Below are 56,446 nucleotides of genomic sequence, written 5' to 3'. Positions count from 1 at the left end.
GTCCTCGTTGTGGATCGCGTTGACCAGCCGCTCGTAGGCGATGTGCAGCAGCGCCATGCCGGGCGCCTCGTAGATGCCGCGACTCTTGGCCTCGATGATCCGGTTCTCGATCTGGTCGGACATCCCCAGGCCGTGCCGCCCGCCGATCGCGTTGGCCGCGAGCACCAGGTCGACGGCGGAGCCGAACTCCTCGCCGTTGATCGTCACCGGCCGCCCCTGGGCGAAGCCGATCGTCACGTCCTCGGGCGCGATCTCGACCGCCGGGTCCCAGAACCGCACGCCCATGATCGGCTCGACGGTCTCGATGCCGGTGTCCAGGTGCTCGAGGGTCTTGGCCTCGTGCGTGGCACCCCAGATGTTCGCGTCGGTGGAGTAGGCCTTCTCGGCGCTGTCCCGGTAGGGCAGCCCGTGGGCGACCAGCCACTCCGACATCTCCGTGCGGCCGCCGAGCTCGGTGACGAAGTCGGCGTCCAGCCACGGCTTGTAGACCCGGAGGCCCGGGTTGGCCAGCAGGCCGTAGCGGTAGAACCGCTCGATGTCGTTGCCCTTGAAGGTCGAGCCGTCGCCCCAGATCTGGACGTCGTCCTCGAGCATGGCGCGGACCAGCAGGGTGCCGGTGACCGCGCGCCCCAGCGGGGTGGTGTTGAAGTAGCTGCGCCCGCCTGAGCGGATGTGGAACGCCCCACAGGTGAGCGCGGCCAGGCCCTCCTCGACCAGGGCGGCCTTGCCGTCGACCAGCCGGGCGATCTCCGCGCCGTAGGCGGTGGCCCGGCCCGGGACCGAGGCGATGTCCGGCTCGTCGTACTGGCCGATGTCAGCGGTGTAGGTGCAGGGCACCGCGCCCTTGTCGCGCATCCACGCGACCGCTACGGAGGTGTCGAGACCACCGGAGAAGGCGATGCCGACGCGTTCGCCGACGGGCAGGGAGGTGAGCACCTTGGACACGGGAACGATTATGCATGACCGTGCATGATCATGCGTGGGTGGGTCCGCGACTCCCGCCCCGACGCCGGAGGACGTCCTCCGGCGGTGGCTCAGGGGTGCTGCGTGCGGGTGGGCAGGCCACCCGCGGGGCGGTGCCGGTCGCGCTCGTAGTCGCTGATCAGGCCGATCCGCCGGACGTGCCGCTCGTCGCCGCTGAACGACGTGCCGAGGAACTCCAGCACGAGGGCCGTGGCCTCCTCGTCGCTGTGCTGCCGCGCGCCGATGGCGACCACGTTCGCGTCGTTGTGCTCGCGGGCCAGCTGCGCGGTCGCGGTGCTCCAGACCAGCGCGGCCCGGACGCCGGGCACCTTGTTCGCGGCCATCTGCTCGCCGTTGCCCGAGCCGCCGATGACCACGCCGAGGGTGCCCGGCTCGGCGACGGTGCGCTCCCCGACCTCGAAGCAGAACGGCGGGTAGTCGTCCTGGGCGTCGTACTCGAACGCACCGCAGTCGACGGGCTCGTGACCGGCCTCGGCCAGCGCCCGCTTGAGGTGCTCCTTGAACTCCAGGCCCGCGTGGTCGGTGCCGATGAAGACGCGCATGCCGGGGAGTCTGACAGGCTCCCGGGCGTGGCGGTGCTGGGGCTGGACGGCTCGCGCGGGGCCTGGGCGGGGGCCCTGCTCGACGACGGCGAGGTGACCCTGCTGGCCCTCCCCGACGCGGCGGCCGCGCTCGCCGTCCCCGACGTGGACGTCGTCGCCGTCGACATGCCGATCGGGCTCTCGGACGACGGCCCGCGCCCCTGCGACGTCGCAGCGCGCCGGCTGCTCGGCCGGGCCGGCAGCTCGGTCTTCCCGGCGCCGCTGCGCCCGGTGCTGGACGCCGCGGACTACGCCGAGGCGTGCCGCCTGTCGGTGGCCGCGTCGGGGAGGGCCCTGTCGAAGCAGGCCTGGTTCCTCGTGCCGTCGATCCGCGCGCTGGACGAAGCCCTCGGCGACCCGCCCGATGCGAGGGTCCACGAGGTCCACCCGGAGCTCGCCTTCCGCGCGCTGGACGAGCAGGTGCGCGATCCCAAGGTCACCGCCCGGGGACTCGCCCAGCGGCTGGCCGCGCTGCGCCCGGTGATGGACGTCGAGCGGGCGCTGGCCGGGGCGCCGGAGCGGCTGCCGGCCATCGACGCGCTGGACGCCTGCGCCGCGGCGTGGTCGGCGCAGCGCATCGCCGCGCGCACCGCGTCGTCCGTCGGCGACGACCGGCGGGACGCCCGCGGCCGCCCGATGCGGATCCGCTGGTGAGCACCGGCTGGCAGGAGGTGGCCGAGGGCGTCCTGGTGCGCCGGCACCGCTCGCTGGACCTCAACTGCGGGCTCGTGCTGGGCGAGGGCGCCTGCCTCGTCGTCGACACCCGGTCGCACCTGGGCGAGGCGGCGGACCTCGCGGCGGCCGTCCGCACGGTCACGCCGCACCCGTGGACCGTGGTGAACACCCATGCGCACTACGACCACTGCTTCGGCAACGCGGCGTTCCGCCCGGCGCGGGTGTGGGGCTCGCGGGGCTGCGCGGCGACCTTGCGCGCCGACGGTGAGGCGCAGCGGGCCGCCGTCGTCGCCACGCTGGCCGCCGAGGACGCCGCACTCCTGCGGGCCACCCCGATCGACCCGCCGGACCACCTCGTCGACGAGGTCGCGGTGCTCGACGTCGGCGGCCGGGAGGTGGTCCTGCGGCACCTCGGCCGCGGGCACACCGACCACGACCTGGTCGTCGAGGTGGGGACCGCCGGCGACGCGACCGTGCTCTTCGCCGGGGACCTGGTCGAGGAGGGAGCGCCGCCGGACTTCGAGGACGCCTGGCCGGCGGACTGGCCGGCCACCCTCGGCCGGCTGCAGGCGCTGGCCCGCGGCCCGGTGGTGCCCGGCCACGGCGCGGTGGTCGACGCGGCGTTCGTCGGGGCCCAGCGGGAGGAGCTGCTCGCCGTCCTGACCGCGCTGCGCGAGGGCGGGCCGGGGCCCTACCCGGCCGCGACGATGGCGGTCGCCGCCGGGCGGCCGCTCACGAGCCGGTGACCCGGCGGACGACGGACAGCGGGAGCACGCGCAGCAGCGCGGCGACCGCGCGCCAGGGGAACTCGGGTACGTAGCCGCGCACCGGCTCCCGCTCGACGACGTCCACCAGCGCGCCGACCCCCTTGTCCAGGCCGACCGTGAGCGGCCCGCGGCGGCCGACGTTGATGTCGGTCGCGATGTAGCCGGGCAGGATCGTCGAGACGACGATGCGCGAGCCGTACACGTCGGAGCGGATGCCCTCGGCCAGCGAGTTCAGCGCCGCCTTGCTGGCCCCGTAGGCCGTCCGGCTGCCGGGCATGCCCCGCACCGAGGCGACCGAGGAGATGAGCACCAGGTGGCCCATGCCCTGGCGCCGGAAAAGCTCCACCGCCGCCTCGCACTGGGCGTGGGACCCGAGCACGTTGGTGTGCAGGACGGCGCGGTTGCGGGCCGCCCCGCCGGCGCCCACGGACGTCCCCGCGCCGATGCCGGCGTTGACGACCACGCGGTCGAAGCCACCCAGCCGGTCCGCGAGGTCGGCGAAGACCGTCGTCACCGACCCCGGGTCGTCGACGTCCATCGCGGCGACCTCGACCCGGATGCCGGGGTGGGCGGAACGCAGCTCGGCCTGCAGCGACTCGAGCCGGTCGACCCGGCGGGCGCACAGGGCCAGGTCGCGGCCCATGGCGGCGAACCGGCGGGCCATGCCCTCGCCGAGGCCGGAGCTGGCACCGGAGATGAAGATGCGCTGGCGGGTGGGGTGCGGCATCCCGACAGCATGCCGCCCCCCACCGTCACCATCAGGAACGGCCCCCGACCGGAGGCTCGTCCCGAGCGTGCGGGGGATGAGGGGGTCGGGGGTCCTTCACCGGCGCAGCTCCAGGGCGTCGACCGGGACGGAGCTCATGTCCGGGTCCGAGGTCCGGGTGCGCTTGAGCTCCCAGAAGTCGGGCAGGTTCGCCAGCAGCACGGCCCCGTCGAAGGCCTTGCCGGCGTCCTCACCGGTCGGCACCTTGCTGATGACCGGGCCGAAGAACGCCACACCGTCGATGTGCATGACCGGCGTTCCGACGTCCTGGCCGACCGGGTCCATGCCCTCGTGGTGGCTCTTCTCCAGCGCGGTGTCGTACTCGCTGGAGCCGGCGGCCTCCGCCAGCGACGCCGGCAGCCCGACCCGCTCCAGGGCCGGGGCGATGAGGTCCTCGAGCTCGAGCCCCTCGTGGTGCCGCAGCGTGCCCATCGCGGTGTAGAGGTCGCCGAGCACCTCGTCGCCGTGCTGCTGCGCCGCCGCGACCGCCACCCGCACCGGACCCCAGGCCTTGGCCATCATCTCCTGGTACTCCTCGGGCAGGTCGCGGCCGCGGTTGAGCACCGCCAGCGACATGACGTGCCAGTGCAGGTCGATGTCGCGCACCTTGGCCGCCTCGAGCACCCAGCGGCTGGTGAGCCAGGCCCACGGGCACAGCGGGTCGAACCAGAAGTCGACGCGGGCCTTCGTGGGGGCGCTCTGCACTGCCTCGGTCATCCTTGCTCCTCGCTCGGGGGTGCCCGGGTGCGCCCGGGCCGTCTGCGGTCAGCCAAGTCGCCGGGCCAGGGGGTTGTTCCCGGTGGACGGCGGGCGGGCCGTCGGCACCGCCTGACAAACTGCCGGGGTGGCCGTACCCAACCTGACCCGCACCGATGCCGCAGCTCGCGCCGAGCTGCTCGCCGTCCAGAGCTACGACATCTCCCTCGACGTCACCGACGGCGCCGGTCACCCCGGCGAGCGGACGTTCCGCTCCACCACGACCGTGGACTTCACCTGCCGCCGCCCCGGCGAGGGGACCTTCATCGACCTGGTGGCCGAGACGGTGCTCTCGGCGACGCTGAACGGCACCGAGCTCGACGTCAGCTCCTACACCGAGGAAGGCGGCCTCCCGCTGCCCGGCCTCGCCGAGCACAACACGCTGGTGGTGACGGCGGACTGCCGCTACTCCAACACCGGCGAGGGGCTGCACCGCTTCCTCGACCCCGAGGACGGGCAGGTCTACCTCTACACGCAGTTCGAGCCGGCCGACGCGAAGCGGATGTTCACCTGCTTCGACCAGCCCGACCTCAAGGCCACGTTCACGGTGCACGTGACGGCGCCGTTCGACTGGCAGGTCGTCTCCAACACCGGCGACCGCACCATCGAGGCCGGTGAGGGCGGCTCGCAGCTGGTGCACTTCGCGCCCACCAAGCGCATCTCGACCTACCTGGTGGCGCTGATCGCCGGGCCGTACGCCAAGGTGACCGACCTGCACGAGGGCATCCCGCTCGGGCTGTACTGCCGGGCGTCGCTGGCCCGGTACCTGGACCCGGAGGAGCTGTTCCGGGTGACCAAGCAGGGCTTCGACTTCTACCACCGGGTGTTCGACTACCCGTACCCCTTCGACAAGTACGACCAGCTGTTCGTGCCGGAGTTCAACGCCGGGGCCATGGAGAACGCGGGCGCGGTCACCTTCCTGGAGGACTACGTCTTCCGGTCCAAGGTCAGCCGGGCCCGCTACGAACGCCGCGCCGAGACGATCCTGCACGAGCTCGGGCACATGTGGTTCGGCGACCTGGTGACCATGCGCTGGTGGGACGACCTGTGGCTCAACGAGTCCTTCGCCACCTACATCAGCACCCTGTGCCAGGCCGAGGCGACCGAGTACACGACGGCGTGGACGACGTTCGCCAACACCGAGAAGGCCTGGGCCTACGCCCAGGACCAGCTCCCTTCGACGCACCCGATCGCCGCCGACATCCCCGACGTCGCCGCGGTGGAGGTCAACTTCGACGGCATCACCTACGCCAAGGGCGCCTCGGTGCTCAAGCAGCTGGTGGCCTACGTGGGCCGCGACGAGTTCCTCTCCGGCGTCCAGCGCTACTTCCGCCGGCACGAGTACGGCAACACCACCCTGGCCGACCTGCTGGGCCCGCTGTCGGAGAGCTCCGGTCGCGACCTCTCCGAGTGGGCCGACCAGTGGCTGCGCACCAGCCAGGTGAACACGCTGCGGCCGGTCTTCGAGCTCAGCGACGACGGCCGCTACACGACCTTCGCCATCGAGCAGACGGCGGTGGCCGAGCACCCGGTGCTGCGCAACCACCGGCTGGCCGTTGGCCTCTACAGCGAGGGCCCCGACGGGCTGACCCGCAGCCACCGGGTGGAGCTCGACATAGCGGGCGCGCGCACCGAGGTGCCCGAGCTGGTGGGCCACCCGGCCGCGGACCTGGTGCTGGTCAACGACGACGACCTGACCTACGCCAAGATCCGGCTCGACGAGAAGTCGCTGGACACGCTCCGCTCGCGCATCGGCGCGCTGCCGGACTCGCTGCCGCGTGCGCTCTGCTGGTCGGCGGCCTGGGACATGACCCGCGACGCCGAGCTGCCCGCCCGCGAGTGGGTCCAGCTCGTGCTGGCCGGGATCGGCGCCGAGACCGAGAGCAGCGTCATCCAGTCGCTGCTGGCCCGGGTGCAGAGCGCGCTCTCGTCCTTCGCCGACCCGGCGTGGGCGCCGACGGGCTGGGCGCAGCTGGCCGACCACGCGCTCGCCGCGCTCGAGGCCGCCCCGGCGGGGAGCGACCAGCAGCTGCTGTGGTCCCGCACGCTGGCGAGCGCAGCCCGCACGGAGGAGCACGCGGCCGCGCTGCGCGGTCTGCTCGACGGCTCACACACCCCCGAGGGGCTGGTCGTGGACGCCGACGCGCGGTGGGCGTTCCTGCACGGGCTGGTCGCGATCGGTGCGGCCGGCGACGCCGAGATCGACGCGGAGGCCGAGCGCGACGCCACCGCCACCGGCATCCGGCGGGCGGCCACGGCGCGGGCGCTGCGGCCGACGGCGGAGTCGAAGGAGGAGACCTGGCGGCAGGCCTTCACCGACGAGTCGATCCCGAACGCCGTCCACGAAGCGATCCTGCAGGGCTTCTGGCACCCGGCCCAGCGGGAGCTGACCGCGGGCTACGTCGACCGCTACTTCGCCGACGTCCGCCCGCTGTGGGACCGCCGGCCGGGCGAGATCGCCAAGAACGCGGTGCAGTACCTCTTCCCGCCGGTGGTGGAGCCGCGCACCATCGCGGCCGCCGACGCCTGGCTCTCCGACGCCGAGCAGCCGCCCGCGCTGCGCCGCCTGGTGTTCGAGGGCCGGGACGGCATCGCCCGCGCGCTGCGGGCCCGCGAGCGGGACGCCGCCGCCGAGTAGCCGCTCGGCCGCACCACGACGAGAGGGCGCCGCACGCCGCCGGGAGTGCGGCGCCCTCTCGTCGTCCTCGGCGCCCCTCGTCGCCGGGCCCCTGGTGATCAGGAGCCGCCAGGAGCATGCGGAGGCGCCGCGCCCCGGCGGGGTGCGGCGCCTCCGGCGTCGATCAGTGGGTGCGCAGCCCAGCCGGGTGCCCCGCCTGGTCGGACAGCTGGCGCAGGCCGTTGACGATGCCGCCGACCAGGTCGCCGTTGGCGAACGCGCTGGTCATGGAGAGCACCGCGAGGGCGCAGGCGCGGTCGGGCAGCCGGCGCGCGGCCCCGGCGCCGGTGACCACCTCCACCACGCGCTGGCCGGGCGAGACGGCGATCAGCACGGCGTCGGCGGGCTTGTCCCCCGAGCGGGCGTGCAGCTGCTCGGCGGTGGCGCGGGTCGGTGCGGCCAGCTCACCCACGTAGAGGGTGAAGCGCAGCCCCGTCTCGCGCGAGGACATGGTCAGCGCCTCGTCGAGGCGGGCCAGCTCCCGGAAGCTGAAGACCTCGTCGATCTTCGCCTCCGCCGTCCGCGGGTGCAGCGTGGCGCCGACGTCCGTGCCGGTGCGAGGGGTGTCGATCTCGGGCGCGCGGGTCATCGCCGGCCTCCGGGGCTGGTCGTCGGGACGTGGGATGCGGTCACCGGGGCCCCGTCACCAGGTCCCGCGGGCGCCGCCGAGCGGGCCCGCCGCCCGCGGGAGGCGGGCGGCGGTCGCGCCACCGGCCTGCGCGCCGCCCGAGTGGGCGCTACCGGAGTGCTCGCTGCCGGTGCCGCCGGCCGGGCCGATCCCGCCCTCGGCGTCCAGCGCCCGCTCCCCCGGCTGCTCCGGGTAGACCGACGAGCCCAGGGCGGCGGTTCCGCTGCCCGGGACGGCCGCCGGGCCGTGGGCGGCGGCCGGGCCGTGGCCGCCCACGGTCGCCGGGTGCGGCTCGTACCAGACGGGGGCGTAGTCCCACGCCTGGCCGGGCTTGTATCGGGGACGGCGGCCCTTGCCGGGCTTCAGGGTCAGCAGCGCCAGCACCAGCACCACGGCGAGCGGGATGGCGGCGTAGACGAGGAGGGTCTCGACGACGGTCACGCCCGACAACCTACCGGGACACCGCCGTCCTCATCGGCTGTCGGTCCAGACGGCGGGGCGCCGGTGCGCCCACGGCCGCGCGACCTCCAGCTGCGCCGAGAGCGAGACGAGGGTCGCCTCGTCGGCCGGCCGGCCCACCAGCATGGTCCCGATCGGCAGGTCACCGGGGCTCCAGTGCAGCGGGACGCTCACGGCGGGCTGGCCGGTGACGTTGAACAGCGCCGTGAAGGCGGCGTAGCGCTTCTGCCGCTCGAAGTCCGCCGCGCCCTCGCCGTCCTCCCCGAACCAGCCGACCGGCCGTGGGGTCATGGTGAGCACCGGGGCGAGCAGCACGTCGTAGCCGGCGGTCGCACGGAGGAACTGCCGGGAGAAGGCACGGAGGGCGAACATGGCCTGCATCGCGTCCCGCGCCGACAGCGCCAGGCCCCGCTGCTGCATCCAGCGGGTCAGCGGCTTGAGCAGCTGCTCGTTCCCCGGCGGTACCGGCAGCGTGGTCGCCCCCAGTGCCCAGACGGTCTCGAAAGAGGGCAGCACCGCGGGGTCGAGGAGCCCGGCCGGCACGTCCTCGACGACGTGCCCGAGGCTCTCGAGCAGCCGACCGGCGTCCTCGAACGCCTCGGCCACCTCGGGCTCCAGTTCCACCCCCGGCATCGCCGACTCGGTGTAGCGCCCGATGCGCAGCCGGCCCGGTTCCCGGTCGGCCCAGCCGAGGAAGGTCTCCCCCGGCGGCAGCGGCGGGGCCCAGAACGGGTCGCCGATCTCCGGACCGGCCATCGCGTCCAGCATCGCCGCGGCGTCCCGCACCGTCCGGGCCAGCGGGCCGCTGGTACCCAGCCCGGTCACCTCGCTGCCGTACGGGGCGTTGCTGATCCGGCCACGGGTCGGCTTGATGCCGAACAGGCCGTTGATGCTCGCCGGGATGCGGATCGAGCCCCCGCCGTCGCTCCCCTGCGCGAACGGCACGAAGCCCGCGGCGACGGCGACCGCCGCCCCTCCGCTCGAGCCGCCGGCGAGCAGGGAGGTGTCCCACGGGCAGCGGGCCGGGCCGGCGAGGTCGTTGTCGGTGTAGCAAGGGAAGCCGAACTCGGGTGTGTTGGTCTTGCCCACGCTGATCGTCCCGGCGGCGGCGAGCCGGGTGACCACCGCGTCGTCGACGGCGGGCACGAAGTCGGCGAGCGCTGCCGAGCCGAACGTCGTCCGCACCCCGGCGGTGTTGTTCAGGTCCTTGATCGCGGTGGGGACGCCGAGCAGCGGCGGCAGCTCACCACCGTCGCGGACCCGCGCCTCGGCCTCGGCGGCCCGGGCCAGGGCCCGCTCGGGGGTCACCGTGAGGAACGCCCCGAGGCCGGCGTCGTGCGCGTCGATGCGCGCCAGCGCGTGTGCCACCAGCTCGGTGGGGCTCACCTCCCCCGCCCGGACGGCGGCGGCCTGCTTGAGGGCGGTCAGGTCGTGCAGCGCGGTCACGACGGGGACGCTAGTCACCTATGCGGGTTCGGGGACGCCGATGGGGTTGCCGGCCGGCCAGTCCCCCGCCGCGACCACCGCCGTCCGCACCGGGGTGAGCAGCTCGGCCAGCCGGTCGCAGCCGCGGTCGCCGAGCGCGCGCCACGGCCCGGCCGCGAGCCGGTCGGTGTCCGCCTCCACGTCGTCGACCACCCCCCGGCCGTCCGCGGTGAGCGCGGCACCGGCGAGCCAGCCGCGCTCGGCCAGCGCGGCGGCCGCCCCCTCCCACGCCGCGTCGTCCCAGCCCCGCGCCTTCTGCAACCACGCCCGGTCCGATCGCCCCGCCGCGGCGGCCAGCACGTGCGCCTGCACCCCGTCGATCCCCCGCTGCACGAGGGCGGCGGTGTGCCCGTCGCCGCGGTGCTCGCGCAGCGTGGTGAGCGCCTGCCAGAGCACCAGGTGCGGCTCGCCGGGGACCTCCACCGCCGAGTTCGCGGCCGCCAGGGGACGCCCCGGCAGGTCGACGGCGGTCGCGGCGGTCGCGGCCAGGTGCATCGCCTCGACCGCCTCGGCCGAGCCGACCCAGCCCTCGCCGAGCACCCGGCGCACGGCGGCGTCCACCCCGGCGAGGCGGGCCGCGAGCGCCGCGGCCGGGGAGGCCTGCGCCCACACCGCCGGCACCCGCCGGGCGACGAACCCCGGCGCGAAGTTGGCGAACACCGCCGTCACCACCTCCGGCCCCACCGCACCCAGCGGGGCGGCGCGGCCGGCGAAGTAGCCCGACCAGAACCCCGTCAGCCCCGCGCCGGCGAACGCGGCACGGGCCTCGTCGGCGAAGTAGGTGAGCGCGTGGAACGGCTCGGCGAGCGCCCAGATGGTGCGCGCCATGGCAGGGGAGTTCACCGGGCGGCCCCCGTGCGGGGGCCCGCCGCGAGCGTGCGAGCGGTGGGGGGCACGGGGTCCTCTCAGGCGCTGACGCTCTCCGGCACTCCCAGCCACTCGCGCCAGCGGGGGTCGACGGTGCGGTGGCCCAGCAGGCGCCAGGCCGCGCCGCTGGGCGTGCTCGGCGGGCACGGCAGCTTCCAGCCGAGCTCGGCCAGCGATCGGTCGGCCTTGGTGTGGTTGCACCGGCGGCAGGCGGCCACCACGTTGTCCCAGGTGTGCGTGCCGCCGCGGCTGCGCGGCACCACGTGGTCGATGCTGGTGGCCGAACCCCCGCAGTACACGCAGGTCTGCCCGTCGCGGGTGAACACCGCCCGGCGGGACAGCGGCACCGAGGCCGGGTACGGCACGCGGACGTAGCGGGTGAGCCGCACGACGACGGGTACTGGCAGGCTCACCGTCTCGGCGTGGACGACGTCGGCGGTGACGTCGACCGACTCCGCCTTCTCGGCGAGCACCAGCACGATCGCCCGCCGGCTGGACACCACGCACAGCGGTTCGTACGTGGCGTTCAGCAGCAGGGTGGCGCCCGTGGTCGTGGGCGAGGGCACGGGGACGAGCGGCGGGACGGGGTCGCGCCGCGAGCCTGGGTGACCCGCCGGCGTCGACCCGGGCGCGGAACGCGGCACGGATCACCTCCGGAGGCCCCGGACCGCCGGGTGCTGCACGACCCGCGGGCAGCCCCATTCTGACCCGAGAACCGCCGCGCGGCGCACTGGAAATCCCCGTCGTCCCCCGGACGCGCCCGCCGCGGCGACTAGCGTGCCGCTCATGCGCTACCCGGACGCCCCGCGCCTGGACCTGGTCGAGGAGCTCCACGGCCACCGCGTCGCCGACCCCTACCGCTGGCTGGAGGACCCCGCCGACCCGCGCACGCAGGAGTGGTCGGAGGCCCAGGACCGCCTGGCGGCCGAGGTGCTGGGCGCGCTGCCGGCCCGCGAACGGTTCGCCGCGCGGCTCGGTGAGCTGGTGCGGGCGGGCGCCGTCGGCGTGCCGGTCTGGCGTGGGGGGCGGGCCTTCTCCACCCGCCGCGACCCCGGCCAGGAGCACGCCGTGCTGCGGGTGCGCGAGACGGACGGGACGGTGCGCGTGCTCGTCGACCCGATGGCCTTGGACCCGGAGGGGACGACGACCCTCGACGCGTGGTCGCCCTCGTGGGAGGGCGACCGGCTCGCCTACCAGGTGAGCACCGGCGGGGACGAGGAGTCGGAGCTCTACGTCCTCGACGTGGCGACCGGTGAGCTGCTCGACGGGCCGGTCGACCGGTGCCGCTACTCCCCCGTCGGCTGGCTGCCCGGCGGCGAGGAGCTGTTCTACGTCCGCCGGCTCGCCCCCGACCAGGTGCCCGCGGGCGAGGAGCAGTTCCACCGCCGGGTGTGGCGCCACCGGGTCGGCGACCCAGCGGACGACGACGTGCTCGTGCACGGGGAGGGGCTGGACCCCACCAACTACTACGGGGTCCGCACCAGCGCCGACGGTCGGTGGCTGGTGGTCTCGGCGTCGGCCGGCACCGCCCCGCGCGACGACGTGTGGCTGGCCGACCTCTCCGCGGACGGCGCGCTGCGCGAGCTGCAGCGCGGCGTCGACGCCCGGACCGCCGCGTGGGTGGCGCGCGACGGCCGGCTGTGGCTGCTGAGCGACCGCGGCTCCCCGCGGTGGCGGCTCGCGGTGGTCGATCCGGAGGACCCGGCCACGTGGGCGCCGGAGGCGTGGACCGACGTCGTCCCCGAGCAGGAGGGCGCCGTGCTCTCCGACGTGGCGCTGGTCGACGCACCCGACGGCGCCCTGCGGGTGCTCGCGGTGCACGCCGTGGACGCCACCGACCGGCTCTCCCTCTGGTCCGGGGACGGCGGCGGCCGGATCACCGAGGTCGCGCCCCCCGGCCCCGGCAGCATCTCCGGGGTGAGCGCCCCGCCGGACGGCGGTACGACGGCCTGGGTCGGCTACACCGACTACGCGACGCCGCCCTCCGTGCTGCGCTGGGACGCGGCGGCGCCGGAGGCCCTGGACGCGTGGGAGAACGCCGACGTCGCCGGTGAGGTGCCGCCGCTGACGGTCGTGGAGACGCACGCGACGAGCCGGGACGGCACCCCGGTGCACCTGTTCGTCCTCTCGGCAACGGGGACGCCGGACCGCCCGCGGCCGACCGTGCTCTACGGCTACGGCGGCTTCAACGTCTCGCTCACCCCCACCTACACGGCGCAGGCCCTGGCGTGGGTGGAGGCCGGCGGCGTGTGGGTGGTGGCCAACCTGCGCGGCGGGTCCGAGCACGGCGAGGAGTGGCACCGCGCCGGCATGCGGGAGCGCAAGCAGAACGTGTTCGACGACTTCGCCGCCGCCGCCGAGCACCTGGTGGAGCAGGGCTGGACGACCCACGGGCAGCTCGCGGTCATGGGTGGCTCGAACGGTGGTCTCCTGGTCGGCGCCACGTTGACGCAGCGGCCCGACCTCGCGGCCGCCGTCGTCTGCAGCGCACCGCTGCTGGACATGGTCCGCTACGAGCGATTCGGCCTGGGGCGCACCTGGAACGACGAGTACGGCACCGCCGAGGACCCGGTCGAGCTGGGCTGGCTGCTGGGCTACTCGCCGTACCACGCCGTCCGCGACGGGACCGCGTACCCGGCGGTGCTGTTCACGACGTTCGAGTCCGACACCCGCGTCGACCCCCTGCACGGGCGGAAGCTCGCCGCCGCGCTGCAGCACGCGACCTCGGCCGCGGCGCCGGTCCTGCTCCGCCGGGAGACCTCGGTCGGGCACGGCGCCCGCGCGGTCAGCCGGACGGTCGGGCTCGCCGCCGACCAGCTGGCGTTCCTGGCCGCCCACACCCGTCCGACCGGCGAGGGGCCCATCGGGTAACGGGATGGACACGCGCAGTCGACAGCGCGCACTCCGCGGGTTGCGCCTGGGATGATTCCGGTAATGACCGGATCACCGCCCGTGCCCGTCGCCGGGGCAGGAACGGGGCCCCGGTGACCGCCGCCGCCCCGGACGGTCGGGCCGAGGGCGCCACCGTCCGGCAGGCGACCTTCCGCGAGGTCTTCGCCGTCGGCGAGTTCCGGCCGCTCTTCGGCACCTACCTGCTGTCCGCGGCCGGCGACGAGCTGGCCCGGGTGGCGCTCACCGTCCTGGTCTACGACCGCACCTCCTCCCCCCTGCTCGCGGCCCTGACCTTCGCCATCAGCCACCTGCCGTGGCTGCTCGGGGGGCCCCTGCTGTCGGCCTTCGCCGACCGGCTGCCCCGGCACCGGGTGCTGATCGCCACCGACGCCGCCCGGGCCGTGCTGGTCGCGCTGATGGCGATCCCGGGCATGCCGCTGCCGGTCCTGCTCGCCCTGCTGTTCGTGGTCGGGTTGTGCGCACCCCCGTTCGAGTCCGCGCGGTCGGCGCTCATGGCCGACGTGCTCGACGGGGACCGCTACGCCGTCGCCACCTCGCTGACCGGCATCACCCTGCAACTGGCCCAGGTCGGCGGGTTCCTGGCCGGTGGTGCGCTCGTCGCCGTCCTCGACCCGTCCGCGGCCCTGCTCGTCGACTCGGCCACGTTCGTCGTGTCGGCCATCTGGCTGTGGGCTCGCCTGCAGCCTCGTCCGGCGCCGGTGGCCGAGGGGGGCGGCGGCTCCGGCTCGCTGTGGCGGGACGCCGCCGAGGGCCTGCGGTTCATCCGGTACACCCCCCGTCTGCTGGCGATCGTCTCCGTCCTCTGGGTGACGACCGGCTTCGTCTACGCCTCCGAGGGGATCGCCGCGCCGCTGGTCGATTCGCTGGGGCAGGGGGCGACGGCGGTCGGCGTCCTGCTCGCGGCCAACCCGCTGGGCGTCACGCTCGGCGGCCTGGTGATCGCCCGCCTGGTCCCCCCGGCGCGGCGCGAGCGGTTCGTCGTCCCGCTGGTGGTGGTGTCGCTGGCACCGGTGCTCGTCGGTGGCCTCGTCGCGGCGGTCGCCGGGCCCGGCGTGGTGCCGTTCTGGGTGCTGGTCGGGATGCTGTTCCTCTCCGGGCTGGGCGCGGCCTGGACGATCCCGCTCAACGTCGCGTTCGTGCAGGCCGTGCCCAGCGCCTACCGCGGGCGCGCCTTCGGCGTCGCGGCGAGCGGGCTGGCCGGCGTCCAGGGGCTGGGCGCGCTCGCCGCCGGGCTGGCCGCGGAGGGCCTGCGGCCCGCCGTCGTGGTCGCGCTCTCGGGCGCCGTCGGAATGATCGCGGTCGCCCCGGCGCTGAGGGCGTATCGGCGGACGCGGAACGGGGCGGACGCTGCGATCGAGGCCGAGGAGGCACCCGGGGCATGAGCGAGTCGAGGCGGCCCCTGCCGTCGGCGCGGACCTTCTACGACGAGGTGGGCGGCGAGGAGACCTTCCGCCGGCTGGTGCAGCGGTTCTACGCGGCCGTCCGGACCGACCCCGTGCTGCAGCCGATGTACCCCCAGGACGACTGGGAGGGTGCCGAGACCCGGCTGCGCGGCTTCCTCGAGCAGTACTGGGGCGGGCCCACCACGTACTCCGAGCAGCGCGGGCACCCGCGGCTTCGGATGCGCCACGCCCCGTTCGCCATCGGCCCCGTCGAGCGCGACGCCTGGCTCACCCACATGCGCGACGCCGTCGACTCCCTCGGGCTGACGCCGGAGCAGGACGCCACGCTCTGGGGCTACCTGGAGATGGCGGCACGGAGCATGCAGAACCGCTGAGCACGTCGCCGTAGGCTCGTAGCCGGCCCTCGGAGCGACGACGCACGAACCGGCCCCCGACTCGCGCTGCTCCCCTCAGGGGGGCACGAGCGCGCCCACTCCGCACGTACCGATCCCGAGGAGCCCGGTGAGCCCCCAGCCGCCCCCCTTCCGCACGTCCGGCGCCGACTGGTGGCGCGACGCGGTCTTCTACCAGGTCTACATCCGCAGCTTCGCCGACGGGAACGGCGACGGCGTCGGCGACCTGGCCGGCATCCGGTCGCGGCTGCCCTACCTGCGCGACCTCGGCGTCGACGCCCTGTGGATCACGCCGTTCTACCCCTCCCCCATGGCCGACCACGGCTACGACGTCGCGGACCCGCGCGACGTGGAGCCGGTCTTCGGTGACCTCGCGCAGTTCGACGCGATGCTGGCCGAGGCGCACGCGCTCGGCATCCGGGTGACCGTCGACCTGGTGCCCAACCACAGCTCGCACGACCACGAGTGGTTCCAGGCGGCGCTGGCCGCCGGCCCGGGCTCCCCGGAGCGCGCGCGCTACCTGTTCCGCGACGGGCGCGGCCCCGACGGCAGCGAGCCGCCGAACAACTGGCCGTCGGTGTTCGGCGGCCCGGCCTGGACCCGTGTGCCCGACGGGCAGTGGTATCTGCACATCTTCGCGCCCGAGCAGCCCGACCTGAACTTCGCCAACCCCGAGGTCGTGGCCGACCTCGAGGAGACGATGCGGTTCTGGCTCGACCGCGGGGTGGACGGCTTCCGCATCGACGTCGCCCACGGCATGGCCAAGCCAGAGGGGCTGCCCGACATGGTGCCGATGGACGACACCGGGCTGCTCGACGACCACGGCCCCGGCGACCACCGCTTCGACCAGGACGGCGTGCACGTGGTCCACCGCCGGATCCGGGCGGTGCTCGACCAGTACCCCGGCACGATGGCGGTCGGGGAGGTCTGGGTCTCCGACGACGACCGGCTCGCCCAGTACCTCCGCGAGGACGAGCTCCAGCTCGCCTTCAACTTCAAGCTGCTCACCGCCGACTGGACCGCCGACGGCCTGCGCGACGCGATCACCCACTCCCTCGCCGCGGTGGAGGGCACCCCGGCGCCGGCCTGCTGGGTGCTGTCCAACCACGACCGGCCCCGCCACGTCACCCGCTACGGCGACGGCGAACCCGGCACCCGGCGCGCCCGCGCAGCCGCGCTGCTGCAGCTGGCGCTGCCCGGCGCGGCGTACCTCTACAACGGCGACGAACTCGGCATGCCCGACGTCGACCTGCCCGACGAGGTGCTGCAGGACCCGATCTGGTTCCGCTCCGAGGGGGCCGAACGCGGTCGCGACGCCTGCCGGATCCCGGTGCCCTGGTCGGGCAGCGAGCCCTCCTACGGCTTCTCCTCGGGGGCCGGGACCTGGCTGCCCATGCCGGAGGGCTGGGGCTCGCTGACCGCCGAGGCCCAGGCCGCCGACGACGACTCGATGCTGTCGCTGTACCGGGCTGCGCTCGCCCTGCGGGCCTCGTCCCCGCTGTTCCGCGGGGAGGACCTGCAGTGGTTGCAGTCACCCGACCGTTGCGTCGCCTTCCGCCGTTCCGGAGGGCTGACGTGCTTCGTCAACCTGTCCGGTGCTCCCGTGCCGCTGCCCGAGGGCCGGGTCCTCCTCAGCAGCGCACCGGTCGACGACGGGAAGCTGCCCGACGACGCCGCGGTGTGGCTGCAGGCCTGAGCTCACCGGCCGGTACCCGGGCGCCCCGCGGCGCTCGGGTACCTTGCCGCAGGTGACGCCGGGCCGGTGGCGCCTGCCCACCGGCGCATCTCAGGAGCTGACATGAAGACCCGGGACCTCGCCTACGTCGCCCTCTTCGCGGCCGTCATCGCCGTGCTGGGGACCCTGCCCGCGGTGAACATCGGCCCGGTCCCGATCACCGCCCAGACCCTCGGCGTGATGCTCGCCGGGAGCGTCCTGGGCGCCCGGCGCGGCTTCCTGGCCGTGCTGCTGTTCCTGGTCCTGGTCGCCGTCGGCCTGCCACTGCTGTCCAGCGGCACGGGCGGGCTCGCCGTGTTCGCCGGCCCGACCGCCGGCTACCTTTTCGGCTGGCCGCTGGCCGCGTTCGTCACCGGCTGGCTGACCGAGCGCTTCTGGGCGCGTTACAACGTCGCCTGGGGCATGCTGTCCAACGTCGTCGGCGGGATGGTCGTCGTCTACCTGATCGGTGTGCCGGTGCTCGCCGCCGTCGCCGACCTGTCGCTGGGCGAGGCGATCGTCTCCGGCGCCCTGCCGTTCCTCCCCGGTGATGCGGCGAAGGCGTTCATCGCCGCGGCGATCGCCGCACAGGTCCGCCGGAGCTACCCGGTCATCGAGCGACCGCAGCGGGAGGTCGCCGCCCGGTGAGGTGGCGCCGGCCGGAGCCGCGGCCCGACGCCGTCGCCGACCCCGCCCGCGGGGTCGAGCTGCGGGAGGTCTCCCACCGCTACGGCGACCGTCCCGTGCTGGCCGACGTCGACCTGCACCTGACCGAGGCGCGCATCGGCGTCGTGGGGGCGAACGGCTCGGGCAAGAGCACGTTCGCCCGGCTGCTGAACGGGCTGGTCGTCCCCACGGCCGGGCAGGTGCTGGTCGACGGCCTGGACACCCGCACCTCCGTGCGGGAGGTCCGCCGCCGTGTGGGCTTCGTGTTCCAGGACCCCGACGCGCAGATCGTGCACCCCACCGTGGCCGAGGACGTGGCCTACGGGCTGGAGAACCAGGGCGTGCCGGCGGCCGAGCGGGCCGAGCGGGTGGCCGAGGTGCTGGCGCGGTACGGGCTCGCCGGGCACGCCGACCACCCCGCGCACCTGCTCTCCGGCGGCCAGAAGCAGCTGCTGGCGATCGCCGGGGTGCTGGTCATGCGGCCCGCGCGCGTGGTGTTCGACGAGCCGACGACGCTGCTGGACCTGGTCAACGCGCGGCGGGTCGCGCGGGTCATCGACGAGCTCGAGCAGCAGGTGGTCGTGGTCACCCACCAGCTCGACCTGCTCGACGGTTTCGACCGAGTGCTCGTCGTGGACGGCGGCCGGATCGTCGAGGACGCCGCGCCCCGGCCGGCCATCGCCGCCTACCGCACGCTGATGGAGCGGCGATGACCCTCGCGCTCTACGTGCCGCGGCGCAGCCCGGTCCACCGCGTCCCGGCCGGCGGCAAGCTGCTGGTCCTCGCGGCGCTCGCGGTGCTGCTCTTCGCGGTGCCCACCGTCCCGGTGGCGGGCGCCGCTCTGGTCGGGGTGCTGGCGGTGGGCCTGCTCGCCGCGCGGGTGCCCGTGGCGACGCTGGCCGGGCAGGCGCGGACGGTGCGGTGGTGGCTGGCCGGCCTGTTCGTGTTCCACGCCGTGTCCAGCGATCTGCCGACGGCCGCGCTGACGGTGGTGCGCCTCCTGGCGCTCGTGCTGGCCGCCGCGGTCGTCACGGCGACGACGCGGGTGACGGAGATGGTCGCCGTCATCGAGCGGCTGTGCGCGCCGTTGCGCGTGGTGGGGGTGCGGCCGGCGCGGATCGGGCTGGTGGTCTCGATGGCGCTGCGGTTCATCCCGGTGCTGGCCGAGCGGGCCGAGCGCATCCGGGAGGCGCAGGCCGCACGCGGGGGGTCGGCACGCGGTGTCCGCGGCGTCCGGACGACGGTGACACCGCTGCTGGTGCAACTGCTGCAGATGGCGCACACGGTCAGCGAGGCCCTCGACGCCCGCGGCGCCGACGACGACCCCCCGGCCCGGGGGCGCCGCTCCCCCGCCGCCGCCTGAGCCCGGAGGCCTGCGATGGGTGCTGGTTCGCTGCTGGAGATCTGGTCGACGCACGAGGCGGCGGCCCCGCTGCGCCGAATGCCGTCGGCGCGGTTGCTGCCCGGGGTCGGGCTCGAGGGCGACCGCTACGCGCTCGGTGGCGGCACGTGGGCCCGGTACCCGAACCTGGAGAAGCAGCTCACGCTGGTCGACCGGGATGACGTCACCGCGGTCGCCGCCGAGGTGGGCGGTGAGTTCTCGACCGCGGACACCCGGCGGAACCTGGTGACCACCGGTGTCGACCTGCCCTCGCTGGTGGGCCGCTGGTTCGCAGTGGGCGACGCGCTGCTGTTCGGGGTCAAGCGCTGCCCGCCCTGCACGCACCTGGAGCGGCTGACCGGGCTGAAGCTGGTCAAGGCGATGGTGCACCGCGGCGGCATCAACGCTGCGGTCTTCGGCGGCGCGGTGATCGCCGAGGGCGCCGTCGTGCGGCCGGTGACCGAGGCGGAGGCGGCCCGGCGAGGCGCGCCGACGGAGGCCGGCCGGCCGGTGCCGCGTCACGTCGACGACTGACCCGACCACCCGGTCCGGGGGCGCTCGCGCTCTGCCCCGCCCCGGTGGGCAGAGCGCGACTGCCCGCCGGGACCCTCTGCAACTCAGCCGGTCGGCTCGTCGGCCCAGCGGGCGAGGAACTCCTTCTCCTCCGCGGTGAGCCGGCGGGGCCGGTTCAGGGCGAAGTCGAACGGCACGAGCAGCGTGCTGCCGGTGACGGCGAGCTGCCCGTGGTCGAACAGCTCGTAGTGGCAGGTGAAGGCGGCCGCGCGCACGCCGGAGACCCAGACCTGCACCTCCAGCGGCTCCCGGTCGTAGACGACCGCCCGCTTGTAGGCGATCTCGTGGGAGGCCACGACGAGCCCGCGCCGGAGGCCGGTCCGCTCGTCGTGCGTCGGCTGCTCGAAGAACAGGTTGACGCGCGCCATCTCGAAGTAGCCGAGGAAGGCGACGTTGTTGATGTGCTGGTAGGCGTCCATGTCGGACCAGCGCATGGGGACCTGCACGGTGTGCCTCACAGCCCCACCCTGCCGCATCACCGGAACACACCGCGCGGCACCCGTTCCCGACGGCGGGCGGGCGGCCTACGGTGCCGGTGTGGAGCCTTGGGCCGGGACCGGACCGGGCGTGCTGGTGCTGCCGTCGGGCCGGCGGGTGCGCGGACGGGGGCTGCGGCGGCCGGCGCCCGACGGCCCGGACCCCGAGTTCGGCGTGTACCTGCTCGGCCGGGCTCCGTGCCCGGTCCCCTGGGAGACCCGGTGGGTGCGCTGGCCCGACTTCCGGCTGCCCTCCACCCCGACCGACCTCCGCGATGCCCTGCGCGAGGTGCTGGAACGTGCGGGGTCCGAGCAGGTCGAGGTGGCGTGCGCCGGCGGCACGGGCCGCACCGGGACGGCGCTGGCCTGCCTCGCGGTCCTCGACGGGTTGCCGCCCGCCCGCGCGGTCGCGTACGTGCGCAGCCACTACCGACCGCGCGCGATCGAGACGCGCGGCCAGGCCCGGTTCGTCACCCGCTTCGCCGGGAGCTGAGCCCTCGGACGCCGACGGCCGGTCCGGAGCGAACGCTCCGGACCGGCCGTGGTGACGTGCTGGAACGGCCCCTGGCGAGGGCCTGGAACCGGCCCCGCTGCAGGGTCCCGCGCCGAGCGTGGAAGGCGTGGGGGGCAGCGGGGTCCTTCTTCAGTCGCGGGTGAGCTTGCGGTAGGTGGCGCGGTGCGGACGAGCCGCGTCAGGGCCGAGCCGCTCCACCTTGTTCTTCTCGTAGTCGGCGAAGTTGCCCTCGAACCAGAACCACTTCGAGTCGCCCTCGTAGGCGAGGATGTGCGTCGCCACGCGGTCGAGGAACCACCGGTCGTGGCTGACGACCACGGCGCAGCCGGGGAACTCCAGCAGCGCGCCCTCGAGGCTGGTGAGCGTCTCGGTGTCGAGGTCGTTGGTGGGCTCGTCGAGCAGGAGCAGGTTGCCGCCCTGCTTGAGGGTGAGCGCGAGGTTCAGCCGGTTGCGCTCACCACCGGAGAGCACGCCGGCCGGCTTCTGCTGGTCCGGGCCCTTAAACCCGAACGCGGCGACGTAGGCCCGCGACGGCATCTCGACGTTGCCCACCTTGATGTGGTCGAGGCCGTCGGAGACGACCTCCCACAGCGTCTTCTTCGGGTCGATGCCGCCGCGGCTCTGCTCGACGTAGGAGAGCTGCACGGTCTCGCCGACCTTGATCTCGCCGTCGTCCGGCTTCTCCTCGCCGACCAGCATCTTGAACAGCGTGGTCTTGCCGACGCCGTTGGGCCCGACCACACCGACGATGCCGTTGCGGGGCAGCGTGAAGGACAGGTCGTCGATGAGCACGCGGTCGCCGAAGCCCTTGGTCAGGTTCTTCGTCTCGACGACGACGTTGCCCAGGCGCGGGCCCGGCGGGATCTGGATCTCCTCGAAGTCCAGCTTGCGGAACTTCTCGGCCTCCGCGGCCATCTCCTCGTAGCGGGCGAGCCGCGCCTTGCTCTTGGCCTGGCGGGCCTTGGCGCCGGAGCGGACCCACTCCAGCTCCTCCTTGAGGCGCTTCTGGCGCTTGGCGTCCTTGGCGCCCTCGACCTGGAGGCGGGCGGCCTTGGTCTCGAGGTAGGTGGAGTAGTTGCCCTCGTAGGGGTAGGCCCGGCCCCGGTCGAGCTCGAGAATCCACTGGGCCACGTTGTCGAGGAAGTACCGGTCGTGGGTGACGGCGACGACGGTGCCGGCGTACTTCTCCAGGTGCTGCTCCAGCCACGCGACGCTCTCGGCGTCCAGGTGGTTGGTGGGCTCGTCGAGCAGCAGCAGGTCCGGCGCCTCCAGCAGCAGCCGGCACAGCGCGACCCGGCGGCGCTCGCCGCCGGAGAGGACGGTCACGTCGGCGTCCCCGGGCGGGCAGCGCAGCGCGTCCATGGCCTGCTCGATCCGGGCGTCGAGCTCCCAGCCGTCGGCGTTCTCGATGACCTCCATCAGCTCGCCCTGCTCGGCCATCAGCGCGTCGAAGTCGGCGTCGGGCTCGCCCATCGCCGCGCTGACCTCCTCGAAGCGGCGCAGCGCGTCGCGGAGGGGCTTCACCGCCTCCTCGACGTTGCCGCGGACGTCGAGCTCCTCGTTGAGCGGCGGCTCCTGCAGGAGGATGCCGACCGTCGCGTCGGGTGCGAGCGTCGCGTCACCGTTGGAGGGCTGCTGCAGACCGGCCATGATCTGCAGCACGGTCGACTTGCCGGCGCCGTTGGGGCCGACGACGCCGATCTTCGCGCCGGGCAGGAACGACAGGGTGACGTCGTCGAGGATCACCTTGTCGCCGTGCGCCTTGCGCGCGCGGACCATCGTGTAGATGTACTGAGCCACTGGCTTTTCGAGCCTTCCGTCGTCTCGCGAGCGGGGGCGGGGCCGCGGGTCGCGACCCCACCCCGTACGTTCTCGCCTTCGATCCTCCCAGCCCGGGCAACTAGGCGTGCGCGGGCTCCTGCGGCAGATCGGGGCCGTCCACGGAGGACAACGTCGCACCATCCCCCTCGTAGTCCCACCGGTCGTCGGGCACCTCGGTCGCGGCGCGGCCCGCGGGCCCTGCGGCGAGCTCCTGGCCGGCCGCGGCTTCCGACGCGCGACCGGACCGGTCCCGCTTGAAGACCGCCATGCCCTTGGCGAGGTTCGGGCCGACGGCGGACGCCCTGAGCTGCGGCTTGCGGCGCGGGCCGTTGTCCGACTCCCACTCGTGCGTCGTCAGCGTGCCCTGGACGATCACCGGGTCGCCCTTGCTGATCGACCCGGCGACGTTGCCGCTGAGGCCGTTCCAGCACTCCACGTCGATCCAGAAGGTGCCGGAGTCGACGTACTGCCCGCTGCCGGAGTCGTAGCGGCGGGCGGTGGAGGCCATGCGGAAGTTGGTCACCGCACCCTTCTCCGTGGTCCTGCGGCGCGGGTCGTCGGCGACGTTGCCGACGACGGTGATGTAGGTGTCGTTCACGGTGCTCCTCGGGGTGCTGCGCCGGACGGCGCGACCGGCGGGGTGCCGGTGTGCCGTCGACCCTCGCTGCGGCACCCTCCGGCCGGGAGGCCGTCGCGGAGATTGTGGACGCGCCTCCTCCCTGTGGAGGACGCGGTGACCAGCCGCCGTCGTCTCCTCGCCGGGCGGTGCGATGATCGCGTCCGAGCGCCCGTAGCTCAGCGGATAGAGCAGGTGCCTTCTAAGCACTTGGCCGCAGGTTCGAGTCCTGCCGGGCGCGCTCCCCGGACCGCCGACGCCGGGTCCACGACGGCGATGGGGGCCGCAGAACCCCCGATCGGGGCGTTCCCGGCGCTTGCCCCCGGTCGGGACGTGGCCTACGAAGAGGACGTGGACCAGCCCGTCAGACGCCCCGGCCCGATCCTGTACTTCGTCCTCGGGACGATGTGGGCGGTGCTCGCGGTGGGCGGGTGGAGCACGTCCGACGACGTGCCCGTGACGGTGGTGTTCGCCCTCCTGGCCGTCGGGAACCTGGGCGTGGGCACCTGGCTGCTCCGGAAGCAGCGGCCGACCGCGCGGACCGGTGCGGCCGGACGGTGACCGCACGCACCGGGGCGCCGGTCGCCACCCCGGATGTGGGACCCGTGCCGCAGGATGCGCGGCGACGGCGCCCACCGGCGCGCCCCGACCCGTGGGAGCAGACTCGATGACCCCTGCCGACCACCGCACCGAGCCCCCGCTGACCGGGGACGAGGCGACGCTGCTGACCGCTTTCCTCGACTACCACCGGCAGACGCTGGAGTGGAAGTGCGCGGAGCTGACGCCCCGGCAGCTGGCCACGCGGGCCGTCCCGACCTCCGAGCTCACGCTGCTGGGCATGGTGCGCCACCTCGCGGCGGTGGAGACCGGCTGGCTCGTCGGCTTCGGCGGCCTCCCCCACGACCTGTGGCCCGACGTCGTCCGCGACCGCGACGAGCAGTGGCGTGTCGACCCCGGCACCGTCACCGCGGACGACGTGGCCCGGGGGTGGGCGACCTGGCGCGCGGCGGCCGACGCGGTCGGCCAGGTGGCCCGCCGGCTCCCGCTGGACACCGAGGACCGGCCGTGGGGCCGTGACGACACGTTCTCGCTGCGCTGGATCCTCCTCCACCTGGTCGAGGAGTACCCCCGGCACAACGGCCACGCGGACCTGATCCGCGAGGCGCTGGACGGGGCCACCGGCGAGTGAGGCGGGCGCGGGGCCCGGACGAGAGGTGTTCCGGCCGGCTGTTGGCGCGCCGCCCGGCCGGGTAGGGGCGGACCATGGCGACGGATGACGCGACGACGCTGGAGGTCCACGAGCCCGGGTTCGACGGGACCGTGACCATCGAGCAGGGCACCGTCCGGGTCACCGGCACCCGCCCGCAGGACGGGGCGGCCGTGGTCAAGGACGTACCCGCCGACCGGGACCCCGAGCTGGCCCGCCTGGTGGAGCAGGCCGTCGGCGGCGACGACTCGGTGGCCGGCCGGCTGGCCGCGCACGTCGGCGTCAGCGACCCCGCCTGACCCGGCGGCCGGCCGGCTGGCCGCGCACGTCGGCGTCAGCGACCCCGCCTGACCCGGCGGCTCAGCGCGTCGAGGGAGGCTTCAGCACGGCGAACGGGTCGGTCACCTCGAGGCTCGCCGACGCGAAGCGGTACAGCGCGGCGGGCCGCCCGCCGGTGCGGCCGGAGGCCGCCAGCTCACCGGTCGGCTCCAGCACGCCGCGCCGCAGCAGCACCCGCTGCAGGTTGGTGGCCGTGACCTCGTACCCGAGCGCGGCGACGTAGACCTCCCGCAGCTCGGCGATGGAGAACGTCGGCGGGGCCAGCGCGAAGGCGACGTTGGTGTACGAGAGCTTCGCCCGCAGCCGCTCCAGCCCCGATCCGACGATCGAGCCGTGGTCGAACGCCGTCTCCGGCAGCGCATCGACCGGGTGCCAGGTGGTGTCCTCGGGCAGCACCGGGTCGAGGTCGCCCGGGAGCAGCCCCAGGTACGCGGTGGCCACGGTGCGGCTGCGCGGGTCCCGATGCGGGTCGCTGCGGGTCTCCAGCTGCTCCAGGTGCGCGAGCTGGGCCACCTCGACCTTGGCGGCGAGCTGCCGCCCCACCGAGGCACCGAGGGTCTCGTCGGGCAGCAACGGCCCACCCGGGAGCGCCCAGGCGCCGGCGAAGGGCTCCTTGGCACGCCGCCAGAGCATCACGTGCAGTCGTGCACCCCGGACCTGCAGCACCACGGCGAGGGCCTGGTGCGGAAAGGCCGGCCGCTCGGGCGAGGACCACACGGACGTCACGGATCCCATGCTAGATTTTCCGGCAGAGGTTTTCGCCTGGCAGTCTGAAACCCACTCCTCCGGAGGTCCTGGTGACCGCAACGCTCCCCGCCCCCACGACCGCGCAGTGGACGCCGGAGCAGTGGCAGGACTGGCGCGACGAGGTCCGCCGGCTGGCCGCCGACCGCGACGCCGTCGTCCTGGCGCACAACTACCAGGCCGCGCAGATCCAGGACGTCGCCGACCACGTGGGCGACTCGCTGGCCCTCTCCCGCATCGCCGCGGCCAGCACCGCGAGCACGATCGTCTTCGCCGGTGTCCACTTCATGGCCGAGACGGCGAAGATCCTCAGCCCGGACAAGACCGTCCTGGTGCCCGACGCCGCCGCCGGCTGCTCGCTGGCCGACACCATCACCGCCGACCAGCTGCGTGCGTGGAAGGCCGAGCACCCCGGCGCCGCCGTCGTCTCCTACGTCAACACCAGTGCCGAGGTGAAGGCCGAGACCGACATCTGCTGCACCTCGTCCAACGCCGTCGAGGTGGTCGACTCCATCCCCGCCGATCGCGAGGTGCTCTTCCTGCCCGACCAGTTCCTCGGCGCGCACGTCCAGCGGGTCACCGGCCGGACGAACATGCGCATCTGGATGGGGGAGTGCCACGTGCACGCCGGCATCTCCCCCACCGACCTGCGGCAGAGCATCGAGGACGCCCCCGACGCCGAGGTGCTCGTGCACCCGGAGTGCGGCTGCGCCACCAGCGCGCTGTGGATGGTCGGTCAGGGCGACCTGCCGTCGGACCGGGTGCACGTCCTCTCCACCGGCGCGATGCTCGACCAGGCGAAGCGGACGACGGCGAAGCGCGTGCTGGTCGCCACCGAGATCGGCATGCTGCACCAGCTCCGCCGGGCCAACCCCGCCGCGGCGTTCGAGGCGGTCAACCCGCGCGCCGAGTGCCCCTACATGAAGATGTCGACGCCGGAGAAGCTGCTGCGCGCGCTGCGTGAGGGCCGCGACGAGGTGACCGTCGACCCCGAGATGGCCGCCCGCGCCCGCTCGGCGGTCGAGGCGATGATCGCCCTCGGCACCCCCTCGCTGGTCGGCGAGTGACCGTGGGGCCCCGCCGCACCGCGCCGGTCGCCCCCGCCGTCGTCCCGGCCCTTCCCCTCCCCGCCGCGGGCTGGACCGCCGCCACCGACGTGGTGGTCGTGGGCAGCGGCGCCGCCGGGCTCCTGACGGCGCTGTCGCTGGCCGGCGCCGGGCGGCGCGTCACCGTCGTCACCAAGGGTGCGCTCGGCGACGGCAGCACCCGCTGGGCCCAGGGCGGGCTGGCCGCCGTCCTCGGGGCCGACGACGACGCCGCGCTGCACCTGCAGGACACGCTCACCGCGGGCGCCGGGCTCTGCGACCCGGCCGCCGTGGCCACGCTCGTCGCGGAGGCGCCGGCGGCGATCGCGCTCCTGGTGGACCTCGGCGCACGGCTGGACCTGACCGGTGACGGCCGACCTTCGCTCACCCGCGAGGGCGGGCACAGCCGCGACCGGATCGTGCACGCCGGCGGCGACGCCAGCGGTGCGGAGGTCACCCGCACGCTCGTGCAGGCGCTGGCCGCGGCCGGGGTGGCGGTGCGGGAGCGCACCGTCGCGCTGGACGCCCTGCGCGGCGCGCGCGGCGAGGTGGTCGGGGTGCGCGTCGCCCGGGTGGCCGAGGACGGTGCGCTGGTCGACGTCGGCGACCTGCGAGCGCACGCCGTCGTCCTGGCCACCGGTGGCTACGGGCAGGCCTACGCCGCCGCCACCAGCCCCGCCGGCACGACCGGCGACGGGCTGGCGCTCGCGCTGCGCGCCGGTGCCGAGGTCGCCGACGTGGAGATGGTGCAATTCCACCCGACCGTGCTCTGGCAGGGGCCGGGCGCCGCGGGGCAGCAGGTGCTGATCTCCGAGGCCGTGCGCGGCGAGGGCGCGGTGCTCGTCGACGCCGGCGGGCGGCGGCTCATGGCCGGCGCGCACCCGCTGGCCGACCTCGCGCCCCGCGACGTCGTCTCGGCCGCCATCTCCGCCCACCTGGCCCTCACCGGCGAGGACTGCGTCTTCCTCGACGCGACGGGCCTCGGAGCCGGCTTCCTGGAGCACCGCTTCCCCGGCATCGTCCGCGCCTGCCGCGCCGCCGGCCACGACCTGACGACGACGCCGGTGCCGGTCGCGCCGGGCGCGCACTACACCTGCGGCGGGGTGCTGGCCGACCTCGACGGGCGGACCGGGGTCGCCGGGCTCTTCGCCGTCGGGGAGGTCGCCTGCACCGGCGTGCACGGGGCCAACCGGCTGGCGTCCAACTCGATCACCGAGGGGCTGGTCGCCGCCCGCCGCTGCGCCGCGCTGCTCGACGCCACGCTCCCCGACGGCCCCCCGGCCGAGCCGGTGGCCCCGCGCGCGGTCAGCACCGGGGCGGTCGACCCCGCGGCGCGCGCAGCGATCGGCGTCGCCACCAGCCGGCACGCCGGCGTGCTCCGCACCGCCGGGGGGCTGACCGAGCTGACCGGCGTGCTCACCGCGGCCTCCCGGACCGACGCGCTCGACCTCGCCGCCGTGGAGGCGACGGCCGTGCACACCGTCGCCACCCTGCTGGCGACGGCTGCGCTCGCCCGCCCGGAGAGCCGAGGCTGCCACCGGCGGGCCGACGCACCCGCCTCCCGGCCCGGGTGGCAGGTGCGGCTCGCCCACCGCATCGACGGCACCGGCCGCGTGCACACCCGCACCGTGCCGCTGACACCGGCCGACCAGACCCAGGGAGCGGCATGACCGAGTGGCACCCGCTGCGGCCGGAGCTGGCCGACGTCCTCTGGGACGGCGGCCTGGACCCCGCCTCCGTCGAGCGGGTGGTCCGCCGGGCCCTCGACGAGGACCTCGCGCTGGGCCCCGACGTCACCACGGCCGCCACCGTCCCGGCCGACGCCCGCGCCACCGGTGACGTGGTGCCGCGCTCGCCCGGCGTGCTGGCCGGTGTCCCGGTCGCCGCGGCGGTGTTCGGCCTGGTGGGCGGCGACGATGTCGAGGTGGTGCTGCACGCGGCCGACGGCATGGCCGCCCGCGCGAACGCACCGGTGCTCACGGTCGCCGGCCCCACCCGGTCGCTGCTGACGGCGGAGCGGACCGCGCTCAACCTGGTCGGCCACCTGTCCGGGGTCGCCACGCTCACCCGGCGCTGGGTGGACGCGGTCGCGGGCACCGACGCGGCGATCCGCGACACCCGCAAGACGATCCCGGGCCTGCGGGTCCTGGAGAAGTACGCCGTCCGCTGCGGCGGCGGGGTCAACCACCGGATGGCCCTCGGCGACGCCGCGCTGGTCAAGGACAACCACGTGGCCGCCGCCGGCGGCATCGCCGCGGCGGTGGAGGCGGTGCGGGCGGCGGCGCCCGACGTCCCGCTCGAGGTCGAGTGCGACACCCTCGACCAGGTGCGCGAGGCGATCGCGGCGGGCGTGGAGCTGGTGCTCCTGGACAACTTCCCGCTGGCCGACACCCGCACCGCCGTGGGGCTGGTGCGGGGCACCGGGGTGCGCCTGGAGGCCAGCGGCGGGCTGTCGCTGGAGCGGGCGGCCGAGGTCGCGGCGACCGGCGTCGACTACCTGGCCGTGGGGGCGCTCACGCACAGCGCCCCCGTGCTCGACCTGGGCTTCGACCTCCGCTGATCCGCCCGCTCCCGGGGTGTTCCTCCCGCTCGTGCAGTCCTGCGGCACCCGCGAGCACGAACATCACCCCGGAAGCGGGTCGGGCTCCGGGTGCTCGGCGAGGAAGCGGCGGGCCCGCCGCTCGTTGCGGAGCACCATCGGGACGACGATGGCGATGCCGAGCCCGAACGCAGGACGAGGGACAGGAAGCACGAGGCATAGGAAGCTCTACGTGCGGATCCAGCGCGCAATGCGCAGGTAGAGCTTCCTATGCCCCGGGGTGGCCCGGCGGGTCAGCCGGCGCGGCGGTCCGGGTGCACCCAGCCGATCGCCGGCGCCACGTGCTCGACGATCGTCCGCAGCAGGCGTGCGTTGTACTCCACACCCAGCATGTTGGGCACCGTGAGCAACAGGCTGTCCGCTTCGCGGACGGCGGCGTCCTTGGCCAGCGCCTCGGCGAGCGCGTCCGGCTCGCCGGTGTAGCTCTTCCCGAACCGGGCCCGCACCCCCTCGAGGATGCCGACCTGGTCCTCGCCGTCGCGGCCGCCGCCGAAGTACTGCCGGTCCTCCTCGGTGGTGATCGGCAGCACGCTGCGGCTCACCGACACCCGCGGCTCGCGCTCCCACCCCGTCTCGGCCCAGGCGGCGCGGTAGCGGGCGATCTGCTCTGCCTGCAGCTCGTCGAAAGGCACGCCGGTGTCCTCGACCAGCAGAGTCGAGCTCATCAGGTTGAGCCCCTGCCGCGCGGTCCACTCCGCCGTCGCCCGGGTGCCCGAACCCCACCAGATCCGGTCGGCCAGGCCCGGCGACTGCGGCTGGACCGCCAGCTTCCCGGTCGCGCCCCCGGTCATCCGCGGGTCGGCGTCGACCACCGGCTGCCCGGAGATCGCCGCCATGAACAAGGCGGTCTTCTGCCGCGCCAGGTCGGCGTCGGTGCTGCCCTCCCCGGGCACGTAGCCGAACGCCTCCGAGCCGCGCAGCGCCGTCTCCGGCGAGCCCCGGCTCACGCCCAGCTGCAGCCGGCCGCCGGCGAGCAGGTCGGCCGCCGCGGCCTCCTCGGCCATGTACAGCGGGTTTTCGTAGCGCATGTCGATCACGCCGGTGCCCAGCTCGATCCGCCGGGTGCGGGCCGCCATCGCCGCCAGCAGCGGGAACGGGGAGGACAGCTGCCGGGCGAAGTGGTGCACCCGCACGTAGGCCCCGTCCAGGCCCATCTCCTCGGCGGCCTCCGCCAGCTCCACGCTCTGCACGAGGGCGTCCCGCCCGGTGCGCACCAGCGAGCCGGGGATGGGCTGCCAGTGGCCGAAGGACAGGAACCCGATCCGCTTCTCCACGCCTGGTCCTTTCGTCGATGTCTGCTGCTGGAGCGCGGCGGGGGCGGCCCGGATTCCCGTCGCGCATGGCAGGTCCTCCGAGCGGGCGCGACCGGTGGGGCAGGTGTGACGACGTGCCACGCACTGTGACGGGTCGATCACGACTCTCCGTGAACGGGTTCCGTCACTTCTCGCCTGCGATGCGTGACGCTGTCCCGGTGAGCCTCCCCGCACCCGAGATGCCCCGCTCCCCGGGCACGCCCGGCGGTGGCGCCGGGCAGCGCTTGCGGGCGATCGACACACTGCTCGCCGACCGGGGCCAGCTGTTCCAGGCCCTGTTCCTCGGTGCACCGATCGCCAAGGCCCTCGTCGACCTCGACGGTCACGTGCTGGTCGCCAACCCGCGGATGTGCGCCCTCACCGGCCGCACCGCCGAGAGCCTCGCCGGCCGGCACGTCGACCTGCTGGCCCACCCCGACGACCCGCCGGTGGGCGACCTCGGGTTGACGCCGGCTCCCGGTGAGCCCGAGCTCGACCCGAACCTGCTGCTCGACGGCGAGCGCCGGCTGCGCCGCTCGGACGGCACCGAGCTGTGGGTCGTGCAGTCCCACGAGGTCGTGCGGCAGAACAACGGGACGCCGCAGTTCGTCGTCCTCTCGCTGGTCGACGTCACCGACCGTCGCCGTGCGGAGGAGGACGCGGTCCGCCGCGCGTTCATGGACCCGCTCACCGGCCTGCCCAACCGCCGCGCGCTCACCGACCGGCTGCGGCACGCCGTCGCGCTCTCCCGCCGCCGCGGCCTGCAGGTCGGCCTGGTGCACCTGAACATCGACCGCTTCCAGGCGGTCAACGACGCGCTCGGCCACGAGGCCGGCGACCTCCTGCTCAGCCAGTTCGCCGACCGGCTCCGGTGGAGCACCCGCGTCGAGGACACCGCGGTGCGGCTGGGCGCCGACGAGTTCCTGGTGGTCGCCGAGGACGTCGAGGACCTCGACGGGCTGCGCGCGCTGGCCGACCGCCTGCTGAGCGTGCTCGACGAGCCGTTCGTGGTGAGCGGCCGGGAGATCACCCTCTCGGCGAGCGTGGGGCTCACCCTCGGCGCCGACATGACCCCCGATGACCTGCTGCGCCAGGCGCAGAGCGCGCTGACCAGGGCCAAGGCCGACGGCCAGCGCGCCCGCATCGAGGTTCACGAGGGGGCGCTGTCGCGCAGCGACGTGGACGCCCTGCAGCTGGAGACCGAGCTGCGCCACGCGCTCGACAACGACGAGCTGCGGCTCTTCTACCAGCCGATCGTGCACCTGGCCGACGAGACGCTGCTCGGCTACGAGGCGCTCCTCCGCTGGCAGCACCCCACCCGCGGGCTGCTGCCGCCCGGCGTCTTCCTCGACGTCGCGGAGAACAACCGGCTGACCTCGAAGCTCGGCGCGTGGGTGCTGCGGCGCGCCTGCCTGGACGCCGCCACCTGGGCCGACGACCTGCGGGTCCACGTCAACATCTCCGCCCGGCACCTGGCCGAGGACGGCTTCAGCGAGCTGGTCGCCGCGGCCCTGGAGGAGTCGGGGCTCCCCCCGCAGCGTCTGGAGCTGGAGATCACCGAGTCGACGGCGCTCTTCGCCGCCGAGGCCACGCTGCACTCGGTCGCCGTCGTCACCGACCAGGGCGTGACCCTGGCGCTGGACGACTTCGGCACCGGCTACTCGGCGATCACCGCGCTGCACCGGCTGCCGATCCACACGGTGAAGATCGACCGGTCGTTCGTCGCCGACGTCGTCACCCAGCCCTCGACGGCGGCGCTGGTGCACGGCCTCCTGCAGCTCGGCCGCGGCATGGGCCTGCAGGTGATCGCCGAGGGCATCGAGGACCTCGACCAGGCCGCCTGGCTGCTCGACCACGGGTGCGCCATGGCGCAGGGCTACGCCTTCGGCCGCCCCGCCCCCCTCCCCAGCCCGGCGGAGGTGCTCATCGGTGAGGTCACCGACACCCCGGCCGAGGACGTCGCCGGCGAGCTGCTGCCCGAGCCGCCCGGGCCGGCCCCCGCGCTCCCCCGCCAGCGGCCGCCGTCGTCCCCCGCCGGGCACGACCTGGTCGACACCGGACGGTTCGGCAGCGGTTCCCTGTTCGACGAGCTCGCCGACCCCGACGACTGAAGAAGGAACCTCCAGCAGGTCACGGCGGGTCACCCGCGGGGCAGCGCCAGGGGGACGGGGCGCTTGGCGGCCCGGCCGTCGCCGGAGGAGCGACCACGCAGCCGCCGGCCGATCCAGGGCGCCACGAAGCCGCGCACCCAGGCGGCCTCCTCGGCCAGTGCCACCCGCAGCTCGCGGGGCGGCTGCGGCGGGAGCGGGGTGCGCCAGTCCTCGCCGTCCGCGCCGGGCAGCCCCAGCGCCGCGGCGGCGGCCAGCGCCATCCGGCGGTGCCCCTCGTCGGTGAGGTGGATGCGGTCGGAGTCCCACAGCCGGAAGTCCTGGATCCACGCCGCGCCCCACTGGTCCAGGACGGCGGCGCCGTGCCGCGCGGCGATCGACCAGAGGTTGGCGTCGAAGACGGCGATCCGGCCGCGCAACCGGCGCAGGATGGGGGTGTTCCGGGTGTCCGCGGTGGTGGCCAGCAGGACGTCGGCACCCGCGGCGCGGAAGCGGACGACGGCCGACTCCAGCTGCGCGGCCAGCTCGTCGGGGTCGGCGCCCGGGCGCATCAGGTCGTTGCCGCCGGCGACCAGGCTGACCAGGTCCGGCTGCGCCTGCAGGGCCACCGGCACCTGCTCGGCCAGCACCTGGACCAGCAGCCTGCCGCGGATCGCCAGGTTCGCGTACTCGACGTCGGCGCCGGGTGCGGCGGCCGCGAGGTGCTCGGCCAGCCGGTCGGCCCAGCCGCGGAACTCGCCGGGGCGCTCGGGGTCGGGGTCGCTCAGCCCCTCGGTGAAGGAGTCGCCGAGGGCGATGTAGCGGCGCCAGGGGGAACGCGAGGACCGGTCGAACTGCACCGGCTCACTCCAGCACGGCCCCCGGCACCGACGTCGCGGGGGTCGGGCCGCGGTCAGCCGCGGTAGGTCTCCAGCAGCCGCAGCCAGATCTCGCTGATCGTCGGGTAGGCCGGGACGGCGTGCCACAGCCGTGCGATCGGCACCTCGCCGACGACCGCGATCGTCGCCGCGTGCAGCAGTTCGGCGACCGCGGGGCCGACGAAGGTCATGCCCAGGAGCACCTCGCGCTCGGTGTCCACGACCGCGATGGCCGTCCCCGTGTAGCCGTCGGCGAAGACGGCAGCACCGGACACGCTACCGATCGGGCACTCCACGACGCGGTGCGGCAGCCCGGCGTCGGCGGCCTCGGCGGCGGTGCGCCCGACGCTGGCGACCTGCGGCGAGGTGAACACGACCGAGGGCGTCGCGACGTCGTCGGCGGTGGCCACGAACGGCGACCACGCCGAGGTGTCGACCTCCTCCCCGCGGGCCCGCGCGACGATGGCCGCACCGGCCTGCCGCGCCTCGTACTTGCCCATGTGGGTCAGCTGGCGGCGCCCGTTGACGTCGCCCACCCCGTAGAGCCAGGAGAACCCCTCGACCCGCATGGTGGCGTCGACGGAGAGGTACTCCCCCGGCTCCAGGCCCACGGCCTCCGCACCGATGTCGCCGGTGCGCGCGGCGCGGCCGATCGCGACCAGCACCTCGTCGCCCCGCACCTCGCCGTCCCCCGTGGTCAGCACCACCTCGGTGCCGTCCCGGCGGGCCGCGGTGACCTCGGTGCCCAGCCGCACGTCCACGCCCGCCTCCCGCAGCGCCGCCGCGACGGCGTCCCCGGCCTGCGGCTCCAGGCCCGGCAGCAGCCGCTCCCCGCGCTGCAGCAGCGTCACCTGCGAGCCGAGCGCCTGCCAGGCCGTCGCCATCTCGCAGCCGACGTATCCGCCGCCGAGCACCAGCAGGCGGGCCGGCGCCTCCTTGGCGCTGGTGGCCTCCCGCGGCCCCCACGGGTCGACGTCGGCCAGGCCCTCCACCGGCGGGACCGCCGCCTGCGACCCCGTGCACACGGCAACGGCGTGCCGGGCGGTCAGCCGGGTCGTCGTCCCGTCGTCGGCGGTGACGACGACGGTGCGCTCGCCGTCGAGCCGGCCGGCGCCCCGCAGCAGGTCGATGCCGGCGCCGTGCACCCACTCCACCTGGCCCGAGTCGTCCCAGTGCGAGGTGAACGAGTCGCGGCGGGCGAGGGTGGCCGCCACGTCCTGCTCCCCGGTGACCGCCTGCGCCGCGCCGTCGACGGCGCGGGCCTCGGCGAGCACCTCGGTGCCCCGCAGCAGCGTCTTGCTCGGCATGCAGGCCCAGTAGGAGCACTCGCCGCCCACCAGCTCGGGCTCCACCAGCACCGCCGACAGCCCACCGCGCACGACGACGTCGGCGACGTTCTCGCCGGTCGAGCCGGCTCCCAGGACCACCACGTCGTACGTGCGCTCGGCTTCGGTCACCGGTCCATCCTGGGGGTGTGGTCGACTGGCCGCCATGCCGGTCGACGCCGCTGCCTTCGCCACCGCCCTGGCCCAGCACGCCGCCGGGGTCTGCCTGCTCACCGTCCGGGACGACATCGACGACGTCGGGACGACGGTCAGCTCGGTCATGAGCGTCTCCGCCTCACCGCCGCTGGTCGCCGTGGGGCTCTCCGCCGACGGCTACCCGGCCGAGGTGCTGGAGATGGTGGGCTCCGGAGCACTGACCGTCCTCGCCGCCGAGCACGCCATCGTGGCCTCGAGGTTCGCCTCCGCCGGCCGGCCCAGCGCCCGCCACCTGCTGGAGCAGGTGCCGTGGACGCGGGCGGCCGGCAGCGGCGCCATCGTGCTCTCCGGCGGGCTCGCCGCCCTGGACTGCCGGCTGGAGCGGCTGGTCGAGGCCGGCGACCACGTGCTCGCGCTGCTGGCGGTGGACGACGTCCCGGTGCTGGACCCCGGCGCCCGGCCGCTGCTGCGGCTGCGCGGCCGGTTCGTCGACGAGGCCGGGAGGCCGGCCGGCCGCGGCTGACCAGCTCGCCGCGGGCCGCGTGTCACATCCGCGGCCCCGGCGGTGCTACACCGGCATGGACCTCGTACGGCACGGACGACCGGCACCGGCGGCCGTCCTGACATTCCCCGGTGCGGTACGCCGGGTCGGAGGGACGGGCGGCGTGCCGGCAGCAGCGACCCGTGGTGCGGTGCGGCCCGACCTCGAGCAGGTCTTCCGCCGGGAGTACCAGCGGGTCGTCGGCGTGGCCGCCCGGGTGCTCGGCTCCCGCGACCAGGCCGAGGACGTCGCCCAGGAGGTGTTCCTGTCCTTCGGCCGCTCGGCGGTGCCCGCCGCGGAGGCCGGCGGATGGCTCTCAGTCGCCGCGGCGCACACCGCGCTGAACCTCCTCCGCTCGGGCCGCCGCCGCACCTCTCGGGAGGAGACGGTGGCCGCCACGGCCGACGCCGTCACCCCCGACGTGGCCGACACCGTGCTCACCCTCGAGGACCGCAGCCGCGTCCGGGCGGCCCTGGCCCGGCTGCCGCGCAAGCAGGCGGTGGCGCTGGTGCTGCGCCACAGCGGGCTCAGCTACGCCGAGGTCGCCACCGCGCTCGACATGTCCCCCGGCAGCGTCGGCACCACCGTCCGCCGCGCCGAATCCGCACTTCGCGAGGAGCTGAACCGCCATGCGTCACCCGAATGAGGGCGTCCTGCGCCGGCTCGTCGACGAGCCGGCCGGGGTCTCCGACGCCGACCGCACGCACGTCGCCGGCTGCCCCGCCTGCCTGCGCGCGCTCGACGACGCCCGCGCCGACGCGCAGCTCGTGGGCACGGCGCTCGGCCGGTCGGGCGCCGTCGACACCGATGCGGCCTGGGCCCGGTTCTCCGCCGCCGGGTCCTCGACCGTCGCCGCCGCCCGCCCGGCGCGCGCTGCCACGCGCAGCCGCTGGAGCGCCGCCGTCCGACGGCCCGCGGTGGCCGCTCTCGGCGCGGTCGTGCTGGTGACCGGCGCAGGGGTCGCGGCCGCGAACGACTGGCTGCCGATCTTCCAGACCGAGCGGGTCGACCCTGTCGAGATCACCAGCACCGACCTGGTGCAGGTGCCCGATCTCTCCGCCTACGGCGACGTGGAGATCACCCAGCAGCCCGATCCGGAGCAGGTACCCGACGCCGCCACGGCGCAGGAGCGCACCGGGCTGGAGGTCCCCGAGGTCGCCGAGCTGCCCGAGGGCGTGACCGGCGAGCCGGCCTACCAGATCGCCGGCGTCGTGGGCGCCACCTTCACCTTCTCCGCCGACAAGGCCGCGCAGGCCGCCGCGGCCGAGGGCGAGGTCCTGCCGCCCCCGCCGCCCGGGATCGACGGCAGCACCCTCCGGTTCGAGGCCGGGCCAGGGGTGGCCGCGGTGTGGTCGCAGCCCACCGGCGTGCCGACCCTCGTCGTCGCCCGGGTGGGGGCGCCCCAGGTCTTCTCCTCGGGCGTGCCTTTCGAGACGGTCCGCGACCACCTGCTGTCGCTGCCCGGGATCCCGGACGGCCTCGCCGATCAGCTGCGCGACCTCTCCACCGACGCCGCCACCCTGCCGCTGCCGGTGCCCGCGGAGATGGTCACCAGCTCCACGGCCGACGTCGACGGGTCGGAGGCGACCGTGCTGACCTCCCGCAACGGGCTCTTCGCCGGCGTGGTCTGGGTCGAGGACGGCGTGATGACCGGGGTCGCCGGGTCGCTCAGCGCCGACGAGCTGCTGTCGGTCGCCCGTGGGCTCGGCTGACGCCGCTACGGTCCGGGGCATGGCAACCGGGACGACGGCGGCGGGGGCGTCAGACGGTGCGCTCGACGACCTGCCGCCGTCCCCGGCGGTCTGGTGCTCCGGGCTGCGCAAGCGGTACGGACGCCGGACCGCCGTCGACGACGTCTCCTTCAGTGTCGGCCGCGGCGAGGTCGTCGGCCTGCTCGGGCCCAACGGCGCCGGGAAGACCAGCGTCATCAAGATGCTGCTCGGCCTCGTGCGGCCCGACGCCGGCGAGGTGCTGCTGCTCGGCCGCCCGTCGTCGGACCCCCGCTCCCGCAGCGCCGTCGGGTACCTACCCGAGCTGTTCCGCTACCAGCCGTGGCTGACCGCGGCCGAGGTGCTGGACCTGCACGTGAAGCTCTCCCGGGTCGACGTGCCCGCCATCGAGCGCCGGGAGTGCCTGGCGCTCGTCGGCCTCGCCGAGCGGACCGGTGACCGGGTCGGCGGCTTCTCCAAGGGCATGCAGCAGCGGCTCGGGCTCGCCGTCGCCCTGGTCGCCCGGCCCGCGCTCGTCGTGCTCGACGAGCCGACCAGCGCGCTGGACCCGCTGGGCCGGGTGGACGTGCGCGACATCGTGCTGTCGCTGCGGGCCCGTGGCGTCGCCGTGCTGCTGAACTCCCACCTGATCGGCGAGGTCGAGCGGGTCTGCGACCGGGTGGTCATCCTCGACCGCGGCCGGGTGGCGGCCTCGGGCACGCTGACGGAGCTGCTCGGCCAGCACGAGGTGCGGCTGCGGCTGGGCGACGTGGGCCCGCGGGTCGAGGAGCGGCTGCGCGCGACCGGCACGCTGACCCGGAGCGGCGACTGGTTCACCGTCGCGCTGGCCGCCGAGGACGACGGCGTCACCGTGCCGGACCTGGTGCGCGACCTGGTCGGCCTGGGGGTGCGCGTGCACGCCGTCGAACCGGTGCGGATCAGCCTGGAGGAACGGCTGCTCGCCGTGCTGCGCCACGAGGAGGACTCGCCGTGATCGTCCTGACGGTCGCGGGGCTGACCCTCCGCGAGGCCGCCCGGCGCAAGGTCGTCTGGGCGCTGCTGGCGCTGACCGTGGTGCTGCTCGCGCTCAGCGGCTGGGGCTTCTCCCGGCTCATCGGCCTGGACACCGAGCTCGGCACGCTGACCAGCGGCGAGGCGCGCCTGGTGGCGTCGCTGCTGATCAACCTGATCATGTTCGGCTTCAGCCTCATCGCGGCGATCGGCACGGCTTTCCTCGCCGGGCCCACGCTCGCCGGCGAGGTGGAGTCGGGGCAGGCGCTGGCGGTGCTGGCCCGGCCGGTGCGCCGGTCGTCGGTGCTGCTGGGCAAGTGGCTGGGCCTGCTCACCTTCGGCTGCGGGTACGTGGTGCTGGCCGGCCTGGCGCAGCTGCTCGTCGTCCGCGGGGTGGTCGGCTACTGGCCACCGTCGCCGGCCGCGGGCCTGGCGCTGCTGGCGGCCGAGACGATCGTCCTGCTCTCCCTGGCCCTGCTGCTGTCCAGCGTCATCTCGCCGATGGCGTCGGGCATCGTCGCCGTCGGCCTGTTCGGCGCCACCTGGGTCGCCGGCGTGGTCGGCGGGATCGGCGGGGCGCTGGGCAACGAGGGCGTCGAGCGGGTGGGCAGCGTGTCGCGGGTCCTGCTGCCCACCGACGGGCTGTGGCGCGGCGCCATGAACGCGTTCCAGGACCCGGGCGCGCTGATCCAGATGGGCCCCGAGGGGGGCTTCCCGTTCCTCGCCGACGCCCCGCTGAGCCCGGTGTACCTGGCCTGGGCCGTGCTGTGGGTCGCCGTCGTGCTCGGCCTGACCGCGCTCTCCTTCCAGCGCCGCGACGTGTGACCGCGGTACCCGGTCGCTCGCTCGACGAGACCGGTCAGGCGACACCGTCCGGGGCCACCGCTCGGAGCCGCTCCCTGGTCCGCTCTGCCCCGCGGCGGACCCCGGTCCGGGCGAGCAGCAGCTCGATGAGCAGCGCGCACGCCGCGGCGCAGGCCATCGTCGAGACCATCAGCGACGGGCTCGTCCCCCCGGCGGCGATCAGCGGAGCGACCCCACCGCTGACCCCGAACTGGACGAGGCCCAGGACGCCGGTGGCGGTCCCGGCCCGGGAGCGGTGACGTGCCACGGCCAGGGCCGACGCCGAGGGCAGGACGAGCGACACCGCGGACACGGCCGCCACGAGCAGGGCCAGCACCAGTGGGCGCCCGGCGCCGAGGACGACGGCGGCGACGAGTGCGCAGTCGAGCGCGAGGCCGACGACGAGGCCGGCGCGCAGGGTCCACGCGGCACCCCGGCGACGCACGAGCCAGGCACCGACCTGCCCGGCCGCCATCATCCCGAGGGCCGAGCCGGCGAACACGTAGGAGTACGCCTGGACGCTGAGCCCGTAGTCGCCCTGCAGCACGAACGGGCTCATCGACAGGTAGGCGAACAGGACCGTCGTCACGAGCGCCACCACGCCCGTGAACCCCAGGAAGCGTGGGTCGCGCAGCACCGTCGCGAACCGGCCGCCGGTCGCCCGGAGCCCGCCGTTGCCCCGGGCGCCGGGCGGGAGGCTCTCGGGGAGCCCCCACGACGCCGCCACGAGGATCACGGCCCCGATCACGCCGAGAGCGACGAACAGGCCGGACCAGGACGTGAGCCGCACCAGCTGACCACCGAGGAGAGGGCCGGTCACCGGGGCGATGCCGGTCACCAGCAGCAGGAGCGAGAACACCCGCGCGACGTCGTCGGTGCCGAAGCGGTCCCGGACGATGGCCCGCGCGATGACGATGCAGGCGCCGCCGCCGATGCCCTGCACCAGCCGCAGCCCGAGCAGCAGGCCGATGTCGGACGCCAGCGCGCACAGCGAGGAGCTGGCGGCGTAGGCGCCGACCCCGATGAGCAGCGGCCGCCGGCGCCCGTAGCGATCGCTGACCGGGCCGATCAGCAGCTGGCCGAACGCCAGCCCCACCATGCAGGCCGTCATCGTCAGCTGGACCATCGCCTCCGTGGTGGCCAGGTCATCGGCCATCTGCGGCAGGGCCGGGAGGTAGAGGGTCAGGGACAGGGGTCCGACCGCCGTGAGCGCGCCCAGGACGAGCACGAGCCGTAGCGGCACCCCCGGGCGTCGGTGTGCGCTGCTCACACGTCCGTGACCCGGACCCCGGCGTGGACCTTGTACCGGCGGTTGACCGACACCAGGTTGGCGGTCAGCGCCTCCACCTGCCGGGCGTTGCGCAGCCGTCCGGCGTAGACGCCCCGCACACCGGGCAGACGTCCGGCGAGGGCCTGCACGGTGTCGGTGGCCGACCGGTCGTCACCGACCACCATCACATCGGCATCGATGGTGGCGTGGGACAGGTCTTCGAGGAGCACGGCCGAGAGGTGGTGGAAGGCGCCGACGACGGAGCTGCCCGGTAGCAGGGCTGCCGCCTGCTCGGTCACGCTCCCCTCGGGGACATCGAGGACGTAGGCGCCCCGCGCGTCGAAGGCCATGGGCACCACGCAGTCGACGACGACCTTGCCCGCAAGGGCGTCCGCCAGTGGCACCAGCGTGTCGGCGTGACCCGAGTGGGGAACCGCGACCACGACCAGATCGGCACCGCGGGCCACCTCGAGGTTCGACCCACCCGTGACCCGCACGTCGGTCCCGCCGGCAGCGCGGCCACGCGCGGCCACCTCGGCCGCGACCTCACCGGCGCGGTCCGCGTCGCGGGATCCGAGAGCGACCGGCTGCCCGGCCAGGGCCAGGCGCAGGGCCAGCCCGCGACCCTGCGGGCCGGTCCCACCGAGCACCCCGACGGTCAGCCGGCCGACGTCCACCTCGCTCCGGTCGGTCCGGGCGGCGGGGCGTGGCGGGGTGGTGGTCACGGGCAGCTCCCTGGGGACGAGGGCGGTGATCGGTCGTCGGGCGGTCGGGGACGCCGGAGGGCGGGTCACCGCAGGACCAGCAGGAGGTCGCCGCCCTCGACCTGCTGGACGGGCACGACGGCGAGGCGGGAGACGGTGCCTGCGACGGGCGCCGTGATGGCCGCCTCCATTTTCATGGCCTCGATGGTGGCCAGTTGCTGCCCGGCGTCCACCGCGTCGCCTTCCGTGACCGCCAGCGAGACCACGCCGGCGAACGGGGCGGACACGTGCCCGGGGTCGGCGCGATCGGCCTTCTCCGCGACCTTGACCGCTGCCTCGACCGATCGGTCGCGGACCGTGACCGGCCGTAGCTGACCGTTCAGCGTGCACATGACGGTGCGCATGCCGCGGTCGTCGGGCTCGGAGATCGCCTCGATGCTCATCAGCAGCTGGACGCCGGGCTCCAGGTCGACGGCGTGCTCCTCCCCCGGGCGCAGTCCGTAGAGCACCTCCCGGGTCGGCAGCACGGAGGTGTCCCCGAAGAGGTCCAGGTGGGCCGCGAAGTCGCGGGCCGGCCCGGGGAACAGCAGCCGGTTGAGCGTCGCCCGGGGCTGCTCGGCCAGCCCGCGAACGTCGTCGTCGTCCAGCTCCACCGGGGGCTGCGGCGGACGTCGGCCCACCAGGGCCTTGCTGCGGAAGGGTTCCGGCCAACCTCCCGGGGGGTTGCCCAGCTCCCCGCGCAGGAAGCCGATCACCGAGTCGGGCAGGTCGTACCTGGCCGGGTCGTCGGCGAACTCCGCGACCGTCACGCCCGACCCCACCAGCTGCAGGGCCAGGTCACCGACGACCTTGGACGAGGGGGTGACCTTGACCAGCCGCCCCAGCAGCCGGTCGGCTGCCGCGTAGGCGTCCTCCACCTCCTCGAACCGCTGACCGAGGCCCAGCGCGATCGCCTGCTGGCGCAGGTTCGACAGCTGGCCGCCGGGAATCTCGTGCGTGTACACCCGACCGGTCGGGGCGGTGAGCCCCGACTCGAACGGCGCGTACAGCTGGCGGACCGCTTCCCAGTACGGCTCGAGGTCGTTCACGGCCGCCAGGCTCAGCCCGGTGGCCCGCTCGGTGTGGTCCGTGGCGGCCACGATGGCCGACAGCGGCGGCTGGCTGGTGGTGCCGGCCATGGCGGCGGTCGCCCCGTCCACTGCGTCCACACCCGCTCCCCAGGCCGCGAGCAGCGTGGCCAGCTGGCCCCCGGAGGTGTCGTGGGTGTGCAGGTGGACCGGGAGGTCGAACCGCTCGCGGAGCCCGCGGACCAGGAGCTCGGCAGCAGGTGGCCGGAGCAGGCCGGCCATGTCCTTGATCGCCAGCACGTGCGCCCCCGCCTCGACGATGCGCTCGGCGAGCTGCAGGTAGTGGTCGAGGGTGTAGAGCGGTTCCGACGGGTCGGACAGGTCGCCGGTGTAGCAGAGGGCCACCTCGGCGACCGCCGTCCCCGTCTCCCGGACCGCGTCGATGGCCGGGCGCATCTGCTCGACGTCGTTGAGGGCGTCGAAGATCCGGAACACGTCGATCCCGGCCGCGGTCGCCTCGCGGACGAAGGTCGTGGTGACCAGCTCCGGGTACGGCGTGTACCCGACGGTGTTGCGTCCCCGCAGCAGCATCTGCAGGCAGATGTTGGGCACGGCCTCCCGGATCGCGGTGAGGCGGTCCCACGGGTCCTCGTGCAGGAAGCGCAGCGCCACGTCGTAGGTCGCCCCACCCCAGGCTTCCAGCGACCAGAGCTGGGGCGTGGTGCGGGCGATGTGGCCGGCGGCCGCGACCAGGTCCTTGGTCCGCACCCGGGTGGCCAGCAGCGACTGGTGCGCGTCCCGCATGGTCGTGTCGGTCACCGCGAGGGCCGGTTGCCTGCGCAGGTCCGCGGCGAACCGCTGCGGCCCCAGGTCGCGGAGCCTCTGACGGGACCCCGGCGGCGGTGGCGTCCCCACGTCCACCGACGGGAGCTTCGCGACCGGGTCGATCACGGGGGGTCGCTCACCGTGCGACCGGTTCACCGTCACGTCCGCGAGGTAGGTCAACAGCTTGGTGCCGCGATCGGCCGAGGAGCGCGCGGTGAGCAGATGCGGTCGCTCGCCGATGAACGATGTCGTGGCCCGGCCGGCGCGGAAGTCCTCGTCGTCGAGCACGGCCTGTAGGAACGGGATGTTCGTCGCCACGCCGCGGATGCGGAACTCCGCCACGGCGCGCCGGGCGCGACGGACCGCCGTCTCGAAGTCCCGGCCCCGGCAGGTCAGCTTCACGAGCAGGGAATCGAAGTGCGCTCCCACCTCCGCGCCGAGGGACGAGCCACCGTCCAGCCGGATCCCCGCGCCGCCCGGCGACCGGTACGCGGTGATCCGGCCGGTGTCCGGGCGGAACTCGTTGGCCGGGTCCTCCGTGGTGATCCGGCACTGCAGGGCGGCGCCCCGGAGATGGATGGACTCCTGGCGCAGGCCGAGATCGGCCAGCGTCTCCCCGGCGGCGATCCGCAGCTGCGCGTGCACGAGGTCGACGTCGGTCACCTCCTCGGTGACCGTGTGCTCCACCTGGATCCGCGGGTTCATCTCTATGAACACGTGCCGGCCGTCCCTGTCGAGGAGGAACTCGACGGTGCCGGCGTTGACGTAGCCGATGGCCCGGGCGAACGTGACCGCGTCGCGGCAGATCCGGTCGCGCAGCGCCGGGTCCAGGTCGGGCGCCGGCGCGAGCTCGACCACCTTCTGGTGCCGGCGCTGCACCGAGCAGTCGCGCTCGAAGAGGTGCACCACGTCGCCGGTCCCGTCGGCGAGGACCTGCACCTCGATGTGCCGCGGGTCGACGACCGCCTGCTCGATGAAGACGGTGGCGTCGCCGAACGCCGCCTCCGCCTCCCGCATGGCCGCCCGGACCGCACCGGGGAGGTCCACCGGCTCCGCGACGCGTCGCATCCCGCGGCCACCACCACCCGCGACGGCCTTCACGAAGAGCGGGAAGGGCATGTCCCGGGCGGCGGCCACGACGGCGTCGACGTCAGCGCTCGGCTCGGTCGAGGCCAGCACCGGCAGCCCCGCCTCTCGGGCCGCGGCGACCGCCCGCGCCTTGTTCCCCGTCAGCTCCAGCACTGCCGACGGCGGACCGACGAAGGTGACGCCGGCCGCCGCGCAGGCCGCCGCCAGTTCCGGGTTCTCCGCCAGGAACCCGTAACCCGGGTAGATCGCGTCCGCACCGGCCCGCTGGGCCGCGGCGAGGACCTCGTCGACGGAGAGGTACGCCCGCACCGGGTGCCCGGGCTCCCCGATCTGGTAGCTCTCGTCCGCCTTGAGGCGGTGCACGGAGTTGCGGTCCTCCCACGGGAAGACCGCCACCGTCCCCACGCCGAGCTCGTAGGCGGCGCGGAAGGCCCGCACCGCGATCTCGCCGCGGTTGGCGACCAGGACCTTGGAGAACATCGTTTCCTTCCGGACGACCACGGGAGAGGGCACGCGTCCACCCGGACCGCGCCGCGGCGGTCCGAGCGGCGGTGCAGGGGCCTCGCTAGGCGACGTCGGCGCCTCGTTGCGCGGCCTGCAGGTCCAGCGCGATGTCGATGATCATGTCCTCCTGGCCGCCCACCAGGGCCCGCCGCCCGACCTCGAGCAGGATGGTCCGGACGTCGACGTCGTAGCGCTGCGCCGCCGCTTCGGCGTGCCGGAGGAAGCTGGAGTAGACACCGGCGTAGCCGAGGGTCAGCGTCTCCCGGTCGACCTGCACCGGGCGGTCCTGCAGGGGCCGCACCAGGTCGTCGGCGGCGTCCTGCAGCGCGAAGAGGTCGCAGCCGTGCTGCCAGCCCTGGAGGTTCGCCACGGCCACGAAGGGCTCGATCGGGCAGTTGCCGGCGCCGGCGCCTTGCCCGGCCAGCGAAGCGTCGACCCGGGTGACGCCCTCTTCCACGGCCACCACCGAGTTGGCCACGCCCAGCGACAGGTTCTGGTGGGCGTGGATGCCGATCTGCGTGTCGGCGTCCAGCACGTCCCGGTAGGCCCGCACCCGTTCCCGGACGCCGTCCATGGTCAGCCGGCCGCCGGAATCGGTGACGTAGACGCAGTGGGCGCCGTAGGACTCCATCAGCGCCGCCTGCCGTGCCAGCTCGGTGGCCGGCGCCATGTGGCTCATCATGAGGAAGCCCGACACGTCCATGCCCAGCTCGCGTGCGGTGGCGATGTGCTGGGCCGCGACGTCGGCCTCGGTGCAGTGCGTCGCGATCCGGATGGACCGCACGCCCAGCGAATGGGCCCTCTTCAGTTCGGCGATGGTCCCGATCCCCGGCAGGAGCAGCGTGGTGAGGACGGCCCGCTGCGCGTTCTCCGCAGCGGCCTCGATCCACTCCCAGTCGGTGTTGCTGCCCGGTCCGTAGTTCAGGCCGCCGCCGGCCAGGCCGTCGCCGTGCGCCACCTCGATGGCGTCCACGCCGGCCGCGTCGAGCGCGGCGACGATCCGGCCGACGTCGACCGGGTCGATGCGGTGCCGGATTGCGTGCATCCCGTCCCGCAGGGTGACGTCCTGGATGTACAGCGCGGTCATGCCGGCACCTCGCTTCGCTCCCGCTGCGCGCTGCGCGCGAGTCCCTCGGCCACGCGCAGGGCCGCCGACGTCATGATGTCGAGGTTGCCGGCATAGGCGGGCAGGTAGTGGGCGGCTCCCTCGACCTCTAGGAACACCGACACCTTCGTGGTCACCGGCGGCGCCCCGGGCGGGAGGAGCGTACGCACCGGCTCCCCGTCGCCGACCGGGGTGAACTGGACCTGCTGCTTGAGCCGGTAGCCAGGGACGTACTCGGACACCTGCGCGACCATCTCCTCCACGGAGGCGCGCACGGCGTCGTGGTCGGCGTCGCCGATGAGGCAGAAGACTGTGTCGCGCATGATCAGCGGCGGGTCGGCGGGGTTGAGCACGATGATCGCCTTGCCCCGGCCGGCTCCGCCGACGGTCTGGATGGCGTGCGCGGTGGTTTCGGTGAACTCGTCGATGTTCGCCCGCGTGCCGGGGCCGGCCGACTTCGACGCGATCGAGGCGACGATCTCCGCGTAGGGCACGGGCGTCACCCGGGAGACGGCCGCGACGACGGGGATCGTGGCCTGGCCGCCGCACGTCACCATGTTCAGGTTGGGGGCGTCCTGCGCCAGGTGGTGGTCGAGGTTGACCGGCGGCACGACATAGGGCCCGATGGCCGCAGGCGTGAGGTCCACGAGGCGCTTCCCGTAGGGGGTGAGCTTCTCGGAGTTGGCGATGTGCGCCTTCGCCGAGGTGGCGTCGAAGACGATCTCGATGTCGCCGAACCCTTCCATCGCGATCAGCCCGTCGACGCCCTCGTGCGTCGTCGGGACCCCGAACCGGGCGGCCCGCGACAGGCCGTCGGAGTCGGGGTCGATCCCGACCATCGCCCCCATCTCCAGGACGTCGGAGTTCCGGACGACCTTGATCATGAGGTCGGTGCCGATGTTGCCCGATCCGATGATCGCGACCTTGCTCTTCCTCATTCCGTCTCCTCCCGGGAGAACGTCGCACCGATCGTGCCGAGTGGACCCAGGTCCGCGGACACCGCGGAGCCGGGAGGAGTGGCCACCATGGGCCCGAGGGCACCGGACAGGACGACCTGCCCGGCGCGCAGCGGCTCACCCAGGTCCCGCGCGGTGCGGGCCAGCCAGGCCAACGCGAGCAGCGGGTCGCCCAGGCACGCGGCACCCGTGCCCTCCGACACCACCTCGTCGCCGAGCCGGAGCGTCATCGCGACCTCGACCGGCTCTACCTCGGCCAGGGTCCGCCGGACGTCGCCGAGCACGAACAACCCGCTGGACGCGTTGTCGGCGACGGTGTCGCCGAACGTGATGTCCCAGCCGGCGATCCGGCTGTCCACGATCTCCAGCGCAGCGACGGCGTAGGCCACGGCGTCGCGCACCTGCCGGTCGTCCAGCGGGCCCCCGTCGAGGTCGGCGTCGAGCACGAAGGCGATCTCGGCCTCGGTCTTGGGCTGCAGCAGCCGCGCCGAGGGAACCTCGGCCAGACCGCTCACGTCCATGTCGTCGAAGAGGATGCCGAAGTCGGGCCGGTCGACCCCGAGCTGGCGCTGCACCGCCGGTGACGTCAGCCCGATCTTGCGGCCGACGAGCCGGGCACCCGCGGCACGCCGCCGCCCGGCGAAGCGCTGCTGGACCGCGTAGGCGAGATCCACGTCGTCGGCGCCGATCAGGTCACGGACCGGCGCGCAGGGCACACCGGTGCGGGCGGCGGTCGCCAGCCGCTCCGCCGCCTCGTGCACTGCATCCTGTCGCTCCCGGGCGGCGCCCGATGGAGTGGTCGCTCGTGTCATGACGTCCTCTGGTCGAACTGCGGCGGTGGGACCAACCCTGTCCGCTGCTTCCGCCCACGCCTAGCGCGGCGTTCCACTCACCGGATCGGTGCCCGTGGCCCGGCGGGCCAGCACCGCAGCCACGCCCGCCGCTGCTGCCTTGACCGCGGGCGCGACGGCGTCGGGACGGAACCGGACCGTCGGGCCGGTGACGCTGATGGCCGCGAGCGGCCGGCCGTCCGAGTCCAGCACGGGAGCGGCGACGCACACGATGCCGACGGCCGACTCCTCGTGCTCGAAGGCGACGCCCGTCTCCCGCACGCGTTCCAGCTGGCGTCGCAGGATCCCGGGCGCGGTGACGGTGAGCGCCGTGCGCCGCTCCAGCCCCGCAGCGACGACGCGGGCCACCTGCTCGTGACGCGCGTGCGCCAGCAGCGCCTTGCCGATCGCCGTGCAGTGCAGCGGCATCCGCCCCCCGATCCGCGAGGGCGCCGCGGCCTGCCGGTGGCCGCCGATCTTGGCGACGTAGAGGACGCCGTCCCCGTCGGGGGTCCCCAGGTGGACCGTCTCGTGCGTGCGCTCGTAGAGGTCCTCCATGAAGGGGGTGGCCACCTCGAGCAGTCCCCGCTCCATCGAGGCCCGCATGCCGAGCTGGAACACCTGGCCGCTGAGCCGGTACGACCCGTCGGCACGGTCCAGCAGGCGGACGTCGACGAGGTCGGAGACGATGCGGTGCAGGGTCGCGCCCGGGAGCCCCGTCCGCCGGCGGAGCTCGGCGAGGGACACGCCGTGGTCCTCCGCCCGGAAGGCGAACAGCACGGTGACGACCTTGCCCAGGACGGTGTTCAGGTCGACAGCGGGCACGGTGGTCCCGTCGTCGTCCCGGCCGCCCGGCGCCGGCCCCATCAGCGGTCGCGGATCACGGCGACGATCTTGCCGACCGTCTGGCGGGCCGCCATGCGGTCCAGGGCCTCGGGGACCTCGACCAGCCCGACGGTCTCCAGCACCGGGGCCACCGTCCCGTCGCGCACGCGGTCGAACAGCTCGGCGTGCACGCGCTGCACGTCCCGCCGACGCGTCCACGGGTACTGCGATCCCCAGGACAGCCCCACCAGGGAGCCGTTGCGGGCCATCAGGCGCGCGGGGTCCACCGCCGACTCCCCGCCGGTCCTCCCCACCGCGACCATGCTGCCCTCGAAAGCCAGCGAGTCGACGAGCGGTTCGGTGAGCGCGCCGCCGACGGAGTCGACGATCGCGTCCACCCCGTTCCCGGACGTCGCCTCGGCGACGCGGTCGCGCAGGTTCTCGGTGGTGTAGTCGACGGCGACGGCCGCGCCGAGCCGCCGGCACAGGTCCAGCTTGGCCCCGGCTCCGGCCGCCGCGATCACCTGCGCACCGCGGGCGAGCGCCAGCTGGACCACCGCGGTGCCCACGCCGCCGGCGGCTGCGGTGACGAGGACGGTGTGCCCTTCGCGCACGCCGGCGCGCTCGAGCGCCCACCACGCGGTCTGGTAGGCGACGGGGAGCGCGGCCGCGACGACCACGTCGATGTCCTCCGGCCGCCGGACGACGAGGGTGGCGTCGACCACGACCTCGTCCGCGAGCGCGCCCTCCGGCAACGCAGGGCACGCCAGCACGTCGACACCCAGGAGGTGCTCGGCGCCGGTACCGGCCGCCACCACGCGACCTGCCACCTCGACGCCGGGTGTCAGCGGAGGCGGTGAGCCGTGGCGGTGCCCTCCGCGGCACAGGTACACGTCCAGGAAGTTGAGCCCGACCGCCTCGCAGGCGATGCGGACCTCACCCGGTCCGGGATCGCGGGGCTCCGCCTCGTCCAGCTGGAGCACCTCCCCGGGCTCGCCCAGCCGGTGCGCACGGAGGATCCTCACGACGCCTCCTCGGAGGTGCTCGGCGTCGGGAGCGCCTCCGCGTGGTGATGGACGATCCGCCAGCCGTCGTCGGCTCGTCGCAGCAGGTCGGTGACCCGCGTCGTCTCCTCCGCAGCGCCCGGAGCCGGCACCACCCGGAGCTCGTAGCGGGCGGCGGCGACGTCGCCCCAGACGTCCACGCGCACCGGGTGCACGCGGAGGCTCTGCGGTGCGCCGCTCCCGGAACGGCCCGCACCGTCGCGGTGGGCGTCGAGCTGCGCGCGGGTGAGCAGCCCGGGCAGCTCCGACTCCCACGTGGTCACGTCGTCGGCCAGGTGCCGGTCGAAGCGCTCTCGATCCCGCGCCATGAACGCGTGGTACATGTCCCGCAGGCCCTCGACCACCTCGTCGGCCGGTGCCCGGCCGTCCGCGCTCAGGGGCCGTCCGTCCGGCGGCCGCCGCCCGATCCGGCGGACGGTGCGGGCACCTTCGAGCGGACCAGCCCGACGATCGACTCCCACATCGGGTGGTCGGGGTCGATCACGGAGAAGTGGTTGCCGTCCTCCTCCAGGACCGTGACGTCGTCACCGGCAGCCTCGGCGGCGGCGGCGAAGCTACGACCGAGGTCGAGCAGGTCGAGGCTGTCCTGCAGCCCGCAGACCACCGCCACGGGCAGCCCGACCGGCAGACGGGCGATCGGGGAGGAGCGTCGGTAGACCTCCGGTAGCTCGTCGGCCCGGCCGCCCACCGCCCGGGAGATCGACCCCTCCCCGAGCCAGCGGCGGTCGGCCACGTGGAGATCCAGGACCCCGGCCATCGACACGGTGAGCGCCGGCCTGACGGGAGCCGCGGGGTCGTCCGCGATGTCGGCAGCCAGCCGGACGACCAGCTGCCCGCCCGCGGAGTGGCCCAGCAGCACGACGCGGTCGAGGTCGACGTCGCAACCGTGGTCGGCCGTCGCCAGGGCTGCGACACCGGCGGCGACGTCGGCGGCCGTGGCGTCCCACCCGTGGTCGTCCGGGCGCCGGTACTCGAGGTTCCACGCGACGTAGCCCCGGTCGGCGAGGTCCACGGCCAGCGCATCCATCAGGTCGGCTTCCCACCGGGACTGCCAGTAACCCCCGTGCACCAGCACGGCGACCGGGTGCGCCGCACCCGCCGGGCCCCGGGGCAGACGCACCTCCACGCGCTGGTCGGGGTCGGGTCCGTAGGCGACGCGCTGCGCCGGCCGGGCCCGGTGGAAGTGCCACGCGTCCACGGCGAACCGGAGACCGTCGACCCCGCGGCCGCGGACGTGCCGGCGGACGCAGCGCGACCGGTCCGCGTCCCGCTTGTCGACGTCGATGCGCACGACCGATGCCGGGGCGCCCGGGAGGTCCTGCGCGTCGAGGTCGGCAGGGACGGCCGGCAGGTAGCCGAACTCCCCCGCGGCGGCGAGCTTCCCGAGGGTCTCCCGGAGCTCGGCCTGGTCCGCCGGGAAGAGCAGGGACCCCAGCTCTCCCCGGCGCTCCAGGGCCCGGGAGAAGACCTCCTGCGCCGTCCGGTGGTCGGCCAGCACCCCCGGCGCCACGACCACGTCGAAACGGCTCGTCACGACGACGCGGGCCCAGCGACGGGCTCCGCGGCGGCACCGTCCACCGGCGTCCGCGGGCGCCGGTCGAGCAGCGGCACGACCCGGCTCCCGATCAGCTCGATCCCCGTGTCGTCCTGCAGGCCGTGCGGGGTGCCGAAGTCGATCCGGTCGGCGCCGGCATCGATCAGCCGCTGCGCCTGCGCGGCCACCTGTTCCGGCGAGCCGGAGAAGGCGAAGAGGTCCAGCAGGTCGTCGGGGATGAGGGCGCCGGCGCCGGCGTGGTCCCCCACCGCGACCAGGGCCTGCACCTCGTCGAGCAGGCCGGGCCGCAGCTCGACCGTGGGGTCGAGGTCGGCCACCACCGCGAGGTACATGGCCACCTCCGCGCGCGCCTTGGCGCGGGCCTTCTCGCCGTCCTCGTCGACGACCGTCACCGCGCCGAGGGTCACCCGCGTGCTGCCCTGCGCCCGGCCGGCCCGCAGCTCACCGGGCGCCAGACGTCCCCGCATCACGTCGATCAGGGCGGGGTTCGCGCTGCCGCCGATCTTGACCTCGTCGGCGAGCTCACCCGCCAGGGCGGAGGCCTGCGGACCCCACACGCCCAGCAGCAGCGGCACTCGTGACCGCTGCACCTGGAAGCGGAACTGGACGCCCGCGTCACGGCGGAAGACGGTCCCCTCCGAGCCTGCGACGTCCCCGGACAGGAGGTCCGCCACGTAGCCGACCGCCTCCCGGAGGTAACCCAGGGCGCGGGGCTGCTCGATGCCCACGCTGCCCAGCCAGGTGCCCCGGGCCAGGCCGAGGTAGGCCCGCCCGTGCGACGCCAGGTCCAGCGCTGCGACCTGGCCGGCGATCTCGTAGGGGTGCATGGAGTAGGGGTTCCAGCACGCGGCGCCCAGACGGACGCGTTCCGTGGCGCCCGCCATCTCCAGCAGCGCGAAGATCGGCGGCTGGAACATGAGGTCGGAGAAGACGCTGATGACGTCGATCTCGTGCTCCTCGGCCAGCCGCGCCAGCCGGGCGTACTCCCCTGCCCGCTTGTCGCTCTGCAGGCCGAGCCCGATCTCGACGCGGTCGGTGCGCGGCCACGCCCCCTCGCGGCGGTCCTGCGCCCCGCCGCTCACGTGAGGTCCCCCGACTTGAGCCGGGAGACGCCGAGCCGGTCGATGCGCATGACGAGGCGTTCCTCCGGATCCGGGCAGGCGACGTGGGAGTCCTGCGACATCCAGTCGCACGCCGGCAGGTCCCGCTGCTTCGCGGCGAGCATCGGCAACGCGGCGGCGAAGGCGTACATGCAGAAGTGCTTGCCCTCCGGCAGGCGCATCTCGTTGGACCGGACGACGTCGATGTAGTCACCGACCTGCAGCCCGCAGACGGACCGCCCCTCGATGCGGTCCACGGAGATGCGCAGGTCGTGCAACTGCATGTCGGTGCCGTCGGCCTCGGGGACCGCTGGCCCCTGCGCGCGGTCGGGTTCGTGCTCGTCGGGCATGGGGAGGCGCTCCAGGTCGGGGGGTGGGGCGGTGGTCACGCGACCGACCGCTCGGGACGGACGGGGATGCCGGCGCCCTGCACGAGCCAGCACGCGGCCCGGCCGTCGCGGTGCGGGGCGAGCGGGGGCTGCTGGGCGCAGGCCTCGTGGGCATGGGGGCACCGGGGCCGGAACGAGCAGCCGGTCGGCGCGTTCGCCGGGTCCGGCACCTCGCCGGCCAGGGCGACGGGCAGGCCGGCACCGGCGACCACCTGCGGGATAGCCGCGATGAGCGAGCTGGTGTATGGATGACCGGGCTCGGTCCACAACTGCGCGGTCGGGGCCGTCTCGGCCACCTTGCCGAGGTACATCACCGCGGTCGTGTCGGCGATGTGCCGAACGAGCGCCAGGTCGTGGGAGATGAACAGCATGCCGACGTCCAGATCACGCACCAGCTGGGTCAGCGTGTTGACCACGTGCACCTGCGAGGACGCATCCAGGGCCGTCACCGGCTCGTCGGCGATCAGGACCGACGGCCGCGTCACGAGCGCCCGGGCGATCGCGATCCGCTGCAGCTGCCCGCCGGAGAACTGGTGCGGGTAACGGGAGGCGACGTCCGGGGCCACACCCACCCGCTCGAGCTGCTCGAGGACGTAGCTCCGACGCGACCGTCGGGGCACGTCGCCGGGCACCCCGTCGAGCAGCTGCGCATCGATGCGTCGGCGGGGGTTGAGCGACGAGTACGGGTTCTGGAAGACCATCTGCAGACCCAGCTCCCGGCGCGGCCGGCGCTGCCAGCTCAGCGGCGCCACCGGCTCGCCGTCGAAGAGCACGGCGCCCTCGCTGACCTTGATCAGGCCGGAGGCCGCCCGGGCCAGCGAGGACTTGCCGCACCCGGACTCCCCGACCAGGCCGACGATCTTCCCCGGCTCGACGGTCAGGGACACGCCGTTGACGGCACGGATCGCGCCGTACTCGACGACGACGTCCCGGAGTTCCAGAGTCACCGTGCCTCCTCGCCGTGCGCCGGGACCGTGACCGGGACCGGTACCGGTACCGGTACCGGTACCGGTACCGCCGGCGGCGGCACCGCGGGCGCGTGGACGTGGCAGGCAGCGGCGTGCGCCGCCTCCCGGGCGCCGATCCGCGTGGTGGACACCTGCACCAGCGGAGGGGTGGACCGGCTGCACATCCCCACGCGGTCGGCGCAGCGCGGGTGGAACGGGCAGCCCGGCGGGGACGAGGCGGCGGTGGCCGGCTGCCCGGGGATGGGCCGCAGCGGCACCGGCTCGCCCCCCGTGTCCGCCGTCTCCGGACGCGCCGACAGCAGCGCCGCCGTGTACGGGTGCCGGGCACGGAGGAGCAGCTCCTCGGTGGGTCCGGTCTCCATGACCCGCCCGGCGTAGAACACGTAGGTGCGGTTGGCCAGGGCGGCCAGCACCCCCAGGTCGTGGGTGATGAACATGATGCTCAGGTCCATCTCCCGCACCAGGCGGTCGAACAGCCGGAGGATGCCGGCCTGGACCGTGACGTCCAGCGCGGTGGTGGGCTCGTCGGCGATGAGCAGCGCCGGTTTGGCCGCGAGGGCGATGGCGATGGCGATGCGCTGGCGCATGCCGCCCGAGAACTGGTGCGGGTAGGAGCGCAGCGCACGGGCGGGGTCGGGAATCCGGACCTGCTCCAGCAGTTCGACGGCACGCGCCGCGGCCTGGCGACGGTCGAGCCCCAGGTGGCGGCGCATGTGCTCGGTCAGCTGGGCGCCGACGGTGAGCATGGGGTGCAGCGCCGCGGTGGAGTCCTGGAACACCATGGCGATCCGCCGGCCGCGGACCTTCCGGAATGCCTTGCTCGAACCCGAGGCGAGGTCGGTGCCCTCGAAGGTGATCGACCCACGGACGCGCGCGCCGTCCGGCAGCAGCCCCAGCAGTGCTCGCCCGGTCATGCTCTTGCCCGATCCGCTCTCGCCGGCGATGCCGACGATCTCGCCGGGATCGACGTCCAGGGTGACGTCCTTGAGCACGTCGACGGGTCGGTGGAGGCCGGGCAGGCTCACCCCGACCCCAGCCATCGACAGCAACTGGCCCATGTCAGCGACCTCCCACGGATTGCGGATCGAACCTGTCGCGCAGGGCGTCCCCGATGATGTTGCAGGCGAGGACGACCGTCAGGATCGCCAGGCCGGGGAACACGCTCACCCACCACCGGCTGATGTCGTTCGTGCCCAGCGCGATCATCGCGCCCCACTCGGCCGCCGGAGGGCGCGGTCCGAGGCCCAGGAAGGACAGCGCGGCCAGCAGGAGCATCGAGTTGCCGAGCTCCAGGGTCGCCAGGACAACGGCGGGGCCGAAGCTGTTGGGCATCACGTCGCGACGCAGGGCCGTGAACGGTCCCACGCCGAGCATCCGGGAGGCGTTGAGGTAGTCCTCGCTGCGGATGGAGAGCACGGCCCCGCGGATGACCCGGGCGTAGATGGGCCAGGAGACGATCACCAGCGCGACCACCGCGTTCAGCGTGCTCGGCCCGAAGGCAGCGGCCACCGCCATCGCCAGGATGATCTGCGGGAAGGCGAAGAAGAGATCGGTGAGCCGCATGATGCCCTCGCCGACGACGCCCCGCACGTAGCCGGCGACCAGGCCGAGCAGCCCTCCGAAGGCGAGGGCGCACAGCACGATGGCCAGCGCGAGGGGGATCGACAGCCGGGCGCCGTGGATGACCCGGCTGAGCACATCGCGCCCCAGCGCGTCCGTGCCCAGCAGGTGCTCCCCGCCCGGTGACGCGTAGATGTCGGAGGACTGCTGCAGCGGGTCGAACGGCGCCAGCAGCGGCGCGAGGAGCGCCACGAGCAGCCACGCCGCGGCGACCAGGAGGGCGATGACGACCACCGGCTGGCGCCAGATCCGGCCCGCCTCCGTGCGCGCCTGCCACCACCGCCGGCGCGGCGCGGCCGTGGCCTCGGCGGCCGCGACCGTGGCCGCCTCGTCCTCCTCGGTCAGCTCGGTGAGGGAGGAGTGTGTCTGCGTCATGTGAGCCGCACTCTCGGGTCGGCGAGTCCGTACAGCAGGTCGACCACCAGGTTGACCCCCAGGTAGACGGCGGCGATGAACAGGCTGGCGCCCAGGATCGCGGAGCGGTCCAGCGCCGTGGCGCTCTCGTAGGCGTAGGAGCCCAGCCCCGGCCACGAGAAGATGCTCTCCACCAGCACCGTCCCGGCGAGGAGCGAGGCGAAGGTGAGGCCGGCGATGGTCAGGATGGGCAGCAGCCCCGCCCGGAGCAGGTGCTTGGTCAGGACGACGCGGGTCGACAGCCCCTTGGCGCGGGCCGCGAGCATGTAGTCCTTGCGGAGCACCTCGAGGAGGGCGGAGCGCACGAACCGGGTGAGCGTCGCGACGGTGACCAGGGTGAGGACCAGGATCGGCAGCATGGCGTGCTGAGCGGCGTCCCAGGCGAGGGCGACGTCGCCCTGCAGCAGGGCGTCGACCGTGTAGAGGCCGGTGACCTGCTCCGGGGGGCTGTACTGAGGACTGAGCCGACCGCCGCTGGGCGAGACCCCCAGCACGTAGAAGAAGAGGTACAGCGCCAGGAGCGCCAGCCAGAACGGCGGCGTCGAGAGCCCGACGAGGGAGAACACCCGCACGGTCTGGTCGGCGGCCCCGCCGTTCCGGACGGCTGACAGCAACCCCAGCCCGATGCTGATGACCAGGGAGAGGACCAGCGTCGGCAGGGCCAGCTCCATCGTGGCGGGCACGTAGTCGAGGAGCTCGGTCATCACCGGCCGACCGGTCTGCTGCGAGGTCCCGAGGTCACCCTGCAGGAGGTTGCCCAGGTACGTGAGGTACTGGACCGGCAACGGCTCGTCCAGCCCCCACTTCTCCTCGAACGCCGCGACGACCTCGGGGTCGCCCAGCGCCGCGTCCGACAGGTTGGCGGCGACCGGGTCACCCGGGGCGAGCTGCACCAGGCTGAAGCCGATCACCGTCGTGCCCAGCAGGAGCCCGGCCGTGATGAGCAGCCGCTTGACCAGGTAGCGGAGGAACCCGTGGCTCGACCGCCTGGCGCGCGGTTCGACTGTCCCGCCGGGCGTCCCGGCGTCCGTCTGCGGCACGGGCACCGACGGGCTCTGCTGGCCGGTGCCCGGGGGGGGGGGGGGGGGGGGGGGGGGGGGGGGGGGGGGGGGGGGGGGGGGGGGGGGGGGGGGGGCGCGGGGGCGGGGGGGGGGGGGGGGGGGGGGGGGGGGGGGGGGGGGGGTGGGGGGTGGGGGGGGGGGTGGGCGGTCTGTCCGCCCACCCCCCCCAC

At 74.7% G+C, this 56,446-nt stretch carries 57 protein-coding genes and 1 tRNA gene (1 of these 58 cut by a window edge); 25 read left to right on the top strand and 33 right to left on the bottom strand.

The features are described 5' to 3' along the window. A protein-coding gene (argG, locus tag ACI79W_RS09695; protein WP_236825199.1) for an argininosuccinate synthase crosses the window boundary here: on the bottom strand, window positions 1-945 show its 5' portion. 507 nt of this gene lie to the left of the window's left edge; 945 of the gene's 1,452 nt are visible here — the first part of the coding sequence; the start codon lies at window positions 943-945; its stop codon lies off the left edge, out of view. An 89-nt stretch (window positions 946-1,034) separates the two neighbouring features. After that, window positions 1,035-1,526 carry a ribose-5-phosphate isomerase gene (locus ACI79W_RS09690; RefSeq protein ID WP_456561873.1) on the bottom strand — a complete coding sequence of 164 codons (492 nt, stop codon included), beginning with the start codon at window positions 1,524-1,526 and terminating at the stop codon, window positions 1,035-1,037. 27 nt (window positions 1,527-1,553) lie between these two features. On the opposite strand from ACI79W_RS09690, the gene ACI79W_RS09685 reads away from it, so the two are divergent. Both ACI79W_RS09685 and ACI79W_RS09680 read left to right on the top strand, forming a co-directional pair. Beyond that, window positions 1,554-2,219: a DUF429 domain-containing protein gene (locus ACI79W_RS09685; protein ID WP_456561872.1), complete on the top strand. Its 666-nt coding sequence runs from the start codon at window positions 1,554-1,556 to the stop codon at window positions 2,217-2,219. After that, the gene (locus ACI79W_RS09680; protein WP_456561871.1) at window positions 2,216-2,986 is read left to right on the top strand and encodes an MBL fold metallo-hydrolase; all 771 of its coding nucleotides are present in this window, start codon (window positions 2,216-2,218) and stop codon (window positions 2,984-2,986) included. Before ACI79W_RS09685 ends, ACI79W_RS09680 begins: the two co-directional genes overlap by 4 nt. Here ACI79W_RS09680 and ACI79W_RS09675 read toward each other — a convergent pair. Together ACI79W_RS09675 and ACI79W_RS09670 are read right to left on the bottom strand one after the other, a co-directional pair. Beyond that, window positions 2,973-3,734, bottom strand: a complete 762-nt coding sequence (locus tag ACI79W_RS09675) for an SDR family oxidoreductase (RefSeq protein ID WP_456561870.1) — start codon at window positions 3,732-3,734, stop codon at window positions 2,973-2,975. The two genes, ACI79W_RS09680 and ACI79W_RS09675, sit on opposite strands and share 14 nt — an antisense overlap. A gap of 96 nt (window positions 3,735-3,830) precedes the next feature. Continuing rightward, complete coding sequence (locus ACI79W_RS09670) at window positions 3,831-4,490, bottom strand: mycothiol-dependent nitroreductase Rv2466c family protein (protein WP_456561869.1); 660 nt, start codon at window positions 4,488-4,490, stop codon at window positions 3,831-3,833. A 127-nt stretch (window positions 4,491-4,617) separates the two neighbouring features. Between ACI79W_RS09670 and pepN the strand changes: the two genes are divergently transcribed. After that, a complete protein-coding gene (gene pepN / locus ACI79W_RS09665; protein WP_456561868.1) occupies window positions 4,618-7,167 on the top strand; it encodes an aminopeptidase N in 2,550 nt (849 codons plus the stop codon). A 163-nt stretch (window positions 7,168-7,330) separates the two neighbouring features. Here the strand turns inward: pepN and ACI79W_RS09660 are convergent, their stop codons facing one another. From ACI79W_RS09660 to ACI79W_RS09640, 5 genes are all read right to left on the bottom strand, one after another. Beyond that, a complete protein-coding gene (locus ACI79W_RS09660) occupies window positions 7,331-7,795 on the bottom strand; it encodes a DUF5130 family protein (RefSeq protein WP_456561867.1) in 465 nt (154 codons plus the stop codon). A 54-nt stretch (window positions 7,796-7,849) separates the two neighbouring features. Next, on the bottom strand, window positions 7,850-8,275 hold the full coding sequence (ctaJ, locus tag ACI79W_RS09655) for an aa3-type cytochrome oxidase subunit CtaJ (protein WP_456561866.1): 426 nt from the start codon (window positions 8,273-8,275) through the stop codon (window positions 7,850-7,852). A 30-nt stretch (window positions 8,276-8,305) separates the two neighbouring features. Beyond that, entirely contained in the window at window positions 8,306-9,739 is a 1,434-nt protein-coding gene (locus ACI79W_RS09650; RefSeq protein WP_456561865.1) for an amidase, read from the bottom strand. 18 nt (window positions 9,740-9,757) lie between these two features. Next, complete coding sequence (locus ACI79W_RS09645) at window positions 9,758-10,606, bottom strand: SCO6745 family protein (protein ID WP_456561864.1); 849 nt, start codon at window positions 10,604-10,606, stop codon at window positions 9,758-9,760. Window positions 10,607-10,683: 77 nt separating this feature from the next. Beyond that, window positions 10,684-11,211, bottom strand: a complete 528-nt coding sequence (locus tag ACI79W_RS09640; RefSeq protein WP_456561863.1) for an HNH endonuclease — start codon at window positions 11,209-11,211, stop codon at window positions 10,684-10,686. Window positions 11,212-11,431: 220 nt separating this feature from the next. On the opposite strand from ACI79W_RS09640, the gene ACI79W_RS09635 reads away from it, so the two are divergent. From ACI79W_RS09635 to ACI79W_RS09600, 8 genes are all read left to right on the top strand, one after another. Continuing rightward, window positions 11,432-13,516: a prolyl oligopeptidase family serine peptidase gene (locus tag ACI79W_RS09635; RefSeq protein ID WP_456561862.1), complete on the top strand. Its 2,085-nt coding sequence runs from the start codon at window positions 11,432-11,434 to the stop codon at window positions 13,514-13,516. Between the two features lie 113 nt (window positions 13,517-13,629). Beyond that, window positions 13,630-14,940: an MFS transporter gene (locus ACI79W_RS09630; protein WP_456561861.1), complete on the top strand. Its 1,311-nt coding sequence runs from the start codon at window positions 13,630-13,632 to the stop codon at window positions 14,938-14,940. Beyond that, window positions 14,937-15,335: a globin gene (locus tag ACI79W_RS09625; RefSeq protein ID WP_456561860.1), complete on the top strand. Its 399-nt coding sequence runs from the start codon at window positions 14,937-14,939 to the stop codon at window positions 15,333-15,335. The genes ACI79W_RS09630 and ACI79W_RS09625 overlap by 4 nt, the downstream gene beginning before the upstream one ends. A gap of 127 nt (window positions 15,336-15,462) precedes the next feature. Continuing rightward, window positions 15,463-17,049, top strand: coding sequence for a glycoside hydrolase family 13 protein (locus tag ACI79W_RS09620; protein WP_456561859.1), 1,587 nt, complete (start codon window positions 15,463-15,465; stop codon window positions 17,047-17,049). 102 nt (window positions 17,050-17,151) lie between these two features. After that, complete coding sequence (locus tag ACI79W_RS09615; RefSeq protein WP_456561858.1) at window positions 17,152-17,715, top strand: biotin transporter BioY; 564 nt, start codon at window positions 17,152-17,154, stop codon at window positions 17,713-17,715. Next, window positions 17,712-18,446 (top strand): energy-coupling factor ABC transporter ATP-binding protein, encoded by a 735-nt coding sequence (locus ACI79W_RS09610; RefSeq protein WP_456561857.1) that lies wholly within the window; start codon window positions 17,712-17,714, stop codon window positions 18,444-18,446. Before ACI79W_RS09615 ends, ACI79W_RS09610 begins: the two co-directional genes overlap by 4 nt. Next, the gene (locus tag ACI79W_RS09605; protein ID WP_456561856.1) at window positions 18,443-19,096 is read left to right on the top strand and encodes an energy-coupling factor transporter transmembrane component T family protein; all 654 of its coding nucleotides are present in this window, start codon (window positions 18,443-18,445) and stop codon (window positions 19,094-19,096) included. Before ACI79W_RS09610 ends, ACI79W_RS09605 begins: the two co-directional genes overlap by 4 nt. 15 nt (window positions 19,097-19,111) lie before the next feature. Then, the gene (locus ACI79W_RS09600; protein WP_456561855.1) at window positions 19,112-19,648 is read left to right on the top strand and encodes an MOSC domain-containing protein; all 537 of its coding nucleotides are present in this window, start codon (window positions 19,112-19,114) and stop codon (window positions 19,646-19,648) included. 83 nt (window positions 19,649-19,731) lie between these two features. Here the strand turns inward: ACI79W_RS09600 and ACI79W_RS09595 are convergent, their stop codons facing one another. Continuing rightward, the gene (locus ACI79W_RS09595; RefSeq protein ID WP_456561854.1) at window positions 19,732-20,145 is read right to left on the bottom strand and encodes an acyl-CoA thioesterase; all 414 of its coding nucleotides are present in this window, start codon (window positions 20,143-20,145) and stop codon (window positions 19,732-19,734) included. Window positions 20,146-20,224: 79 nt separating this feature from the next. Between ACI79W_RS09595 and ACI79W_RS09590 the strand changes: the two genes are divergently transcribed. Further along, on the top strand, window positions 20,225-20,656 hold the full coding sequence (locus ACI79W_RS09590; RefSeq protein ID WP_456561853.1) for a protein-tyrosine phosphatase family protein: 432 nt from the start codon (window positions 20,225-20,227) through the stop codon (window positions 20,654-20,656). Between the two features lie 150 nt (window positions 20,657-20,806). Here the strand turns inward: ACI79W_RS09590 and ettA are convergent, their stop codons facing one another. Together ettA and ACI79W_RS09580 are read right to left on the bottom strand one after the other, a co-directional pair. Then, complete coding sequence (ettA, locus tag ACI79W_RS09585; protein ID WP_456561852.1) at window positions 20,807-22,477, bottom strand: energy-dependent translational throttle protein EttA; 1,671 nt, start codon at window positions 22,475-22,477, stop codon at window positions 20,807-20,809. Window positions 22,478-22,577: 100 nt separating this feature from the next. Then, a complete protein-coding gene (locus tag ACI79W_RS09580; protein WP_456561851.1) occupies window positions 22,578-23,096 on the bottom strand; it encodes a single-stranded DNA-binding protein in 519 nt (172 codons plus the stop codon). Window positions 23,097-23,282: 186 nt separating this feature from the next. Here ACI79W_RS09580 and ACI79W_RS09575 point away from each other — a divergent pair. From ACI79W_RS09575 to ACI79W_RS09560, 4 genes are all read left to right on the top strand, one after another. Next, window positions 23,283-23,355 (top strand) — tRNA-Arg (locus ACI79W_RS09575). A gap of 110 nt (window positions 23,356-23,465) precedes the next feature. After that, window positions 23,466-23,675 carry a hypothetical protein gene (locus ACI79W_RS09570; protein WP_456561850.1) on the top strand — a complete coding sequence of 70 codons (210 nt, stop codon included), beginning with the start codon at window positions 23,466-23,468 and terminating at the stop codon, window positions 23,673-23,675. 106 nt (window positions 23,676-23,781) lie between these two features. Further along, window positions 23,782-24,303 carry a DinB family protein gene (locus ACI79W_RS09565; protein ID WP_456561849.1) on the top strand — a complete coding sequence of 174 codons (522 nt, stop codon included), beginning with the start codon at window positions 23,782-23,784 and terminating at the stop codon, window positions 24,301-24,303. A gap of 74 nt (window positions 24,304-24,377) precedes the next feature. After that, a complete protein-coding gene (locus ACI79W_RS09560; RefSeq protein WP_456561848.1) occupies window positions 24,378-24,620 on the top strand; it encodes a hypothetical protein in 243 nt (80 codons plus the stop codon). A gap of 61 nt (window positions 24,621-24,681) precedes the next feature. On the opposite strand, the gene ACI79W_RS09555 is transcribed toward ACI79W_RS09560, so the two are convergent. After that, the gene (locus ACI79W_RS09555) at window positions 24,682-25,386 is read right to left on the bottom strand and encodes an NUDIX hydrolase (protein ID WP_456561847.1); all 705 of its coding nucleotides are present in this window, start codon (window positions 25,384-25,386) and stop codon (window positions 24,682-24,684) included. Between the two features lie 71 nt (window positions 25,387-25,457). On the opposite strand from ACI79W_RS09555, the gene nadA reads away from it, so the two are divergent. From nadA to nadC, 3 genes are read left to right on the top strand one after another with little or no spacing between them, the layout of a single operon-like run. Then, window positions 25,458-26,471: a quinolinate synthase NadA gene (nadA, locus tag ACI79W_RS09550; protein ID WP_456561846.1), complete on the top strand. Its 1,014-nt coding sequence runs from the start codon at window positions 25,458-25,460 to the stop codon at window positions 26,469-26,471. Then, a complete protein-coding gene (locus ACI79W_RS09545) occupies window positions 26,468-28,159 on the top strand; it encodes an L-aspartate oxidase (protein WP_456561845.1) in 1,692 nt (563 codons plus the stop codon). Before nadA ends, ACI79W_RS09545 begins: the two co-directional genes overlap by 4 nt. Then, window positions 28,156-29,049 (top strand): carboxylating nicotinate-nucleotide diphosphorylase, encoded by an 894-nt coding sequence (gene nadC, locus ACI79W_RS09540; protein ID WP_456561844.1) that lies wholly within the window; start codon window positions 28,156-28,158, stop codon window positions 29,047-29,049. Before ACI79W_RS09545 ends, nadC begins: the two co-directional genes overlap by 4 nt. Before the next feature lie 63 nt (window positions 29,050-29,112). On the opposite strand, the gene ACI79W_RS09535 is transcribed toward nadC, so the two are convergent. Further along, a complete protein-coding gene (locus tag ACI79W_RS09535) occupies window positions 29,113-29,241 on the bottom strand; it encodes a hypothetical protein (protein ID WP_456561843.1) in 129 nt (42 codons plus the stop codon). 80 nt (window positions 29,242-29,321) lie between these two features. Beyond that, the gene (locus ACI79W_RS09530; RefSeq protein ID WP_456561842.1) at window positions 29,322-30,362 is read right to left on the bottom strand and encodes an LLM class flavin-dependent oxidoreductase; all 1,041 of its coding nucleotides are present in this window, start codon (window positions 30,360-30,362) and stop codon (window positions 29,322-29,324) included. Window positions 30,363-30,559: 197 nt separating this feature from the next. Between ACI79W_RS09530 and ACI79W_RS09525 the strand changes: the two genes are divergently transcribed. Next, a complete protein-coding gene (locus ACI79W_RS09525) occupies window positions 30,560-32,491 on the top strand; it encodes a putative bifunctional diguanylate cyclase/phosphodiesterase (RefSeq protein WP_456561841.1) in 1,932 nt (643 codons plus the stop codon). A gap of 29 nt (window positions 32,492-32,520) precedes the next feature. Here ACI79W_RS09525 and ACI79W_RS09520 read toward each other — a convergent pair whose 3' ends face one another. Further along, window positions 32,521-33,327, bottom strand: a complete 807-nt coding sequence (locus ACI79W_RS09520) for an SGNH/GDSL hydrolase family protein (RefSeq protein WP_456561840.1) — start codon at window positions 33,325-33,327, stop codon at window positions 32,521-32,523. A gap of 53 nt (window positions 33,328-33,380) precedes the next feature. Further along, window positions 33,381-34,802, bottom strand: a complete 1,422-nt coding sequence (locus ACI79W_RS09515) for a dihydrolipoyl dehydrogenase family protein (RefSeq protein ID WP_456561839.1) — start codon at window positions 34,800-34,802, stop codon at window positions 33,381-33,383. 34 nt (window positions 34,803-34,836) lie between these two features. On the opposite strand from ACI79W_RS09515, the gene ACI79W_RS09510 reads away from it, so the two are divergent. The 5 genes from ACI79W_RS09510 (at window position 34,837) to ACI79W_RS09490 (ending at window position 38,912) form a co-directional block, all read left to right on the top strand. Further along, window positions 34,837-35,349: a flavin reductase family protein gene (locus ACI79W_RS09510; protein ID WP_456561838.1), complete on the top strand. Its 513-nt coding sequence runs from the start codon at window positions 34,837-34,839 to the stop codon at window positions 35,347-35,349. Between the two features lie 142 nt (window positions 35,350-35,491). Then, window positions 35,492-36,013, top strand: coding sequence for a sigma-70 family RNA polymerase sigma factor (locus ACI79W_RS09505; RefSeq protein WP_456561837.1), 522 nt, complete (start codon window positions 35,492-35,494; stop codon window positions 36,011-36,013). After that, entirely contained in the window at window positions 35,997-37,079 is a 1,083-nt protein-coding gene (locus ACI79W_RS09500; protein WP_456561836.1) for a hypothetical protein, read from the top strand. The genes ACI79W_RS09505 and ACI79W_RS09500 overlap by 17 nt, the downstream gene beginning before the upstream one ends. Before the next feature lie 19 nt (window positions 37,080-37,098). Next, window positions 37,099-38,070 carry an ABC transporter ATP-binding protein gene (locus tag ACI79W_RS09495; protein ID WP_456561835.1) on the top strand — a complete coding sequence of 324 codons (972 nt, stop codon included), beginning with the start codon at window positions 37,099-37,101 and terminating at the stop codon, window positions 38,068-38,070. Further along, window positions 38,067-38,912 carry an ABC transporter permease subunit gene (locus tag ACI79W_RS09490; RefSeq protein ID WP_456561834.1) on the top strand — a complete coding sequence of 282 codons (846 nt, stop codon included), beginning with the start codon at window positions 38,067-38,069 and terminating at the stop codon, window positions 38,910-38,912. The genes ACI79W_RS09495 and ACI79W_RS09490 overlap by 4 nt, the downstream gene beginning before the upstream one ends. A gap of 34 nt (window positions 38,913-38,946) precedes the next feature. Here the strand turns inward: ACI79W_RS09490 and ACI79W_RS09485 are convergent, their stop codons facing one another. The 16 genes from ACI79W_RS09485 to ACI79W_RS09410 all read right to left on the bottom strand — a co-directional run bounded on the left by ACI79W_RS09485 (window position 38,947) and on the right by ACI79W_RS09410 (window position 56,261). Next, window positions 38,947-40,200: a multidrug effflux MFS transporter gene (locus ACI79W_RS09485; protein ID WP_456561833.1), complete on the bottom strand. Its 1,254-nt coding sequence runs from the start codon at window positions 40,198-40,200 to the stop codon at window positions 38,947-38,949. After that, a complete protein-coding gene (gene npdG, locus ACI79W_RS09480; protein WP_456561832.1) occupies window positions 40,197-40,925 on the bottom strand; it encodes an NADPH-dependent F420 reductase in 729 nt (242 codons plus the stop codon). Before npdG ends, ACI79W_RS09485 begins: the two co-directional genes overlap by 4 nt. Window positions 40,926-40,990: 65 nt before the next feature. Then, window positions 40,991-44,398, bottom strand: coding sequence for a pyruvate carboxylase (locus ACI79W_RS09475; protein WP_456561831.1), 3,408 nt, complete (start codon window positions 44,396-44,398; stop codon window positions 40,991-40,993). A 52-nt stretch (window positions 44,399-44,450) separates the two neighbouring features. Next, a complete protein-coding gene (gene dmpG, locus ACI79W_RS09470) occupies window positions 44,451-45,476 on the bottom strand; it encodes a 4-hydroxy-2-oxovalerate aldolase (RefSeq protein WP_456561830.1) in 1,026 nt (341 codons plus the stop codon). Further along, complete coding sequence (locus ACI79W_RS09465) at window positions 45,473-46,432, bottom strand: acetaldehyde dehydrogenase (acetylating) (protein WP_456561829.1); 960 nt, start codon at window positions 46,430-46,432, stop codon at window positions 45,473-45,475. Before ACI79W_RS09465 ends, dmpG begins: the two co-directional genes overlap by 4 nt. Further along, a complete protein-coding gene (locus ACI79W_RS09460) occupies window positions 46,429-47,211 on the bottom strand; it encodes a 2-keto-4-pentenoate hydratase (RefSeq protein ID WP_456561828.1) in 783 nt (260 codons plus the stop codon). Before ACI79W_RS09460 ends, ACI79W_RS09465 begins: the two co-directional genes overlap by 4 nt. A gap of 111 nt (window positions 47,212-47,322) precedes the next feature. Continuing rightward, window positions 47,323-48,105, bottom strand: a complete 783-nt coding sequence (locus tag ACI79W_RS09455; protein WP_456561827.1) for an IclR family transcriptional regulator — start codon at window positions 48,103-48,105, stop codon at window positions 47,323-47,325. Window positions 48,106-48,146: 41 nt separating this feature from the next. Further along, window positions 48,147-49,130 (bottom strand): zinc-binding dehydrogenase, encoded by a 984-nt coding sequence (locus ACI79W_RS09450; protein ID WP_456561826.1) that lies wholly within the window; start codon window positions 49,128-49,130, stop codon window positions 48,147-48,149. Then, a complete protein-coding gene (locus tag ACI79W_RS09445) occupies window positions 49,127-49,492 on the bottom strand; it encodes a YybH family protein (RefSeq protein ID WP_456562015.1) in 366 nt (121 codons plus the stop codon). The genes ACI79W_RS09450 and ACI79W_RS09445 overlap by 4 nt, the downstream gene beginning before the upstream one ends. Before the next feature lie 50 nt (window positions 49,493-49,542). Then, complete coding sequence (locus ACI79W_RS09440) at window positions 49,543-50,703, bottom strand: alpha/beta hydrolase (protein ID WP_456561825.1); 1,161 nt, start codon at window positions 50,701-50,703, stop codon at window positions 49,543-49,545. Continuing rightward, entirely contained in the window at window positions 50,700-51,806 is a 1,107-nt protein-coding gene (locus ACI79W_RS09435) for an LLM class flavin-dependent oxidoreductase (protein WP_456561824.1), read from the bottom strand. The genes ACI79W_RS09440 and ACI79W_RS09435 overlap by 4 nt, the downstream gene beginning before the upstream one ends. Beyond that, on the bottom strand, window positions 51,803-52,213 hold the full coding sequence (locus ACI79W_RS09430; RefSeq protein ID WP_456561823.1) for a TIGR04076 family protein: 411 nt from the start codon (window positions 52,211-52,213) through the stop codon (window positions 51,803-51,805). The genes ACI79W_RS09435 and ACI79W_RS09430 overlap by 4 nt, the downstream gene beginning before the upstream one ends. Continuing rightward, window positions 52,210-53,160 (bottom strand): ABC transporter ATP-binding protein, encoded by a 951-nt coding sequence (locus tag ACI79W_RS09425; RefSeq protein ID WP_456561822.1) that lies wholly within the window; start codon window positions 53,158-53,160, stop codon window positions 52,210-52,212. The genes ACI79W_RS09430 and ACI79W_RS09425 overlap by 4 nt, the downstream gene beginning before the upstream one ends. Beyond that, window positions 53,157-54,239: an ABC transporter ATP-binding protein gene (locus ACI79W_RS09420; protein WP_456561821.1), complete on the bottom strand. Its 1,083-nt coding sequence runs from the start codon at window positions 54,237-54,239 to the stop codon at window positions 53,157-53,159. The genes ACI79W_RS09425 and ACI79W_RS09420 overlap by 4 nt, the downstream gene beginning before the upstream one ends. A gap of 1 nt (window position 54,240) precedes the next feature. Then, window positions 54,241-55,176 carry an ABC transporter permease gene (locus ACI79W_RS09415; protein WP_456561820.1) on the bottom strand — a complete coding sequence of 312 codons (936 nt, stop codon included), beginning with the start codon at window positions 55,174-55,176 and terminating at the stop codon, window positions 54,241-54,243. Next, window positions 55,173-56,261, bottom strand: coding sequence for an ABC transporter permease (locus tag ACI79W_RS09410; RefSeq protein WP_456561819.1), 1,089 nt, complete (start codon window positions 56,259-56,261; stop codon window positions 55,173-55,175). Before ACI79W_RS09410 ends, ACI79W_RS09415 begins: the two co-directional genes overlap by 4 nt. Window positions 56,262-56,446 lie beyond the last annotated feature (185 nt).

Source organism: Blastococcus sp. SYSU DS0533 (assembly GCF_054050775.1).
This window is presented reverse-complemented; position numbering and strand designations above follow the sequence as displayed.

Coding starts and splice junctions, on each gene's coding strand:
- ACI79W_RS09660 (WP_456561867.1), bottom strand. CDS start 7,795: ATGACCCGCGCGCCCGAGATCGACACCCCTCGCACCGGCACGGACGTC.
- ACI79W_RS09510 (WP_456561838.1), top strand. CDS start 34,837: ATGCCGGTCGACGCCGCTGCCTTCGCCACCGCCCTGGCCCAGCACGCC.
- ACI79W_RS09420 (WP_456561821.1), bottom strand. CDS start 54,239: ATGGGCCAGTTGCTGTCGATGGCTGGGGTCGGGGTGAGCCTGCCCGGC.
- ACI79W_RS09645 (WP_456561864.1), bottom strand. CDS start 10,606: ATGGCGCGCACCATCTGGGCGCTCGCCGAGCCGTTCCACGCGCTCACC.
- ACI79W_RS09565 (WP_456561849.1), top strand. CDS start 23,782: ATGACCCCTGCCGACCACCGCACCGAGCCCCCGCTGACCGGGGACGAG.
- ACI79W_RS09625 (WP_456561860.1), top strand. CDS start 14,937: ATGAGCGAGTCGAGGCGGCCCCTGCCGTCGGCGCGGACCTTCTACGAC.
- nadC (WP_456561844.1), top strand. CDS start 28,156: ATGACCGAGTGGCACCCGCTGCGGCCGGAGCTGGCCGACGTCCTCTGG.
- ACI79W_RS09415 (WP_456561820.1), bottom strand. CDS start 55,176: ATGACGCAGACACACTCCTCCCTCACCGAGCTGACCGAGGAGGACGAG.
- ACI79W_RS09675 (WP_456561870.1), bottom strand. CDS start 3,734: ATGCCGCACCCCACCCGCCAGCGCATCTTCATCTCCGGTGCCAGCTCC.
- ACI79W_RS09635 (WP_456561862.1), top strand. CDS start 11,432: ATGCGCTACCCGGACGCCCCGCGCCTGGACCTGGTCGAGGAGCTCCAC.
- ACI79W_RS09670 (WP_456561869.1), bottom strand. CDS start 4,490: ATGACCGAGGCAGTGCAGAGCGCCCCCACGAAGGCCCGCGTCGACTTC.
- ACI79W_RS09690 (WP_456561873.1), bottom strand. CDS start 1,526: ATGCGCGTCTTCATCGGCACCGACCACGCGGGCCTGGAGTTCAAGGAG.
- ACI79W_RS09495 (WP_456561835.1), top strand. CDS start 37,099: ATGGCAACCGGGACGACGGCGGCGGGGGCGTCAGACGGTGCGCTCGAC.
- ACI79W_RS09560 (WP_456561848.1), top strand. CDS start 24,378: ATGGCGACGGATGACGCGACGACGCTGGAGGTCCACGAGCCCGGGTTC.
- ACI79W_RS09500 (WP_456561836.1), top strand. CDS start 35,997: ATGCGTCACCCGAATGAGGGCGTCCTGCGCCGGCTCGTCGACGAGCCG.
- dmpG (WP_456561830.1), bottom strand. CDS start 45,476: ATGACCGCGCTGTACATCCAGGACGTCACCCTGCGGGACGGGATGCAC.
- ACI79W_RS09615 (WP_456561858.1), top strand. CDS start 17,152: ATGAAGACCCGGGACCTCGCCTACGTCGCCCTCTTCGCGGCCGTCATC.
- ACI79W_RS09600 (WP_456561855.1), top strand. CDS start 19,112: ATGGGTGCTGGTTCGCTGCTGGAGATCTGGTCGACGCACGAGGCGGCG.
- ACI79W_RS09605 (WP_456561856.1), top strand. CDS start 18,443: ATGACCCTCGCGCTCTACGTGCCGCGGCGCAGCCCGGTCCACCGCGTC.
- ACI79W_RS09445 (WP_456562015.1), bottom strand. CDS start 49,492: ATGTACCACGCGTTCATGGCGCGGGATCGAGAGCGCTTCGACCGGCAC.
- ACI79W_RS09465 (WP_456561829.1), bottom strand. CDS start 46,432: ATGAGGAAGAGCAAGGTCGCGATCATCGGATCGGGCAACATCGGCACC.